The sequence below is a fragment of the Streptomyces sp. NPDC051684 genome (genome assembly GCF_044453445.1).
Classification (GTDB): Bacteria; Actinomycetota; Actinomycetes; order Streptomycetales; family Streptomycetaceae; genus Streptomyces.
In genome coordinates this window covers 55475-112570 of record NZ_JBITCS010000015.1, presented here as the reverse complement: position 1 = coordinate 112570, position 57096 = coordinate 55475, and the positions used below count along the sequence as shown (strand labels likewise).

The 57096-nt window shown below is 70.4% G+C and carries 51 protein-coding genes, 1 tRNA gene and 2 pseudogenes (1 of these 54 running past the window's edge); 21 read left to right on the top strand and 33 right to left on the bottom strand.

Features of this window, described 5'->3' with window-relative positions; all coding sequences use genetic code 11:
* Positions 1-107 precede the first annotated feature (107 nt).
* Positions 108-1835 (bottom strand): chloride channel protein, encoded by a 1728-nt coding sequence (locus ACIA8D_RS19695; RefSeq protein WP_399233926.1) that lies wholly within the window; start codon positions 1833-1835, stop codon positions 108-110.
* Between the two features lie 197 nt (positions 1836-2032).
* On the opposite strand from ACIA8D_RS19695, the gene ACIA8D_RS19690 reads away from it, so the two are divergent.
* Complete coding sequence (locus ACIA8D_RS19690; RefSeq protein ID WP_399233758.1) at positions 2033-2440, top strand: hypothetical protein; 408 nt, start codon at positions 2033-2035, stop codon at positions 2438-2440.
* Between the two features lie 686 nt (positions 2441-3126).
* Here ACIA8D_RS19690 and ACIA8D_RS19685 read toward each other — a convergent pair.
* The 5 genes from ACIA8D_RS19685 to ACIA8D_RS19665 form a co-directional block, all read right to left on the bottom strand.
* Positions 3127-3390 (bottom strand): GlsB/YeaQ/YmgE family stress response membrane protein, encoded by a 264-nt coding sequence (locus ACIA8D_RS19685; RefSeq protein ID WP_399233756.1) that lies wholly within the window; start codon positions 3388-3390, stop codon positions 3127-3129.
* A gap of 189 nt (positions 3391-3579) precedes the next feature.
* Positions 3580-4089 carry an NUDIX hydrolase gene (locus ACIA8D_RS19680; protein ID WP_399233754.1) on the bottom strand — a complete coding sequence of 170 codons (510 nt, stop codon included), beginning with the start codon at positions 4087-4089 and terminating at the stop codon, positions 3580-3582.
* A 158-nt stretch (positions 4090-4247) separates the two neighbouring features.
* Positions 4248-4424 carry a hypothetical protein gene (locus ACIA8D_RS19675; protein WP_399233752.1) on the bottom strand — a complete coding sequence of 59 codons (177 nt, stop codon included), beginning with the start codon at positions 4422-4424 and terminating at the stop codon, positions 4248-4250.
* A gap of 339 nt (positions 4425-4763) precedes the next feature.
* Complete coding sequence (locus ACIA8D_RS19670; protein WP_399233749.1) at positions 4764-5744, bottom strand: transporter; 981 nt, start codon at positions 5742-5744, stop codon at positions 4764-4766.
* Positions 5744-6655, bottom strand: a complete 912-nt coding sequence (locus ACIA8D_RS19665; RefSeq protein ID WP_399233748.1) for an ABC transporter ATP-binding protein — start codon at positions 6653-6655, stop codon at positions 5744-5746. Before ACIA8D_RS19665 ends, ACIA8D_RS19670 begins: the two co-directional genes overlap by 1 nt.
* A gap of 221 nt (positions 6656-6876) precedes the next feature.
* Here ACIA8D_RS19665 and ACIA8D_RS19660 point away from each other — a divergent pair, with 221 nt between their 5' ends.
* Entirely contained in the window at positions 6877-8142 is a 1266-nt protein-coding gene (locus ACIA8D_RS19660) for a sensor histidine kinase (protein WP_399233746.1), read from the top strand.
* The gene (locus tag ACIA8D_RS19655; RefSeq protein ID WP_399233745.1) at positions 8139-8873 is read left to right on the top strand and encodes a response regulator; all 735 of its coding nucleotides are present in this window, start codon (positions 8139-8141) and stop codon (positions 8871-8873) included. The genes ACIA8D_RS19660 and ACIA8D_RS19655 overlap by 4 nt, the downstream gene beginning before the upstream one ends.
* A 250-nt stretch (positions 8874-9123) precedes the next feature.
* Here the strand turns inward: ACIA8D_RS19655 and ACIA8D_RS19650 are convergent, their stop codons facing one another.
* Positions 9124-9393 (bottom strand): hypothetical protein, encoded by a 270-nt coding sequence (locus ACIA8D_RS19650; RefSeq protein WP_399233742.1) that lies wholly within the window; start codon positions 9391-9393, stop codon positions 9124-9126.
* A gap of 245 nt (positions 9394-9638) precedes the next feature.
* On the opposite strand from ACIA8D_RS19650, the pseudogene ACIA8D_RS19645 reads away from it, so the two are divergent.
* Together ACIA8D_RS19645 and ACIA8D_RS19640 are read left to right on the top strand one after the other, a co-directional pair.
* Positions 9639-10029, top strand: a pseudogene (locus tag ACIA8D_RS19645) (BlaI/MecI/CopY family transcriptional regulator).
* A gap of 4 nt (positions 10030-10033) precedes the next feature.
* Positions 10034-10971, top strand: a pseudogene (locus tag ACIA8D_RS19640) (M56 family metallopeptidase).
* A gap of 51 nt (positions 10972-11022) precedes the next feature.
* Here the strand turns inward: ACIA8D_RS19640 and ACIA8D_RS19635 are convergent.
* Genes ACIA8D_RS19635 through ACIA8D_RS19625 form a run of 3 tightly spaced genes read right to left on the bottom strand, consistent with a single transcriptional unit; the run spans position 11023 to position 13889 of the window.
* The gene (locus ACIA8D_RS19635) at positions 11023-11475 is read right to left on the bottom strand and encodes a tellurite resistance TerB family protein (RefSeq protein ID WP_399233741.1); all 453 of its coding nucleotides are present in this window, start codon (positions 11473-11475) and stop codon (positions 11023-11025) included.
* A gap of 51 nt (positions 11476-11526) precedes the next feature.
* Positions 11527-12552 (bottom strand): hemolysin family protein, encoded by a 1026-nt coding sequence (locus ACIA8D_RS19630; protein ID WP_399233739.1) that lies wholly within the window; start codon positions 12550-12552, stop codon positions 11527-11529.
* On the bottom strand, positions 12549-13889 hold the full coding sequence (locus tag ACIA8D_RS19625; RefSeq protein ID WP_399233738.1) for a hemolysin family protein: 1341 nt from the start codon (positions 13887-13889) through the stop codon (positions 12549-12551). The genes ACIA8D_RS19630 and ACIA8D_RS19625 overlap by 4 nt, the downstream gene beginning before the upstream one ends.
* Positions 13890-14272: 383 nt before the next feature.
* Between ACIA8D_RS19625 and ACIA8D_RS19620 the strand changes: the two genes are divergently transcribed.
* The 4 genes from ACIA8D_RS19620 (at position 14273) to ACIA8D_RS19605 (ending at position 17328) form a co-directional block, all read left to right on the top strand.
* Positions 14273-15295, top strand: a complete 1023-nt coding sequence (locus ACIA8D_RS19620; RefSeq protein ID WP_399233737.1) for a sporulation protein — start codon at positions 14273-14275, stop codon at positions 15293-15295.
* A gap of 2 nt (positions 15296-15297) precedes the next feature.
* Positions 15298-15522: a twin-arginine translocase TatA/TatE family subunit gene (locus ACIA8D_RS19615; RefSeq protein WP_399233735.1), complete on the top strand. Its 225-nt coding sequence runs from the start codon at positions 15298-15300 to the stop codon at positions 15520-15522.
* A gap of 311 nt (positions 15523-15833) precedes the next feature.
* On the top strand, positions 15834-17054 hold the full coding sequence (locus tag ACIA8D_RS19610; protein ID WP_399233733.1) for an acyltransferase family protein: 1221 nt from the start codon (positions 15834-15836) through the stop codon (positions 17052-17054).
* Between the two features lie 121 nt (positions 17055-17175).
* Positions 17176-17328 (top strand): hypothetical protein, encoded by a 153-nt coding sequence (locus tag ACIA8D_RS19605; protein ID WP_399233731.1) that lies wholly within the window; start codon positions 17176-17178, stop codon positions 17326-17328.
* Positions 17329-17374: 46 nt separating this feature from the next.
* Here the strand turns inward: ACIA8D_RS19605 and ACIA8D_RS19600 are convergent, their stop codons facing one another.
* From ACIA8D_RS19600 to ACIA8D_RS19580, 5 genes are all read right to left on the bottom strand, one after another.
* On the bottom strand, positions 17375-18529 hold the full coding sequence (locus tag ACIA8D_RS19600; protein WP_399233729.1) for a hypothetical protein: 1155 nt from the start codon (positions 18527-18529) through the stop codon (positions 17375-17377).
* A gap of 555 nt (positions 18530-19084) precedes the next feature.
* A complete protein-coding gene (locus tag ACIA8D_RS19595; RefSeq protein WP_399233727.1) occupies positions 19085-22201 on the bottom strand; it encodes a helicase HerA domain-containing protein in 3117 nt (1038 codons plus the stop codon).
* Entirely contained in the window at positions 22198-22809 is a 612-nt protein-coding gene (locus tag ACIA8D_RS19590; RefSeq protein ID WP_399233725.1) for a hypothetical protein, read from the bottom strand. Before ACIA8D_RS19590 ends, ACIA8D_RS19595 begins: the two co-directional genes overlap by 4 nt.
* Before the next feature lie 37 nt (positions 22810-22846).
* Positions 22847-23935 carry a hypothetical protein gene (locus tag ACIA8D_RS19585; protein WP_399233723.1) on the bottom strand — a complete coding sequence of 363 codons (1089 nt, stop codon included), beginning with the start codon at positions 23933-23935 and terminating at the stop codon, positions 22847-22849.
* Between the two features lie 8 nt (positions 23936-23943).
* A complete protein-coding gene (locus ACIA8D_RS19580; RefSeq protein ID WP_399233720.1) occupies positions 23944-24447 on the bottom strand; it encodes a DUF4365 domain-containing protein in 504 nt (167 codons plus the stop codon).
* Positions 24448-24712: 265 nt separating this feature from the next.
* Between ACIA8D_RS19580 and ACIA8D_RS19575 the strand changes: the two genes are divergently transcribed.
* The 4 genes from ACIA8D_RS19575 to ACIA8D_RS19560 all read left to right on the top strand — a co-directional run bounded on the left by ACIA8D_RS19575 (position 24713) and on the right by ACIA8D_RS19560 (position 30873).
* Positions 24713-25759, top strand: a complete 1047-nt coding sequence (locus ACIA8D_RS19575) for a LacI family DNA-binding transcriptional regulator (RefSeq protein ID WP_399233719.1) — start codon at positions 24713-24715, stop codon at positions 25757-25759.
* Positions 25760-25877: 118 nt separating this feature from the next.
* A complete protein-coding gene (locus ACIA8D_RS19570) occupies positions 25878-27881 on the top strand; it encodes a glycoside hydrolase family 2 protein (RefSeq protein WP_399233717.1) in 2004 nt (667 codons plus the stop codon).
* Positions 27882-27929: 48 nt separating this feature from the next.
* A complete protein-coding gene (locus ACIA8D_RS19565; RefSeq protein WP_399233716.1) occupies positions 27930-29372 on the top strand; it encodes a sulfatase in 1443 nt (480 codons plus the stop codon).
* Between the two features lie 73 nt (positions 29373-29445).
* On the top strand, positions 29446-30873 hold the full coding sequence (locus ACIA8D_RS19560; RefSeq protein WP_399233714.1) for a sugar porter family MFS transporter: 1428 nt from the start codon (positions 29446-29448) through the stop codon (positions 30871-30873).
* Between the two features lie 24 nt (positions 30874-30897).
* Here ACIA8D_RS19560 and ACIA8D_RS19555 read toward each other — a convergent pair whose 3' ends face one another.
* From ACIA8D_RS19555 to ACIA8D_RS19545, 3 genes are all read right to left on the bottom strand, one after another.
* Positions 30898-31362: a hypothetical protein gene (locus tag ACIA8D_RS19555; protein ID WP_399233713.1), complete on the bottom strand. Its 465-nt coding sequence runs from the start codon at positions 31360-31362 to the stop codon at positions 30898-30900.
* A 104-nt stretch (positions 31363-31466) separates the two neighbouring features.
* Positions 31467-31616 (bottom strand): integrin alpha, encoded by a 150-nt coding sequence (locus tag ACIA8D_RS19550; RefSeq protein WP_399233711.1) that lies wholly within the window; start codon positions 31614-31616, stop codon positions 31467-31469.
* An 873-nt stretch (positions 31617-32489) separates the two neighbouring features.
* A tRNA-Pro gene (locus ACIA8D_RS19545) sits at positions 32490-32563 on the bottom strand.
* Between the two features lie 127 nt (positions 32564-32690).
* Between ACIA8D_RS19545 and ACIA8D_RS19540 the strand changes: the two genes are divergently transcribed.
* A complete protein-coding gene (locus tag ACIA8D_RS19540) occupies positions 32691-33179 on the top strand; it encodes a DUF309 domain-containing protein (RefSeq protein WP_399233710.1) in 489 nt (162 codons plus the stop codon).
* Positions 33180-33323: 144 nt separating this feature from the next.
* Positions 33324-35411 (top strand): MDR family MFS transporter, encoded by a 2088-nt coding sequence (locus ACIA8D_RS19535; RefSeq protein WP_399233709.1) that lies wholly within the window; start codon positions 33324-33326, stop codon positions 35409-35411.
* 22 nt (positions 35412-35433) lie between these two features.
* Here the strand turns inward: ACIA8D_RS19535 and ACIA8D_RS19530 are convergent, their stop codons facing one another.
* The 8 genes from ACIA8D_RS19530 to ACIA8D_RS19495 form a co-directional block, all read right to left on the bottom strand.
* Positions 35434-36207 (bottom strand): sulfite exporter TauE/SafE family protein, encoded by a 774-nt coding sequence (locus ACIA8D_RS19530; protein ID WP_399233707.1) that lies wholly within the window; start codon positions 36205-36207, stop codon positions 35434-35436.
* A 117-nt stretch (positions 36208-36324) separates the two neighbouring features.
* Positions 36325-37839 carry a long-chain fatty acid--CoA ligase gene (locus tag ACIA8D_RS19525; RefSeq protein ID WP_399233706.1) on the bottom strand — a complete coding sequence of 505 codons (1515 nt, stop codon included), beginning with the start codon at positions 37837-37839 and terminating at the stop codon, positions 36325-36327.
* A 326-nt stretch (positions 37840-38165) separates the two neighbouring features.
* A complete protein-coding gene (locus ACIA8D_RS19520) occupies positions 38166-38804 on the bottom strand; it encodes a LuxR C-terminal-related transcriptional regulator (protein ID WP_399233924.1) in 639 nt (212 codons plus the stop codon).
* Complete coding sequence (locus ACIA8D_RS19515; protein WP_399233704.1) at positions 38801-40555, bottom strand: histidine kinase; 1755 nt, start codon at positions 40553-40555, stop codon at positions 38801-38803. Before ACIA8D_RS19515 ends, ACIA8D_RS19520 begins: the two co-directional genes overlap by 4 nt.
* 96 nt (positions 40556-40651) lie before the next feature.
* Positions 40652-41440 carry an ABC transporter ATP-binding protein gene (locus tag ACIA8D_RS19510; protein ID WP_399233702.1) on the bottom strand — a complete coding sequence of 263 codons (789 nt, stop codon included), beginning with the start codon at positions 41438-41440 and terminating at the stop codon, positions 40652-40654.
* Positions 41433-42233 carry an ABC transporter permease gene (locus ACIA8D_RS19505; RefSeq protein WP_399233700.1) on the bottom strand — a complete coding sequence of 267 codons (801 nt, stop codon included), beginning with the start codon at positions 42231-42233 and terminating at the stop codon, positions 41433-41435. Before ACIA8D_RS19505 ends, ACIA8D_RS19510 begins: the two co-directional genes overlap by 8 nt.
* Positions 42230-42985 carry an ABC transporter permease gene (locus ACIA8D_RS19500; RefSeq protein WP_399233922.1) on the bottom strand — a complete coding sequence of 252 codons (756 nt, stop codon included), beginning with the start codon at positions 42983-42985 and terminating at the stop codon, positions 42230-42232. Before ACIA8D_RS19500 ends, ACIA8D_RS19505 begins: the two co-directional genes overlap by 4 nt.
* Positions 42985-43956 (bottom strand): ABC transporter substrate-binding protein, encoded by a 972-nt coding sequence (locus ACIA8D_RS19495; protein WP_399233698.1) that lies wholly within the window; start codon positions 43954-43956, stop codon positions 42985-42987. The genes ACIA8D_RS19500 and ACIA8D_RS19495 overlap by 1 nt, the downstream gene beginning before the upstream one ends.
* A gap of 278 nt (positions 43957-44234) precedes the next feature.
* Between ACIA8D_RS19495 and ACIA8D_RS19490 the strand changes: the two genes are divergently transcribed.
* The 4 genes from ACIA8D_RS19490 (at position 44235) to ACIA8D_RS19475 (ending at position 47632) form a co-directional block, all read left to right on the top strand.
* Positions 44235-45083: a TetR family transcriptional regulator C-terminal domain-containing protein gene (locus ACIA8D_RS19490; protein ID WP_399233697.1), complete on the top strand. Its 849-nt coding sequence runs from the start codon at positions 44235-44237 to the stop codon at positions 45081-45083.
* A gap of 134 nt (positions 45084-45217) precedes the next feature.
* The gene (locus ACIA8D_RS19485; protein WP_399233695.1) at positions 45218-46108 is read left to right on the top strand and encodes a 3-keto-5-aminohexanoate cleavage protein; all 891 of its coding nucleotides are present in this window, start codon (positions 45218-45220) and stop codon (positions 46106-46108) included.
* Positions 46109-46166: 58 nt separating this feature from the next.
* Positions 46167-47147 (top strand): 3-hydroxyacyl-CoA dehydrogenase NAD-binding domain-containing protein, encoded by a 981-nt coding sequence (locus ACIA8D_RS19480; protein WP_399233694.1) that lies wholly within the window; start codon positions 46167-46169, stop codon positions 47145-47147.
* Positions 47144-47632, top strand: coding sequence for a thioesterase family protein (locus ACIA8D_RS19475; protein ID WP_399233692.1), 489 nt, complete (start codon positions 47144-47146; stop codon positions 47630-47632). Before ACIA8D_RS19480 ends, ACIA8D_RS19475 begins: the two co-directional genes overlap by 4 nt.
* Positions 47633-47910: 278 nt before the next feature.
* Here ACIA8D_RS19475 and ACIA8D_RS19470 read toward each other — a convergent pair whose 3' ends face one another.
* Entirely contained in the window at positions 47911-50025 is a 2115-nt protein-coding gene (locus ACIA8D_RS19470) for an MMPL family transporter (RefSeq protein WP_399233691.1), read from the bottom strand.
* 235 nt (positions 50026-50260) lie between these two features.
* On the opposite strand from ACIA8D_RS19470, the gene ACIA8D_RS19465 reads away from it, so the two are divergent.
* Together ACIA8D_RS19465 and ACIA8D_RS19460 are read left to right on the top strand one after the other, a co-directional pair.
* The gene (locus ACIA8D_RS19465) at positions 50261-50443 is read left to right on the top strand and encodes a VOC family protein (RefSeq protein WP_399233689.1); all 183 of its coding nucleotides are present in this window, start codon (positions 50261-50263) and stop codon (positions 50441-50443) included.
* Positions 50444-50495: 52 nt separating this feature from the next.
* Positions 50496-50846: a hypothetical protein gene (locus tag ACIA8D_RS19460; protein ID WP_399233687.1), complete on the top strand. Its 351-nt coding sequence runs from the start codon at positions 50496-50498 to the stop codon at positions 50844-50846.
* A gap of 31 nt (positions 50847-50877) precedes the next feature.
* Here the strand turns inward: ACIA8D_RS19460 and ACIA8D_RS19455 are convergent, their stop codons facing one another.
* The 6 genes from ACIA8D_RS19455 to ACIA8D_RS19430 all read right to left on the bottom strand — a co-directional run.
* Positions 50878-51528 carry a response regulator gene (locus tag ACIA8D_RS19455; RefSeq protein WP_399233684.1) on the bottom strand — a complete coding sequence of 217 codons (651 nt, stop codon included), beginning with the start codon at positions 51526-51528 and terminating at the stop codon, positions 50878-50880.
* The gene (locus ACIA8D_RS19450; RefSeq protein WP_399233682.1) at positions 51525-52697 is read right to left on the bottom strand and encodes a sensor histidine kinase; all 1173 of its coding nucleotides are present in this window, start codon (positions 52695-52697) and stop codon (positions 51525-51527) included. The genes ACIA8D_RS19455 and ACIA8D_RS19450 overlap by 4 nt, the downstream gene beginning before the upstream one ends.
* 123 nt (positions 52698-52820) lie before the next feature.
* Positions 52821-53744: a TauD/TfdA dioxygenase family protein gene (locus tag ACIA8D_RS19445; RefSeq protein ID WP_399233920.1), complete on the bottom strand. Its 924-nt coding sequence runs from the start codon at positions 53742-53744 to the stop codon at positions 52821-52823.
* A gap of 325 nt (positions 53745-54069) precedes the next feature.
* Positions 54070-55515: a glyceraldehyde-3-phosphate dehydrogenase gene (locus ACIA8D_RS19440; protein ID WP_399233680.1), complete on the bottom strand. Its 1446-nt coding sequence runs from the start codon at positions 55513-55515 to the stop codon at positions 54070-54072.
* Between the two features lie 27 nt (positions 55516-55542).
* Complete coding sequence (locus tag ACIA8D_RS19435; RefSeq protein WP_399233678.1) at positions 55543-56751, bottom strand: GDSL-type esterase/lipase family protein; 1209 nt, start codon at positions 56749-56751, stop codon at positions 55543-55545.
* Between the two features lie 130 nt (positions 56752-56881).
* On the bottom strand, positions 56882-57096 hold the 3' end of the coding sequence (locus ACIA8D_RS19430; protein ID WP_399233676.1) for a TetR/AcrR family transcriptional regulator. 358 nt of this gene lie beyond the right edge of the window; the window shows 215 of its 573 coding nt (coding positions 359-573); the start codon falls outside the window, past its right edge; its stop codon occupies positions 56882-56884.

Genomic DNA, 57096 nt, shown 5'->3' with positions numbered 1-57096 from the left:
TTTGCACCATGCAAAATACGCCGAACCGGGCACCCACCCGGGCCCGGCGCCGAAGCGGCCCTCGCCCCAGGCGCGAGACGACCGTCCTCGTCACGGAGCAGACACACTCACGCCGCGACCGGTACCGCAGTGCGCGCCGCGTCCGGGTGGGGTCCCGAAGCACGGGCGGCGACCGCGTGCAGGACGCCCTGATGACTGAGCCACCCGATGGGCAAGCTCTCTCCCTCGTCCAGTACCGGCACCCCGGTCCCCGCCGCGGCGACAAGGATGTGCAGTGCCGCGGCGACGGTCTGGCCGCTGGTGATCCGGCGCGGCATGTCGGCGAGTTCACCCACCGTACGAGGTGCTCCGTCCGGCGATTCGGCCATCGCCTCGGCCACCGCTTGGGAGGTGACCACGCCGGCATACGCGCCGTCGGCGTCGAGCACAGGAAGTGCGCCGTGCCCGGACCGGCTCAGCAGCGCGGCCGCCTCGGACAGCGGGACGGCGGCGGACAACGGGGCCGGCAGTGGCTCCATGACGGCGGAGACGTGCAGACCGCCGATGACGGAGCCGGGAGCGGGGCCGTCCAGGTCGATGCCGCGCCGACGCAGCTTCAGGGTGTAGATCGTGTCCCGCGACAGGACGCGACCCGTGGTGGTGGCGAGCACGATCGCCAGCATCAGCGGCAGGATGATCGAGTATTCGCCGGTCAACTCGAAAAGGATGACCACAGCCGTGATCGGAGCCCGTGACGCACCGGCGAACGTGGCTCCCATCCCGACCAAGGCATACGCGCCGACCGCGCCGGCCGAGCCGGGGAACAGGCCGTGTGCACCTGCACCGAACGCGGCGCCCAGCATCGCGCCGATGAACAGGCTCGGCGCGAACACCCCGCCCGAGCCACCGATGCCGATGGTCAAGCTCGTAGCGATCATCTTGCCCACCAGCAGGAGCAGCAGGAATCCGACCGCGTACTGGCCCTGCGTGGCGTTCTCGAGCACCGGGTAGCCCACCCCGTACATCTGAGGGAGTGCCAGCAGGACCAGGCCCAGGATGAGTCCACCAGCCGCGGGGCGCAGCCACTCGGGCCCGCGCCAGGCCCAGTCGCAGGCGTCCTCGATCGCGTACAGGATCCGTGAGAAGCCGACCCCTACGGCGCCCGCGACGACGCCGAGCAGCGCGAACAAGGCGTACTGACCCAGGTGGTCGACGTGGAATGCGGGCAGATGAAGGAAGGCGACGTCGCCGAACGCGGCCCGGCCGATGACGCTCGCCGTGACGCTGGCCAGCACCGCGGCTCCGAACGCCTCCAGCGTGAACGCCTGCAGGATGAGTTCCATCGCGAAGAAGACCCCCGCCAGCGGCGCGTTGAACGTGGCCGCGATTCCGCCCGCCGCACCGCACGCCACGAGCAGCTTCATACGCTCCTCGGTGACCTTGACGTACCGGCCGAGCGTCGAACCGAGCGCGGAGCCGATCTGCACGATCGGCCCCTCGCGCCCCACCGAACCGCCGGAGCCGATGGTCAGCGCCGAGGCCAGCGTCTTGACGACGGCGACCTTCGGGCTGATCCGGCCGCCGCGCTGGGCAACAGCCAGCATCACCTCCGGCACACCGTGCCCGCGCGCCTCTTTCGCGAACCGGTTCACCAAGGGCCCGTACAGGAGCCCGCCCACCACCGGCGTGAGAAGTACAAAGAACGGGCCGAGCCAGGGAACATGCGGATTGCCGCTCCCCGGCGATGCCGCATAGTCGCCGTGCCCTGAGAACCAATGGGTGAATGTCTGGATGCACCACCGGAAGACGATGGAACCGAGGCCCGCCCCCGCCCCCACCAGCACCGCAAGAACCATCACCGCACCGGACCCGCCGCGCATCGAACGCACTGCTCGACGCGCGATCCCTCTACCCTGCATCACTTCCCCTTCCATATCTTTGCATTATGCAAAACATGTCAAAGGCAGAGGTTCGGTCACTCGCCGCACCTCAGGGCTTGCACCGTGCAAAGATGGCCCCGTCCGGTGCCCGACGCTCCATCCGGCAGGGTCAGATGAGACAGCTACCAGCCCTCTGGTTCGTCCTCAGCGTGGCGTGCGCGCTCTGCAAGGCGCAGGTGGCCCGCCTGGAGTTCGCGCCACCCGGAGTCGTCCCCGTCAGCTGGCAGTCCTGGGGGCTGGAGCGTCGCGCGTCCTATGAACACGTACGCACCCCTGACTCGTGGTGGCTGATCGTCGAGAGCGACGCGTACGAGAACGGCATCGGGGAGAGCCTCGACGCAGCGGACGTCGATCGTTTTCGCGTCGCATTCCGGTACCCCCGCACCTACGCGCAAGTGCACGCCGCCGGCCTCAAGGGCGATGCCGGGTTCTGCTCCGACTGCGATGTCCCCTATTGCGCTCATCACTGGCGCGGGATCGACTCCCTCGGCGCACAGTGCCCGCGGGGGCACACGCGCTGAGGGCTCCAGGGTGCCCGTCTGTCAGAAGTGCTGCGCGGTCCTGCCGAGACGTCACACCCCGCTGCCGACGTACCTTCGGCAGGGCTCCGCCGGGGCGCACGCTCAGCGACAAACGGGCCCGCCCGGCCCGGCTCAGCGGCAACCCCTGCGCACCCTCCGCGAGTTGATCCAGCCACCGTTTGGCCCCGCACTGCAACGGACCATGCCGTCAGACCGCCGAGACGGCCACACGGACCGCATCCTTCGACCACGCGGCGGGCGCCGAGAGCGCCAGAAGCCGTCCGCCCCTGCCCTGGTCGCGCTGGACGCTCGCCGAGATCCCCGTCCGGGGCAGCGAGAGCGAGGCCGACCTTGCCCTCGCCGACAGCCATTCACGCTTGGCCGAGGTCGCCGCCTACCGCCGGATCGCCCGCACCTACTGGCCGGCGGCGACGCCCCGCACTACACGCACCACAAGTACAGGCCGATCAGCGGCGGTTACGCAGGCGCGACCAACGCGAGAGTTGTGTTCGTCGGCGGCATGGGGAGTTGGGACGGCAACCGGAGCCGTGTCGGCGTACCTGGCGGCCGCCGGGATCCGGCGGCCGCCAGGTCTCCGTCGTGTGCTGTGAGCACCCCCGGCCACGGCGCCGATCACAGCTGTCGGGACAGGGCATCCCATCGTCGAGGCCCGGCGACCTCCGGTCTCAGCGGCGCCCCTTGAAGCGCTCGATTCCCACGACGCCGAGGGCGGCAAGGCCCACCTGGATGGCCAGTTCGATCCAGTCGATGCCCTTGGTGTCGGCGACGTCGAGCGCGCCGGCGATGGCTGTGCCGACGAGTGCCGCGGCGATACCGACGAGGATCGTCCACCAGATGCCGATGTGCTGCCGACCGGGGATGGCCAAGCGGCCCAGTACGCCGATCACGATGCCGATGATGATCGCGGTGAAGATGCCGGAGATCTCCATGGCTGCCTCCTTGGTCCGACGCTTCGACACAGCTGTCGAGTCACGTGTTCCCCGGCATGGAGGACGCAGTCTCCTCGTCGAGCGAGGTGATGACGACACCGATCAGAACATTGACGACAACGTCCGTGAGTTCACGAATACCGACGTCGTGATTCCCATGAGCCCAAGGGGGCGTGGCCCATGGCGAGCCTAACCCTCGGGTCGAGTCGTCAGCTTGAAGGCGCGATACCGGTCAAATGCCTCACGGGCGTCCGGCACGAAGCCCTGCTGACGGACGAGGTCTTCCAGTTCCCGCTCGCAGAGCCAGCCGTGCCAGGCGACTTCACCTGGATCAGGTTGCACAGGCCCCTCGATCACGGCCTCGTGAAGGCCGAGCCAGTAGGGGCTGATCACGCCCGCGCACAGGAACTTGAATACGAATCGAGGGGCTGCTTGTACGCCAAGTTCTTCCGCCAGTTCGCGGGCCGCTGCTTCCTCGTACGACTCGCCGACTTCGGCCGCGCCGCCGAGCATCCAGTTGAGCTTCCCCGGGAAGCGGGACGTGTTGCCGGGACGACGATGCACGAGGATCCGTCCGACGGGATCGCGGCAGACAACCGTGGCGACGCGATGCAGCCACTCGTGACGAATTGCCTCGCCCCGGTCGACGACTTCGAGCACTTGGTCCTGCTCGTCGACTCGCTCCACCAGTTCACCCATGGCCCCCACGATCGCAGTCGCTCGTCACGGCCGCCCACTCGGGTGTTCGCTACCCCTGGGCCTTGCCCTCGGCGGCGTCACCAACCCCACCAGCCAGGTCGGGGTGCTCGATGGTGGCGGCGTATCGGAGGGCTGCAGCGATCGAGAGGCCGAAGAGGTCACATGCGCCGGACGTCGCCACCGGTGGCGTGGATCTCCTGGAGGATGCGGTCCTCCCGCAAGGCCTGTGGCTTCAGTTGCGCTGCGATCCATGGAAAGTTGCGACTGACGGGGGTGGTTCCGAGCAGCTTCAGTTCCTCGTCGAAACGGTCGGTGACACCGCTGTACGTCTCCACGCCGAGAACGGCGGCGTTGCCGAGGATCAGGGCGAAGACGGCGACGGCGAACCAGCGTGCCCCGACGATGGCACGGCAACGGGCTGCCAGGGCGGTGCGAGCGGGTGCGCTCGGGTAACGGAATCGTGTTGCTGCTCACGGGAATGGGATCTAACGGGGTGCGCCGACCGTCCAAGTGACGTCTGCCGAACGAGGCAGTGACATGCCCGAGGCCCGAGAACACCGGCGGCTGTCACCCGCCTTCACCTTGCCCCACCGGCCTGCGGCTTCGGCCCGACGAAGCGTCCTCAGAAATGCGCCTGTCTCCTCTGCGTGTGCCTTTGCTGAAGCCGGTTGGTGTCAGTTGAGACGTTTCCGCGTCCACCAGACGCACAGCGCGCCGAGGGAAAGGGCGAGAACGAGCAAGATGCCGCACTCTGTCCACTGCAGGGTCCAGAAGTTGCCGGCGGGCTGATAGGTGACGCGTTGGTGGTAGCCGGCCCTGGCGAGGGCGTCGACGCACGACTTGATCGACTCGCAGTCGGTGTACGCCGACGGCATGCCATGGGCCGGCTGTCCGGTGTCGTCGAGGGTCTGCTCGGCGGTGACCCACACGTCCGGCTTTCCGATGTCGACGTGGGAGACGGAATCGAGGAGGTAGTTGGCCATGCGGTCGCGGGTGAAAGGGACCGTGACGGTGGTTGCGGGGACAAGGTGTTCGCGGAGCCACATCGGCAGGGCCAGGATGACCGTGGTGTACGTCGCGAGAGTGGCGGCCATGGCTGGGAGCGTGCGGCGGATGACGATTCCGAAGGCGACACCGAGGACGAAGGCGAAGAGGGTGTAGCCGAGCGGGACGATGCCGCGGGCGCTGAAGATCGCCGGGTCGATGCGGGGTACGAAGTTGTCCGTGTTGTCGGATCCACCCGCGGCGACCGCCTGGTCGATCGGGCTGCTCCACCAGGTGACCGCGAGGGTGATCAGTCCGGTGGCGGCGGTGGCGGTCAGGCCGGTGAGCGCGAGTTTCGTGAGCAGCCAGCGGGTGCGTGTGACGCCCTGGTTCCATGCGAGGCGGTGGGTGCCGGTCTCCAGTTCGCGGGCGACGAGTGGGGCTCCCCAGAACATGCCGATGAGAGCGGGCACGAGGAGTACGGCCATGCCGCCGACGAAGTAGAGGGTGGTGTCGGTGGGGGTGAGCTGTTGGACGAGGCCGCGTCCGGCGGTTGTGTGCAGGCCGGTCAGGTGGGGGCCGGTCGCAGCCAGGAGGGCGGCGAGGCCGACCAGTGCGGCGATCACCGCCGTTGCCTGGGTACGCAGTTGGCGCCAGGTCAGCCAGATCATCAGCGGGTCTCCAGGTCGGCGGTCGGGCGGGTGCGCGGGGTGGGGGTGTCGGTCTGGCCGATGTAGGCAAGGATGATGTCTTCGAGGGAAAGCGGGCCTGCTGTCCAGGCGGGGTCGCCGGTGGCAGGGACGGCTCCACGTACGACGAGGGTGGCCTGTCCGCCGACGTGGGACGTCGAGACGATGTGGTGCCCGGAGGGCACGTCGGCAGGGGCGTTGACCGGACCGGTGAGGCGGTGGTGTCCAGCGATCACGTCGCTTGTTCCGGCGCTTACTTGGACTTGGGAGTCGACGAGCACGATCACGTGGTCACAGACCCGTTCGACGTCGGAGACCAGGTGGGAGGAGAGCAGGACCGTCAGTTCCTGCTCGTCGAGGGCGGCGGTGAGATCGTCCAGGAATTCGCGGCGGGCCAGGGGGTCGAGTGCGGCGACCGGCTCGTCCAGGACCAGGAGTTCGGGGCGTTTGGCGAGGCCCAGGGCGAGGGCGAGCTGTGCGCGCTGCCCGCCGGACAGGCGCCCGGCCCGCTGACCGGGATCGAGGCCGATGCGGTGGATCCGGTCGCGGGCGAGGGCCGCGTCCCAGCGGGGGTTGAGGCGGGCGCCGAGCGTGAGGTGCTCGGCGACGGTCAGGGCGGCGTAGGTAGGGGTGTCCTGGGCGACGTAGCCGACCTTGGCGAGCTGGGCGGGGCCGGTGGCCGGGCGGCCGCCGCAGACCTCGATGGTGCCCGTGGTCGGGGCGAGCATGCCGGTGGCGAGGTTCAACAGGGTTGACTTACCTGCCCCGTTGGGGCCGACGAGGCCGACGACGCGGCCCGCGGGGACATCGAGTGTGCAGTCCGAGAGTGCCCAGTGATGTCGGTACTTCTTGCCCAGGCCACGGGCTCTCAGTGCGGCAGGTGCGGCAGTCACGCGTCGTCCTCCTCTGCGGGCCGGTCCGTTTGACCGGCACCGCTGGACGCTATGAGCGGCGGGCGGTCGGGCGCGTCCGGCGTCCGGCCCCTTTCCCCTCCTGCCCGCGGAGGACCCCGGCCGGGGTCCTCCGCCAGATGTAGACCAGCGAAGTACGCGGGCAGCCGGCCCCGGCCGAAAGGAGGACGCAGGCGGCGCGCGCCGCCTGTGACAATCGATGGGTGACGAACGTATCGGCGGCGGACCGCCTGAGACTCGGGTGCGCGGCGCTGAGGCGGCCGACCGGCCCCGCGCCACGGCCTACCCGGCGTGCCCTGGTCCTCGACGGGACCTTCGCCCTGTTCGCCGCGATCGCCGCGGTCAACTCCGGCCTGAGTGTCGGCATGGACCGCACATACAAGATCGTTGACGGAACGGTGCGCCTGGTCGAGGGGTCCGGGAACTACATCGGCGCGCTGGCGCCAATGCTTCTGTGCTCCCTTCCCTTGGCGCTGCGCCGCCGCTACCCGCTGGCCGTGCTCTGGGCGGTGATCGCCGCAGGGCTGATCGCGCCGGGCAGCGAGGCGCGCATGATCCTCTATGCGACGCTGGTCGCGACGTACTCCGCCGTCATGCACAGCCCATACCGGATACCTACCCTGGCCAGCGTCGCCGTGGCACTGCTCGTCCTGAACGGTGCCAGGACCCCGGATGTGCCCACCATCCAGAACGAGTACGTGCCGCTGCTCATCGTGGTGCCACTGGCCGTCGTCGCGGACGGCATGCGCCAGTGGCGGCTGCGCGCCGACGCACGGCAAGAACGGATGGCGGCCCTGGAACGGGAACAGACCGAGGAACTGCGCCGCGCCGCCGAGCGTGAGCGGGCTCGTATCGCCCGCGACCTGCACGACGTGGTCACCCACAACGTCTCCATGATGGTCATCCAGGCCGGCGCCGCGCGGAAGGTCATGGACGCCGAACCCGCGATGGCCCGCGAGTCCCTCCTTGCCGTAGAAGCAAGTGGGCGTTCCGCGATGACCGAACTGCGGCACACCATGGGCCTGCTCACCATGAACGCCGAGGACAGCACCTCACCGTCCGCCAAAGATCTCGCCCCTCAGCCCGACCTCGGCCGGCTCGACGACCTCGTCGACCGGGTACGCGAAGCGGGCCAGAAGGTCGAGCTGACTGTCACCGGCACCCCCTGCCAGGTCTCGTCAGGCATCGGCCTGGCCGTATACCGGGTGGTCCAGGAGGCGCTGACCAACACCATGAAGCACGCACGGGGAGCGAGAGCGACCGTGACACTGACCTATGAGCCCGAGTCCCTGCGGGTCGAGGTCAGCGACACCGGCGGCACACCGGGCGCCGGCGCGGCCGGCGGGGGCGGCCATGGACTGATCGGCCTGCGCGAGAGAATCGCGGTCTACGGTGGATCACTCGACGCCGGACCGACCCCGGACGGCGGCTACCGGATCGCCGCCCTGATCTCCCTGGAGGCGTCGTGACGGACCACCCGCTGCGCGTTGTGGTCGCCGACGACCAGGCGCTCGTCCGTACCGGCTTTCGCATGATCCTCACGGCTGACGGCATCGACGTGGTCGCCGAGGCCGCCGATGGCGCCCAGGCCGTGGACGCCGTGCTGCGTACCCGCCCCGAGGTGGTGCTGATGGACATCCGGATGCCCGAACTCGACGGACTGGAGGCCGCCCGCCGCATCCTGCGCGACTCCTCGGAGGCGGCCACCGCACCCCGCGTCATCATGCTGACCACCTTCGATCTCGACGACCTCGTCTACGAGGCGCTGGCGGCCGGCGCCAGCGGCTTCCTCCTCAAGGACGTCACGCCGGAACACCTCGTTGCCGCCGTCCGCCTGGTCCGTACCGGCGACGCCCTCCTCGCCCCGGCCATCACCCGCCGCCTCGTCGAACGCCACGCCCGCCGAGACCCCGAAGCAGCGCCACCGGCCGCACCTCACCCGGGCATGGCGGCACTGACCCCACGCGAACTCGATGTTCTGCTCCTGCTCGCCCGGGGCCTGAGCAACACTGAACTGGCTGCCCGCCTCCACCTGTCCGAGACCACCGTCAAGACACACGTCTCCCGCATCCTGGCCAAACTCCAGCTCCGCGACCGGGTCCAAGCGGTTGTGATGGCCTACGAGACGGGCCTGGTGCAGGCCGCCTCACCGGCATCGCATGAGGCCGAGACGCCTCTGGGGGACACGCGGCCGGGCTGATGAAGCGTCCGAAGGGCCACGACGCCGTTCAACATCCCGCTAGGGCTTGTCGTTTGGATCAGGCCAGGCCCCGCGAGCCCGGCCTGATCCAAACGACAAGCCCTAGGTGAGCCTTCAAGAACGGCACGAGCCCCCGTTCCACCAGTGCGGCACACCACGCCGACCAGTCCCGCCGTCGCGGCCACCACCGCGCACGTCACTCCCGCCACGACCAGTCCGCCACCCAGCGAGATGCGGGCCAGGAAGAACTTCAGCGTGAATCCGAGCCCAGGAAGACCGCGGCGGCGATCGCCGAGATGGCGGGCACGAGGACCGCGAGGGCGGGCAGAACACCGTCCCGCGCGCGGGAGAAGGCCGGAGACGCCGTGGTTGTTCCCCGTGCTTGAAGGTAGCCCGCGTATTCGGCCGCGGCCTGTGCCTCGGTCAGCAGGCGTTCGCGCGTCGCCTCGTCACGCAGACGGACGCGAACCTCTGCCGGGAGTCGCGCGAATTCAGGCTGCGCCAGCACCTGTTCGAGCAACTCCCCAAAGCGAGCTCCCCGTTCGCCCCGCGCCAGTATCCGTTGTGGTACTCGCACACTCTTCCCCGATATGTCAGATGGCCCGGGCGGCCAATCCGTCGGCCCCGGCAAGCGCGGATCTGACCTGCCCCTCCCCTGCCTCAAATCTACATGCGTGTAGAAGATAGCCGGTAGAGCGTGAACTCCCGCGCACGAGCAGCGATGATGAGCAGACCCACCCACCCTCAGCGAACAGGAGGAGCAGCGTGCCGGACCCACGTCACGGGCAACAACGACGCGCCCAGGGCGAGCTGGAGACACAGGTCCTGGCCGTGTTGCGTGCGGCGGACGCCCCGAAGACCGCCGGATGGGTGCGGGACCAGATCAGCGGCGACCTTGCCTACACCACGGTGATCACGATCCTGGCCCGCCTCCACGCCAAGGACGTGGTCACGCGTCAGTGGGAGGGCCCGGTCGTTCCTGTGGACAGCCACTTCCGCCGAGGCCGGTCTCGCGGCCCTGAAAATGCGCAAAGTGCTGGACGCCGAGCCCGACCGGGAGGCGGTTCTGGCCAGTTTCGTCACGTCCCTGCCCGAAGGCGACGAGCAGATGCTGCGCGGCCTGCTGCGTCGCGCCGACGAGGAAGCGGCCGACTGAGGTCATGGGCATTTTCGTATTCCTGCCGTTGGTTCTGCCGCTCACGGCCTGGCCGGTCGCACGGCTCGCCGCACATCGTCTCCATCCCGCACCACGACACGACTCCTCACAGCCGTGGCCGCCGTGATGGCCGCCTGCAGCACCACATGCCTGGCGCTGCTGATGATCGTCGGTACAGCGCAGCTGCCCGGCAATCCGCTGCCGGACGGCTGGTCGGACCCGCAGGTGCGGGCCGCCGTCCCGCAGGACGAGATCGTGGGCAAGGCGGCCGTCCCAGCCCTGCTGGCGGTCGTGGCCGCCGGTGCGCGCACACTGTGGCGGCACGTCACGCTACGCCGCGACGCCCATGTGGCGCTCGCCGGCCTGCCGGAAACCGAAGTAGTAGTGCTGCCCGACGAGCGGCCCTACGCCTACGCCCTGCCCGCCGCCCGGTCGGGACGCTGCCGCGTCGTGGTCAGCACGTCGCTCCTCAAGCGCCTCCGGCCCGCGGACCGGCGGGCCGTGTTCGCCCATGAGCGGGCCCATCTCGCGGCCCGGCATCACCGGCATCTGCTCACGGTCCGACTCGCGGCCCGCGCCAACCCGTTTCTGCGTCCGCTGCATTCGGCCGTCACGTACACGGCCGAACGGTGGGCCGACGAGGAGGCAGCGCAACGCCTGGGCGACCGCAAGGTGGTCGCGCGCGCCATCGGCAAGGTGGCGATGTCCGGTGGCGCGGTGCGCGAGCCCGTCTTCGCTGCACTCGCCGCGGCGGGGCCCGTCCCCTGCCGGGTCGCAGGCCTCCTCGCGCTGCCGCTGCGGGCGCCCGGCAGATCCATGGTGTTCACCACCGTGGGGCTCGCGGCCTGGACGGCCGGCGCCGGGGCCGTGACCTCCGCTCTGTCTTCCGCGAACTCGGCGCTGACGTTGGCGGCCCTGCTCCACGCGGCGACTCCGTTGTGACGCACAAAGGACCGGCAGGCGAAAGCCCACCGGTCCCCTGAATCACTCCGCCTACAGGTCGAACTCGCGCGTCGGCAGGCCGAGCATCTGGCAGGCCTCGCGCACGACGCCCCGCTCGGTCGGGTCGAAGTCGCCGTCCGCACCGCCGATGACAATGCCGATCTGGATCACAGCGCGCGCCTCGGCCTCCTTCTTCTTCGCCTTGGCGACCTCCTGCAACACGCTGACCTTGCCGAAGTCGAAGTCGGCCGTCAGCTTGTCGAGGTTGGCCTCGAAGCGCTTCTGAAGGTCCGTGGCGTCGAAGTTCTGAAGCACCTCATTGCTCATGATGAGCTGCGCGACGCGGCGCCGCTCCGAGGCGTCGATGGTGCCGTCGGCCGCCGCCACCAGCGCGCACATCGCCATGGACGCGTCCTGGAAGGCCCCGGACTTCAGATCGTTCTCCTTCGCCACCAGCTGTGTCTGTGTCCTGTGGGACCGCATCAAGGAATCCGCGTCGACCATGCGGACCGTGGGAAGGGTTCCGTTCCAGCCCGGCCTTCTGCCCGAAAACCGTCACAGCGGTGTGGGCGCGGCCGGACCCACCAGTTCCGTCAGTACGTCCTCCATCGTCACGAACCCGATGACCGTGCCCTTGTCCCCGGTGACCGCGGCCAGATGACTGCCGTCGGCCCGCAGCGCGGTGAGGGTGTCGTCGAGCGGGGTGTCGATGCGTACCCGGGTCAGCGGATGCAGCATGGCGGGCGGGAACGCACGATCCCGTTCGGCCACCCCCAACGTGTCCTTGATGTGCAGGTAGCCGAGCAACGCTCCGTCCGCGCCCGTGACCGGGAAGCGGGAGAAGCCGGCGTCGGCCGCGGCCCGTTCCAGTTCGGCGGGCGTGGTGGTGTCCGTGATCGTACGCATCTTCTGCCCGGGCACGACGATCTCCCCGACCGGGCGGGCCCCCAGCTCCAGGGCGTCCCGCAGGCGTTCGCCATCGGCAGGAGACAGGAGCCCCGCCTCGCTGGAGTCGAGCACCATGCGGGCCAGCTGGTCGTCGGTGAACACCGATTCGACCTCGTCCTTCGGCTCGACACGAAGCAGCCTCAGCAGCGCGTTGGCGAACGCGTTGATGCCGAAGACGACCGGTTTGAGGGCGCGGGTGAGGGCGACCAGGGGCGGGCCGAGCAGCAGCGCGGTGCGCACGGGCGCCGCGAGTGCGATGTTCTTGGGCACCATCTCGCCGAACAGCATGTGGGCGTACGTCGCCACCGTCAGGGCGATCACGAAAGAGGCCGGGTGAACCAGGGCGTGCGGAACGTGTACCGCCTCGAAGGCGGGCTCCAGCAGATGGGCGATCGCGGGTTCCGCGACGGCGCCGAGCACCAACGACGAGACCGTGATGCCGAGTTGGGCGGTGGCCAGCATGGCGCTGATGTGCTCCAGGGCCCACAGGGTGGAACGGGCCCGCTTGCTCCCCTCCTGCGCGCGCGGCTCGATCTGGCTCCGGCGTACGGAGATCAGGGAGAACTCGGCGCCGACGAAGAAGGCGTTGGTGAGCAGCGTCAGTACGCCGATGGCGAGTTGCAGGGCGGTCATCGGGCCTCCTCCAGCAGCTCGTCGGTCTCGACGGCGGGCGCCGGGGAGACGATGCGAACCCGGTCGGCGCGGTGGTGCTCGACGTCAAGAACGGTCAGCTCCCAGCCGTCCACATCGACGCTGTCGCCCTGAGCCGGGATCTTCGTCAGGCGGGTGGCTACGAGTCCGGCCACGGTCTCGTACGGCCCGTCGGGCGCGTTCAGTCCTATCCCGGTGAGCTGGTCGATGCGGACGCCACCGTCGGCCACCCACGCCCGGCGGTCGCCCGCCTCTTCGGACACCGGCTGCAGGTCGGGCGTCTCGACGGGGTCGTGCTCGTCGCGCACCTCGCCGACGACCTCCTCGACGATGTCCTCGACGGTCGCGACGCCGGCCGTGCCCCCGTACTCGTCGATGACGACCGCCATGGTGCGGGTCTCGCGCAACCGCTCCAGGAGCCGGTCGGCGGGCAGGCTGTCGGGGACGAGCAGGGGCGCGGTCGCCAGATCGGTGACCTGGGTGAGCTGCCGCTCCTCCGGAGCGAGGGCGAGGACGTCGCGGATGTGGACGGTACCGATGACCTCGTCGAGGCTGTCTCGGTAGACGGGGAAGCGGGAAAGCCCGGTGGCGTGCGTGAAATTGGCTGCGTCGGCGGCCGTCGCGTGCGCCTCCAGGGCCCGCACGTCCACGCGGGGCGTCATGACGTTCTCGGATGTCAGTTCGCTCAAGTGCAGGGTGCGCACGAACAGTTCGGCCGAGTCGGGCTCCAGGGCCCCTTCGGCGGCGGAGTGCCGGGCGAGGGCGACCAGTTCCTCCGGGCTGCGCGCGGACGCCAGTTCCTCGGCGGGCTCCAGGCCGAAGCGCCGCACGAAGCGGTTCGCCGTATTGTTCAGGTGCCGGATGAACGGACCGAAGGCGGCGGTGAACCCGCGCTGCGGTCCGGCCACCACCTTGGCCACGGCGACCGGACGGGCGATCGCCCAGTTCTTCGGCACCAGTTCACCGATCACCATCAGGATCACCGTCGAGACGGCCACGCCGAGCACGGATGCGACCGACGAGGCGGCGCCGCCGAGCCCGGCCGCCTCCAGCGGCCCGCGCAGCAAGGCCGCGAGGGAGGGCTCGGCAAGCATGCCGATCACCAGGGAGGTGACGGTGATGCCGAGTTGGGCGCCGGACAGCTGGAACGTCAGCCGACGTACGGCTTTCAGGGCTCCGGACGCGCCGCGTTCCCCCGCTTCCGTGGCCCGCTCCAGATCCGCGCGCTCCACCGTGGTCAGGGAGAACTCGGCCGCCACGAACACGGCGCAGGCCAGCGTGAGCAGCAGCGCGAGCACCAGCAACAGCGCCTCGGTCATCGCCGCCCCACCTCCGCCCGTCGCACATCGGCACCAGTCAGAAGTTGAGGCACGGCGCAGCGCCGGCTACTGGGAGGCTCACCCATCGCGGGCTGTGGCTCCTTCTCGTTCAGGGGATCGGACGATCCCGGCATCTCGACGGGGCGACAGCCCCACCACCATGGTAAAAGCACGGCAAAGCGCGCTCGTCAAGCACTCCAAAAGACCCGATCAACAACGTCTTTCGGACTTTCCCTGCCCGGCAGCGCCCGCCGTGCACCGGACACGGGCAGGCACCGCCTAAGCTTCTACGCGCCTGTAGAACGTGGACGTCGGCGAGCTTGTTCCCCGACGTCCACACGGTTTTCGTCACCCTCGTACGAACAAAGGGAGTGAACGCCTCGATGGTGTTCAAACGACTGCTCGGCTCGCTCGGTGTGGGCGGCCCCACCGTCGACACCGTCCTCGCCCCGGGGGCCGCCGCTCCCGGCGGCACCCTCTCCGGCCAGGTCCACCTCAAGGGTGGCAGCGGCGACTTCGACATCGACCACATCACCCTGGAGCTCGTCGCCCGCGTCGAGGCCGAGCACGAGGACGGGGAGAGCCACGGCGTGGTGGTCTTCGACCGGTTCACGGTCGGCGGCGGGTTCCGGCTCGCCGAGGGCGCGGAGCAGAGCGTCCCGTTCACGGTGACACTGCCGTGGGAGACACCGGTCACCGAGCTGTACGGGCAGGGGCTCGGCATCGTCCTGGGTGTGCGCACGGAACTGGCGGTCGCCGGAGCGAAGGACAAGGGCGACCTGGACCCGCTCACGGTGGGCCCGCTCCCGGCCCAGGAGGCGATTCTCGAGGCCTTCGGGCAGCTCGGATTCGGCTTCAAGTCGGCCGACTTGGAGTACGGGCACATCGGCGGCACCGGCCAGCAGCTCCCCTTCTACCAGGAGATCGAGCTGACCCCGGCCCCGCAGTACGCGCACGCCGTCAACGAGATCGAACTGACCTTCCTCGCCACGCCCGGCGGCATGGAGGTGGTCCTGGAGGCCGACGAACGCGGCGGCCTCTTCTCCGGGGGCCACGACGCGGTCAACCGCTTCTCCGTCGGCCACGACGTGGTCCACCAGCAGGACTGGAATGCCATGGTCGAGGGCTGGATCCGTCAGCTGGTCGAACAGCACCCGGCGCATGGCACCCAGCACGGCGGGCACTACGGAGATCCGTACGGCCACCACCACGGGCAGCCCCACTACGGCGAGCACCACCACGACGGCGGGCACCACCGCTCCGGTCCCGGCATGGGCACGGCGATCGCCGCGGGTGCGGCAGGGCTCGCCGTGGGCGTCGTCGGCGGCATGGTCGCCGCCGAGGTCGTCGACGAGGTCGGGGACTTCTTCGAGGGCGACGACGAGGACGAGGGCGGCGAGGACTGACCATGTTCGGACTCAGCGAGATAGCGGTCATCCTGATCGTCATCATCCTCGTCCTCGCGGTGAAGAAACTGCCCGAACTGGCCCGCAGCGCGGGCAAGTCGGCCCGCATCCTCAAGGCCGAGGCCAAGGCGATGAAGGAGCAGGAGGACGAGCCGGCGCCGCCGCCCCACGTCATCACGGGTGAGCCGGTGACCCCGCCGCCACCGGGTCAGGAGCCGAAGCCGTAGCCGACGCCGCCCGGCCTGGGCACGTGCCGCACCGCCGTTGACGGCGTGGCGGCTCCTACCTCGCAGCACCGCTGTCGCCGCGCACACCAGCGCCCCGGCGTGCGCGGCGACCAGCAGCAGCGAGGGTCACGAACCAAGGCCCGCCCCCACCGGTACTCCTACGCGGCCAACAGGCCGGCACGTCCTCATGGGCGCCGCAGCCCCTTCAACAAGCTCCCGTTACGAGCTCAAAGCACCGATTTCACGATTTTCTCAGGGCCAGGCACTAGCGTCGCCCGGTGATGACGACACTCGGCCCCAAGCGTGCACCGTTGCCCCCAGCCTCTGCGTCGCAGTCAACGGGGCCGCCGCTCAGACCCGACGGGCACGGGCCAAGCGCGGCCAGGCCGGCGGAGCGGCAGCGGGATCCCTTTCTGGACAACGCCAAGTACTTCACCATCGTCCTGGTCGCCCTGGGCCATTCGTGGGCGCCGCTCGCCGCGAACAGCCGCGCGGCGAGCGCCCTGTACATGGTCGTCTACGCCTTCCACATGCCGGCCTTCATCATCGTCTCCGGCTACCTATCGCGCAGTTACGAGGGCACACCGCGCCAGCTGAGGCGGCTGGTCACGGGAGTGGCACTGCCGTACATCGTCTTCCAGACGCTCTACACCCTCTTCATGCGGGTCATCGACAACCCCGACCGCGAATTCCACTACCAGCAGCCGGGCTTCGCACTGTGGTTCCTCGTCGCGCTCTTCCTGTGGCGCCTGACGACGCCGCTGTGGAAGAGCATGCGCTGGCCGCTCCCGGTGTCGCTGGTCATCGCCGCGGGCGCCAGCGTGACGCCCAGCATCGGCGCCGACTTCGACCTGATGCGCATCGCCCAGTTCCTGCCGTTCTTCGTGCTCGGACTGAAGCTGCGCCCGGACCACTTCCGGCTCCTGCGGCACCGGGCGGCGCGGCCCCTCGCGGCCGTCGTCGGCGTCGGCACGCTGGGCTTCGCGTACTGGGCCGTGCCGAAGATGTCGAACGCCTGGCTGCTGCACGACAAAGCGGCCCAGGAACTGGGCGTGCCCGCCTGGACCGGCGTGATGATGACGTTCGCACTCTTCGGCTGCTCGCTCGTCCTCACCGCCGCCTTCCTGGCATGGGTGCCCAGGCACAGTGCCTGGTTCACCGCGCTGGGAGCGGGGACGCTGTACGCGTACCTGCTGCACATCTACCCGATCCGGTTCGCCCGCGTCGACGACTGGTACGCGATGGACTGGGTGGACAGCCCCCTGGGCCGCCTCGCCGTCACCGTCCTCGCCGCCGCGATGATGACACTGCTGTGCACCTCACCGGTCAGGAAGTGCTTCCACTACCTGGTCGAGCCGAAGGTGGCTTGGTTCTTTCCCGCCGTCGCGCCTGCGTCGCCCGCGCCGCATCCGGGGACACAGCCCCACGCGAAGCCTCTCGCCACCCAGCGCGTATCCGAAGTGCGGGAGCGCGAATACGCGACTTCCTGCTCGCCCGTCGGTGATCAAGCGAATCCCGCTCGACACAGCTGACCCTGTGGGGCTCGTAACGTCATCGCTGCGGGGAGGGGGTAGGCCACGCCAGTGGGGACGCTTCAAGCTGCGCGAGTACCTCGACCGGCAGCACGTGTGCTCCGACTGGACCGACCCGGACATGCCCGGCACATTCGCCGAGGTGCTCGCCTTCGACCAGAGCATTCCGTCCCTGGCGCAGGTGTACGGCGACGACGGTCACTACCAGGAGACCGTGCGGGACACGATGGCGGTGCAGCTGGGTACGGAGCAGACACCGGCACCGGCCTCCTGAGCGCGCTCCGTCCTGTCCCGGGCCCGGGACAGGACGGTCCGGCGTCTCAGTGCCGTCGCGTACGGGCGCGGCGCACCGCGAGCACCGTGCCGGCGCCGATGGCGGTGAGCGCGAAGGCGACCGCGGCCAGGATGCCGGAGCGTGAGGTTCCGGTGACGGCGAGCTGACCGTCGCCCTGGGGGGACCCGGGCCCGGTGGGGAGCGCCGGTGCGCTCTTGGTCGGGGAGGGAGTCACCGACGGGTTGCTCGACGTGGGGTTGGGGGTCGCGCTGGGGTCGGGGGATGCCGAGGAGGTGGGAGAACTGGAGTCCGTCGGGGTGGGGGTCGGTGAGGTCGTGTCCGTCGGGGTGGGCATCGGCGAGGTCGAGTCGTCGGGCCCGGGGACCACTTGGGTCCTGACGCACGACCGGTTGTCGGCGGTGTCCGTCTCACGGCTTCCGGTGTCCACATTGGCGCAGTTCTCGATGACGGTGCCGGGGGCGATGTCGTCGTGCGCGTGGACGGTGACGGTGACCGTGCGTACCTCGCCCGGGGCAAGGGTGTGCAGAGGGCAGGTGACGGTGGTGCCGCTGGGTGGGCATTCGTCGGGAAGGTCCTCGATGTCGAGGTCGAGCCCGTCGGTGTTGTCCTCGATGGTGACGTCGACGGCATTCGAGGGGCCCTCGCTCGTCACAGTGAACGTGTACGTGTAGCTGCCGTCCGGATTGACCTCGGCAGGCCCGGACTTGCTGAGCTTCACGTTGGTCCGCGTCTGGGCGATCGTAATCGTCTGCGCCTGGTTGCCCTGGGCGTCGCTGCTGGTGGCCTCGGCCCGGTTGACGATGTTCGTGCCGTCCGTGGTGGCGGGGTCGACGGTCACCGGGATCCGGTACGTGGCGGAGGCGCCGGGCGCCAGGTCGGTACCGGCGCCGCCGCACGTCACGGTGGCATCGGAGACCGTGCACCCGTCGGAGGCCGCCCCGTCCAGGCTGAGGTGGGAGTCGAGGGTGTCGGTGACGGCAACGTCGTGGGCGGTCTCGTCGCCGGCGTTGGTGACGACCAGGGTGTAGATGCCGCTGTCGCCAACGGTGAGCGGGTCGGGTGTCACCGTCTTCTGCAGCTGGAGCGGGCCGGGCGCCGCGCGCACGGCGCGGTTCTCGGCCGACGGTGCGGCCGAGGGGGCGGCGGCCGCCGCCGCGGGGCCGATGGTGCCTGCTGCCACCAGAGTTGCGACCGTCAGCCAACGGCCATGACGGGCCGCGCGCCCGGCGCCGGACCGGGCACCAGCAGTGCGGCATTTAATAGGATGAGGCACGTTTGGGACATTAAGGTCTCACTCCGGCGAGGCGTGTGAGCCGCGTAGATCGTGTCGGGTGACCTGATCCGAGCGACAGGCCTGGACTCCCGATGCCACACATGCCCCGGCTGAGGCCTTCCTCCAACTCGACCGAGTCCGGGTCGCGGCCGAGGTGGACCAGGATCGCCTCGCGCTTCGGACGAAAGGTCACCGACCCCAGCTCTGCGTGGATGCAAGTGGCTCTGCGGAGCGACCCTCGATCGAACTCGACTGGGCTGATGTGACCGAACACGGAATGACGGCGCCGGTTGTTGAACCGAGCGAGTCATGTGAATACGGCCATGCGGGCCTCGGTCTGGCCGACCCTGTCCGTGCCGAAGACCCTGACCGCGCAGGTCAGGGTCTTCGGCACGGACACACCAGCGCAGGGCGGCCAGGGTCTCGGCACGGGCAAGGATGGGCTCACCACTTCACGACCGCTCAGGTACCCCGGCGGGCTCGCTCGACGATCTCGTCCTCCTTAAGCGGCACATCATGGTGGCTGAGGCAGATCGGCACCTCGATCTTGCTGAATCCGGTCCCCTCACTTGCGGCGTTGAACATGCCGGCCTTGAGACCGGCGAGGTTGTCGAGGACCGCGTTCCGCGCCTGGGCCATGGTCGTGGCCGCCTCGACGTGGGCGACTTGTGTGAGTCGGCCGATGAACTGGTTCGCGGTGTTGCCCAGCGCCTGGTTGTGGATCCCTCTGGGGAGCTGTGAGGCGAGGACCATCCCGAGTCCGTACTTGCGTATCTGGCGGATGAGTTCGACTGTGCTCTCCGTACTCGGATTCGACGCACCGGAGGGCACGAAGTTCTGAGCCTCGTCCATCACAAGCAGCCCGCCCAGGGGGCGGTCGCCGACCGGGTGTGCCCTGAACCATGAGAACAGGGTCGCCTGGAGGCGGCTGACGAATTGGGCCGGTCCGTCGCCGGACAGGCCGACGAAGCTGATCACCGAGATACGGGCGGTCTTTCCCGGCGACGGGATCAGGAGCATGCCGGGATCGGCGGGTGCGCCGGACTCCCCGAACAGCGGGTCGGTCTCCATCGCGGCTTCCAGCGTGTCCGCCATCTGAACCGCGAAGCGACTGGTCCTGCTGTTCACGATGTCGCTCGGAGGCTCGGCGAGCAGCTCGACGAAGCCGGCCAGGGTCTTGCCGCCGTCGCGCGCGTACCGTTCGAGGGCACGTTTGAGGACCCCCAGCTGCTGGATCGCGCGAGCACTGCTACCGCGTACACCGGCATGTGGCGCGAGTGAGGTCACGGTCGACCTGACCAGACGGGGGAAGTCGTCCTCGTCGTCAAGGACGGGACCGAAGTCGGGAAGCGGGTAGAAGGAGATCGGACGTCCCCGGTTCAGACCCGGTGTCCACACCACCACTTCGACATCCGCGAAATAGCGTCCGGCGTCACGCTCATGGTCGCCCGTCCAACCCCTCGGCGGGCTGGACCACGGGTCACCGAGCCGTGCGAGATCGTCGTTCGGATCCAGCACGATCACCGAGACGCCGTGCAGAGCGCACTGCTCCACAAGTCGCTTGACCAGGACCGTCTTGCCCGATCCCGCCGCACCCACCACCGCGGTGTGCATCCGGAGCTGTTCCATGGGTACCGCAAACGAACGGCCGCCCCGGACCGTGGTTCCGACGACGATTTCGGTACGAGCGGGCTCGGCGTCCTCCGGTATGCCCGCCGCGTCCACCGCGACCGTGGAGCCGACTTCCGTGGTCGCGATGCCGAGATGCTGCCGTAAGTCACCCAGCACCGTCGCGAACACCTCGATGCGTGAAGCGGGGCGCTCCTGTCGCAGCCATGCGTCCAGGCCTGCCGCACGGGCGTCGAGCATGGCCCGGAGGGCGGCCAGGGTCCGCAGGTCGGCGGCGCCGATCGGTAGCGACACTCCGCCCCGCGCCTCGAAGTCGTCCTTGATGTCCTTGGTCCTGGGGCCGCTCGGGTACGGCATGTTCCGCAGCAGGATCAGCCGGCGACTCGCCAGGCCGGCCGTCAGGCCTGCCTCCACGGCCGCGTTACGGATCCGGTTCTGGGCGGCGATGGCGTTGGTCGCGGCGATCGCCCGGAAGGACCAGTGGAACTCGTTCTCGCTGGCCTCCTCCACGACATAGCGCAACCGCGCGTGCAACGCCGCCTTGCGGCCGAAGTCGGTCTCGATGGAGAACCGCGTCTCGTCGGCACCCAGTTCCCTGAGCAGACTCCGCAGCCCCGCGCCCAGCAGAGCGGGCATCGACCCGTCCTCGGTCGTAAGGTCGATCGGCCCGAGGTCGTCCGCATCGGCACGGAGCTTGTCGAAGGACTCCGTGAGGGTCCTCAGGTTCACGGTACTCGCCGGTGCGGGCGGTGCGGCTGCGGCGGGCTCTGCGCCTGCCAGCGAGGTCAATTCGGCCACCGTGCCGGTCTGCAGGCACGCCTCGATGTGCTTCTGGATCCGGATGAGCAGCCGCCGTGCGGTGTGACGGTGCGGGGCTTCAGCCAGCGCCGCCGAGGTGACCGGCCAGGTGGGATACCGCGGGGTGAACCCCACCGACTCGTAGTAGGGCCGAAAGCGGCTGCTGACGATGGCGGCGGCGGTGGCCTCGTCGGGAATCGCGCCGAGCGCCGGCAGCACCTCGAACCGGTCCAGGGCGGACCGGACCGCCGCCCGGGAAATCTGTTCCCAGGTGTCCTCGTGGCACGCCACTACCATCAGAGTCCGGCGGGCTTCCTCCCGCAGTTCCATCAGGCCGGTGGCGATCTCACCGCTCAGCCGTTTCGCGGCCCGGCCCTCGCCGGAAGCGGGCGAGGTCAGCGACGAGGTCTCCGCGGCGGACACCAGGGTGTCGAGCTGGTCGAAGGCGAACACCAGCGGCCCGACCAGGGCGAACAGGCGCGTCAGATCGCGGACGACGAGTTGAGCCGGTCGCCCGCCCGGCGACATCCCCCAGGCGGCGCGCTTGTCCCCGTCGTCGTCGTTGAGCGCGAAGTAGGCCCTGCCGATCTCCACGGGATCGCCGATGGAGGCCATGAGCGCCAGCGCGCGGGCCGTGTCCGCGGCCTCGTTGCCCACCTGTCGGTCGATGGTCCGGATCCCCCGGACGAACGCGTCGACATGGGCGCGCGTCAACTCGCGCCGACCGGTGACGGCGGTGTGGGTGTCCGTGTCGAGGCGAGCCTGGCGCGAAAGCTCGTCGAGCAGGCGAATCAGTTGTGCCTGGTCGCCATCGTCCGCCCGGTAGAAACTGTCGACGAGACTGTCGGCGGCACTCTCCCAGAAGTTCCGGCCGGTGACGAGCTTGATGTAGAAGAAGAAGCCGCCGCGCTCCTGGATCTCGTGGCGGGTCCAGCCGAGCAGATGCGTCTTGCCCGAGCCGCTCTCGCCACGCACCACGGTCGCGACGGGCGAGTGGGCGCGCTCGACGGCCTTCATCGCCCTTCCCAGCCGCCGGAACACTTCGGGGTGAAGGCCGTCGACGTGGTAGGAGGTCACCGGTGTCCAGATCTCTTCCTGGGTCAGCGCGGTGTTGATGTACAGCTTCTCCAGGGCGGCGAGTTCCCCGTTCACGCCGGTCCGATCCGCAGCAGATGGCGGGGTTCGCCGCCGATGTCGACGGCGGCCCTGCGGTCCTCGTCACTGAGCGTGCGCCGGTTGAGTTCCCCCATCAGCTGTACGTCTGCCTGCTCGATCATCCGGTCGAGTTCGGCGTCGACGGCCCCGCGCGGCAGATCCTCGAGCCAGGGGCGCAGCCTCGACAGCCTGACCCAACTGCCCGGTTTCCGGCGGACGGTGAGTTCCGTGTAGACCGCGCGGATCCACGCCTCGGCGTCGGGCTGGAAGAACTCGCCGAACTTGGTCCCGGAGCGGGCCAGGTACTGTCCGACGTTGTCGAGGATCGCGTAGAGCACCCCGGCCGGAAACTTCGCTCCGTCCGGGCGGCCGGCCACCAGAGCGGACTCGCACCAGGTCCGGCCCGCGGTCGTCAGCTGGTGTGTGTTGACCGCGCCGGGCTTCCTGGTCACGATCCGCTCGGCATCCTGGTTCACTCGCCGTCGCACCGCCGCGGTGATCTCAAGGCCGGCGAGTTCGCGCAGTTCACGGTTGGTCACCGGCCGTGCGACCACCATCAGGGCGAACAGCGATGCATGGTCCCGTACGGTCAACTCCGTAGGCACAGACCCCTCCTCGATGACTCGATGAGCCGAAATCCGGTCAGATGTCGAACCCCCGCGCGGGCACCAGTTCCACCCGGCCGGTCATGCTCTTGGACAACTCACCCATGACAGTGATCAGCTGCCGTTCCCGATGGGCGGTGATCGCGCGGTCGTACGAGGCCTGGTCCGGGAGCCGCACCCAGACGGCCCGCCGGGCCAGTTCGGCGTGCTCGGTGCTCAACTCACCACGGACCTTGATCCGCCACCGGTCGTTTCCGGAGGAGTCGTCATGCAGCCCCTCGACCACACCGGCGACCGTCGCGGCACCGGTGACGTTGAGGCTGCGAAGCCGCACGGACGCGGCGTGCAGCAGCGATCCCGAGGTCTCCGGGAACGCGACGACGCGTGCCGCCACCTCGCGTGGCTGCGAGCGCGCCCACCGGAAACCGATCTCGAAGGGCTCGCTCCGGTCGCAACCGGAGAACTGGCTGAGCGCCTTGCACAGATCCGCGGAGACGCCGGCCGTGACGGTCTCGTCGAAGGCCGCGGGTGCGTCCGCCGCCACGGCTGCCTGGGCCGCGCTCACCGCCTCCAGCATCTGGACCAGCACGGCCCGACCGGTGACCTGCTCCCCGCTCGGTGTTCGGGCCGTCGCGTCCGCCGCCACCCGGATCTCGACGACGTAGCTCCCGGCGCGGGAGGGGCCGAGTTCGGCCGCGCGCAGGAGGCCACCCACCACAGCCGGTTGCCGACCGGCGAAGACGAAGTGCGGGCCCTGCACGGCGGCGCGCGCCGCCGCCGTCAGGACGTTGCGAACCCCCAGAACCGTCTGCGTACCCATGAGCAGCGAGGTGTAGCCCGGGTCGTGGCCGGTGGGAAACGTGCGGAAGGACTGCTTGTCCAGCTGCGGTCGGGCGATCTCCAGGGCTATGTCGCCCACCGGCCGGTCCTCCAGCACGCACAGACAGCGCAGGATCTCCCGTACTCGGCTGTCGCTGTCACCCATGCCGTCGCGCGCGGGTACCAACACCTCGTATTCGCCCGGGTGTTGCCAGACATTCGCTCCGCGCCAGCCTTGCGGGTCTCGCTCCCAACCCGTGTCCGCCAGATAGCTGGCGATGTCGTCGACCTTCAGCGGAATCGTCATCGGTTCCCCTACCAGTCGGACTGCGTCTCGGTGAGCCGGCGCAGTGAGGCGACGGTGAGCACGTTCGCTGTCGGAACCCTCACCGGACGCTTTCGGCAAGAGTCAGGGTCCTTGATCGGCTCCTCGGCACGAAGCGACACGAAGTAGCCGAGGTGGCGGAGCAGCACACCGTCGGTGCTCATGGCCGCGTACGCCTGGTTGTCGGCGGGGACGCAGATGACGAACAGAAACCGGGGCACGGTGAAGTCAGGACCGGCGAGCTTGTTGAACTGCCGCTCGTTGAGCCCGCGGAAGTTCAGGTGGCCGTTCGACACGGACGGCTTCGACCATGTCTTGATCTGAGCCTCGACCGTGGGTGACATCGTCCGTCCGTAACGGCCAGCGGCACGGAACCCTAGGTCGACCCCGTCTGCGTCGATATCGCCTTGCACGACGATCAGCCCTGCCGCGGAGGCCAGCACACGGACGTAGTCTTCGCCGAACTTGCCCTGATGCTGCTTCGCGTCGAGCACGAAATCCCCCCATGTCCCCCTACTGCGGCACACAGCAGGGGGGATCATATGGGACATGCCAACGACTGTAAGGGGCCGGTATCGGCCCTTCCGACGCCCCTGTTCTCGGAGACCGCCCCGGCGGAGTCATTTACGAGTACCAACACGCAGCCCGAACCGCGCAGATGGAGTTTTCCGCAGGCGCAGTGCCGTGCGCGGGCCGGCACTCGAACGTCTCGACATAAGCTGAGCCCCACGTATCGCCTGATCAAGGAGCTTGTGCAGGATGGGGGACCGGGTGCGCCGACCCACGGTCAAGGACGTCGCGCGGCAGGCCGGGGTGTCGGCGAGCACGGTGTCGAACGTGCTGCACAAACACCCCTACGTCACCGAGGACAAGCGGCGCCGCGTGGAGGCCGCGATCGAGGCGCTCGGCTATGCCCCTTCCCTGGTCAGCAGGCAGCTGCGGGCGGGCCGTGCGCAGGTGCTCGCGCTCGCCGTGCCCGACATCACCTCGCCCTACTTCGCGCACCTCGCCCACGTGGTGATCACCGAGGCGCACCGGCGCGCGATCACGCTGTTCATCGACGAGACGGGCGGCAGCGCGGAGCAGGAGGCGACCATCGCGCGCGGCTATCCGAGCCGTGGCGTGACCGGCGTGCTGTTCTGCCCGGTGGCGATGGACCCCGCCGAGCTGGAGCGGCTGAAGAGCGACGTCCCGACGGTACTGCTCGGCGAGCACGTGCCGGGCGGCTCGTTCGACCACATCGCGATCGACAGCAGGCGCTCCGCCGTCGAGGCCACCGAGCATCTGCTCGCGCTCGGCCGCCGGCGCCTCGCCTTCGCGGGCGCGGGCCTGGGGCGGCGGGCCGGGCCCGCGTACGAGCGGCTCGAGGGAGTGCGGGACGCGCTGCGGTCCGCTGGGCTCGAACTCGCGGACGAGCTCGCCTTCGAGGTGGGCGGGCACAGTCGCGAGGAGGGGTACCGGGTGGCCCGCGTTCTCGTGGAGCGCGCGGCCGACTTCGACGCGCTGGTGTGCGCGGCCGACCTCCTCGCGGTCGGCGCGAGCGCCGCCTTCCGCGAGGCGGGGGTGACGGTGCCCGGGGATGTCGCCCTGCTCGGCTGGGACGACGCGCCGGAAGTGCGCTTCACCGCCCCGCCGTTGACCTCGATCGCGCACGACATGGAGGGCCTCGCGGCGCGCGGGATCGACGCAATTCTGGCCCGCCAGGACTCCCCGGAACGGCCGCCCGAGCACACGGTCGTCGGTCACCGACTGGTCGTCCGGGAGTCCACCCGCCGCGAGGCCCCGGCCCCGGCCCCGCACCGCTGACACACCCCTCGCGAACACGGGCGAACAGAAGTCCACAATCTCTTGCACCGCAAGTCTTGTAACGTTGCAAGGTCTCCTTCTACGGTGACCGTCACGGCGATCCCGACGAGGAGACGACATGCACCGTGACGAGATCAGCAGGGCTTCGTTCCTGCGCGGCGCCGCCGCGGCGGCGAGCCTCGGGGCCCTGGCGGCCGTGGGTGTGCCGGGGACGGCCGCCGCGACACCGACGGCTCCGGGCGAGGACGCGGGGCCTGGCCCGGGGGCCGGCCCGGACGGCGGTCCACCCCAGCCCCAGGAGCACGGGTGGCAGCCCAAGACGCCGCGCCTGACCACACCGTGGACCGCCGATGTGTCGCCGCACAGCGCCCGCACCGAGTACCCGCGCCCCCAACTGCGGCGCGAGCACTGGCTGAGCCTCAATGGTGTGTGGCAGTTCGCGGCCGCGGAGCCGGGGGAACGCCCCCACCCCGGCCGCGAACTCGACGAGCGGATCCTCGTCCCGTACCCGGTCGAATCGGCCCTGTCGGGGATCATGCGGCACGAGCCGCGGATGTTCTACCAGCGCCGCTTCACGGTCCCGCCCGGCTGGGGCGTCGGCCCCGGACGCGACACCGACCACCGCCTGCTGCTGCACCTGGACGGCGTCGACCACCGCGCCGAAGTCCTCGTCAACGGCCGCTCGTTGGGTGTGCACGAGGGGGCCTACGACCGCTTCACCGTCGACGTCACGGACGCCCTCGACCACGGCGACCACGGCGCACCCGCCGAGCAGGAACTCGTGGTCGTCGTCGACGACCCGACCGACGACGGCGTGCAGCCCCTCGGCAAGCAGCGCCTGTCCGCGCTCGACCCCGAGTCGCGCCACAGCTCCCTGTACTACTCGCCGGTCTCCGGTATCTGGCAGCCGGTGTGGCTGGAGCCGGTGCCCGCGGCGTACGTCCAAGGGCTGTCCGTGGTCCCGGACATCGACGCGCGCACCGCGACGGTGACCGTCGACGTCGCGGGCGACGACCGGGCCGAGGTGGAGCTGACGCTGCATCACGAGGGCCGGGCGGTGGCCACGGTGCACGGGCGTACGGGCGACCAACTGACGGTTCCAGTAGAGCCGTTGAGGCTGTGGACGCCGGATGATCCCTTCCTCTACCGGCTCGACGTGCGCGTCGCGGGCGGCTCGGGCGGCGACCGCGTCAGCCACCCCTTCGGCATGCGCACCGTCGGCGTCGAGGAGGTCGCGGGCGCCCCGCGCCTCACCCTCAACGGAGAGTTCCTGCCCCAAGTCAGCTGCCTGCAACAGGGCTACTGGCCCGACGGTCTCTACACCGCCGCCACCGACGACGCGCTGCGCTTCGACGTCGAGGAGGCGAAGAAGCTGGGCTTCACCACCATCCGCAAGCATGTGAAGACCGAGCCCGACCGCTGGTACCACTGGGCCGACCGGCTCGGCGTGCTCGTGTGGCAGGACATGCCCAGCACGGCGACCGGACGACAGCCCCCGACCCAGACGGAGCCGTCCCAGCCGCCGGCCGCGGGCAAGGAGCGGTTCGAGCGTGAACTGAGCCGGGTCGTACGGCAGTTGAGCGCCTTCACCTCCATCGTGATGTGGATCCCGTTCAACGAGGGCTGGGGCGCCTACGACCTCGCCCGCGTCGCCGCCCAGGTACGGGAGTGGGACCCGACGCGTGTGGTCAACGAGATGAGCGGCACGAACGTCGCCGACTACGAGGAGGGCGGCGGCCAGGTCGCCGACCTGCACAACCTCCGTGGTGTCACCGGCCCGGCGCCGAAGCCGGGCCAGGGGCGGGCGGCCGTCATCGGCGAGTTCGGCGCCTACGCCTATCCGCCTCAGGGGCACGAGTACGTGCCCGGCCACAGTGACCCCAACCAGGACGTCGCCGGGGCCGCCGAGCTGACCGAACGCTACGTCGCGGCCATGCGCGACCTCGTCGGCTTCATCCGCGACGAAGGGCTCAGCGGCGCCAACTACAACCTGTTCGAGGACGCCGAGCTGCAGGTCAACGGCCTCTACAGCTACGACCGCCGGGTCTTCAAACCCTCCGATCGAGACCGCGTGATCGCCGCCAACCGGTCCGTGGTGGCCACGGCCCGCCGACTGCGCTGACCCGCCCGCACGAACGCACCGTAGAACAACCCAAGGAGCACCACCGGCATGACCTCAAGGCCCAACATCCTGTGGATCTGCACCGACCAGCAGCGGTGGGACACACTCGGCTCGGCGGGCAACACCTGGACGCACACGCCGCACCTGGACGCGCTCGCCGCCGAGGGCATGGTGTTCGACCGCGCGTACACCCAGAGCCCCGTGTGCACACCGTCCCGGGCCAGTTTCCTCACCGGCCGCTACCCCAGGACCACCGGAGCGCGCCAGAACGGCCAGTCGCTGCCCGGCCACGAAGTGCTGGTCACCCGTACCCTCGCCGAGTCCGGGTACGTGTGCGGTCTCGCCGGGAAGCTGCACCTGTCCGCCGCGCACTGGTCGGTCTCGCCCGGCACCGAACCACGGGTGGCGGACGGCTACTCCGAGTTCCACTGGTCGCACCATCCCGACCCGGACTGGCCGACCAACGAGTACGCGCACTGGCTGCGCGAGCGCGGAAAGACGTACGAGACACCCTTCCTGGACGACTCGAAGTACGTGATGCAGGGCATGGCCGAGGAGGACCACCAGACGACCTGGTGTGCCACCAAGGCCGTCGACTTCATCGAGGCCCACGAGGACTTCGACAACCCCTGGCTGTTCTCGGTGAACATCTTCGACCCGCACCACCCCTTCGACCCTCCTCAGGAGTACCTGCAGCGCTACCTCGACCGCCTCGCCGAGATCCCGCTGCCCGACTACGTACCGGGCGAACTGGCCAACAAGCCAGTCTTTCAACGCACCGACCACGAAGGCGCCTACGGCGGCAACGAGGACTTCGCGTACCCCGCGATGACCGACCGGGACCACCGGCTGATCCGGGCCGCGTACTGGGCGATGTGCGACCTCATCGACGTGCAGGTCGGCCGCATGCTCGAGGCGTTGGAGCGCACCGGACAGCGGGAGAACACCATCGTCGTGTTCTCCACCGACCACGGCGAGATGCTCGGCGACCACGGCATCTACCTCAAGGGCCCGTACTTCTACGAAGAGGCCGTGCGCGTCCCGCTGATCGTCTCCTGCCCCGGGCAGGTCTCCGGCGGGCGCCGCGAGGGCGGGCTCGTCGAGCTGGTCGACCTGGCGCCGACGCTGCTGGAGGCGGCGGGCCTGCCGCGCGATCCCGGCATGCAAGGCCGTTCCCTGTGGCCGCTGTTGACCGGTCAGGGCGAGGCCCCGCCGCGCAAGGACGTGTACTGCGAGTACTACAACGCCATGCCGTGGCACCCGGATCCCGCGCCGCAGGCCACCATGCTGCGCACCGCGGACCACAAGCTGGTCGCCGTCCACGGCCTGGACACGGGCGAGCTGTACGACCTGTCCGCCGACCCGGGCGAGCACACCAACCTGTGGGACGACCCCGGCCACGCGGGCGTCAAGGCCCAGTTGCTGATCCGGCTCGCCGACCGGATGGCCTTCACCGTCGACCCGCTGCCCGAGCGGACCGCCAACTTCTGACCCGGTGGGGCCGGGGCACCGCCGCCCCGGCCCCACACTCCAGTGCGCGCAAGCGCGGAAAGGGGCGCACCCCGTGCCCGCATCCCGCACGGCCACCACCACGCCACCGGTCATCGGCCGGGGCAGCTACGTCCTGGGCTCGCTCGGCGGCGGCATCCGGGGGTACGAACTGGGCGTCGTCTCCTCCGCGTTGCTCTTTGCCAAGCCCGCCCTCGACCTGTCGCCGCAGCTCACCGGCTGGGTCGTCAGCTCGGCCCTGATCGGCTCGCTCTTCGGTTCGCTGGGCGCGGGCCCGCTCGCCGACCGGTTCGGGCGGCGGGCCATGCTCGCGCTCGGTGCCGCGTTCTACATCGTCGGCATCCTCATCGCCGCCTTGACCCCGAACGCGGCCGTGCTCATCGCCTCGCGCGTCCTACTCGGCATCGCCGTGGGCATCGCCACGGCGATGATCCCGGTCTACCTGAGCGAGATCTCACCGGCGCTGCGGCGCGGCTCGTTCACCGGCCTGTTCCAGGTGATGATCACGGTCGGGGTGCTGGCCGCCAGCCTGATCGGCCTCGCCTTCACGCCGACGGAGGGCTGGCGCTGGATGTTCGGCCTGGGAGTGATCCCAGCCGTCGTCATGCTCATCGGCTCGCTGCGGCTGCCGGAGAGCCCGCGCTGGCTGGTGGAGCACGGCCGGGAGGCGGAAGCACTGGCCGTACTCGAAGGCTCCCGCACGCCGGACGAGGCGCGGCGCGAGATCGCGGACATCCACGCGGTGAGCCGGGGCGGGCGGGCGCCGACCGGACGCGAGGCGAGAGCGGCGCTGTTCGGCTCGCGTCCGATGCTGCGTCTACTGCTGACCGGCTCGGTCCTGGGCATCCTGCAACAGCTGATCGGCATCAACGCCATCACGTACTACGCCCCGAGCGTCCTCAAGGGCATCGGCTACAGCGACCGCGCCGCGGTCACCGCCAACGTCGGCCTGTCCGCCCTCGGCCTCGTCGCCACCCTCGCCATGGCGTATCTGCTCGTCGACCGGGTGGGCCGGCGTCGCCCGTTGATGTGGGGTGCGCTGGCGATGGCGGCGAGCATGCTGATCCTCGCCCTGGTCTACCTGGGCGCCCACGACGGCAAGGTCTCGGGCGGCTCCGGATACCTCGCCGTCGCCGGTCTGGCACTCTTCCAGATCGCGTTCGCACTGAGCTGGGGCGGCATCGTGTGGATCGTGCTCGGCGAGATGTTCCCGCTGGCGGTGCGCGGCCTCGCGATGGGCGTCGCCACCTTCATGACCGAGTTGGCGAGCGTGGTCGTCAGCCAGGTCTTCCCGTCCCTGCTGGAGGCCGGCGCCCCCACGGTCTTCGGCCTCTTCGCGGCCATGGGCGTCCTGGGTTTCCTCTGGTCCCGCTTCATGATCCCGGAAACGGGGAGCCGCACGCTGGAGGAGATCGAGGGAGGCCAGGTGCCGGGCTCCGTAAGGACGGCGACCGGCGCTGAGCGCGACCAGCTCGAGAACTGACCTGCGTGACGACCCACCCCGGTGTCACCGTGGTCGAGGCCCCTGATGACGGCCTTCAACTTCGGGGCCTGCGCAACGCAGTGTTCGGCGGCGTTCCCGTACGCGCACACACCGCCCGGCGTCATCGTCAGGGCGTCCATGGCAGGCCGCAATGACGGCCGGATTGGTCGGCGACTGCGAAGTGATCGCGTCCTTGAGTGCGGCTGGTCGTTCCGGGCAGCGGCCCGCACCCTCGTCGTCGTCGAACTTCCAGAAGGAAGAGGAAGAGCCGGAGTGGTACGAGGAGACCATCGCCCAGCTGGTGCGGTTGGCCGTGTCGTGGACCGGATCGATGCAGACCGCGTAGACCGTGTCCTTGCCCTGGAGGGGATCGGCGCCGGGGGTGAGGGTGACACTGTCCGCGGCGATGTCCACTGCCACGTCGGCGACTTGGGCGCCGTCCGGCGGGGTCACCGTATCGCCCGCGTCCGTGCCGGCCGTGGCTGACACGGAAGGCGTCGGTGACGGGCTCGCGGAATCGCCCTCCGACGCCGTGACCTGGGGACAACTGTCGATCGTGGACCCGGCGCCGATCCCGGTCGGCATGCCGTGGATCACGTGGACGGCGCCGGCGTCGTGCAGATCGGCGCCGTCCTTGGTGACGTCCCCTCGTACGGGGCTCCGACCACGAGGTCCGTACATCCGTCGCCGTCGGCATCGAAGGCTGCCCGGGACGCTCCGAACCGGGCTCTGGCAGCGATCACGGGGAGCCGTCACCGTCGGTCACTGAAGCAGGATCATCTTCCTGAGTAAATCGAACTCGGCCCGACCAAATAGCTGCCTTTTGATCTTTTTAATGCGATTCACGGCGTCCGCCGTGCCGCCGGAGCTCCAGCGGAGCGTGAGCCCGGCGGTGACGGCGTCGAGGTCGCCGGTGAGCCCGCGGGCGAAGCCGGTCAGTCCGGGCAGGAGCGTGGCCGTCGAGCGCAGTGAAGCGACACGTTCGTACGGATCGCACGCCCGGCGGAAACTCGACGCTTATGGGAATACGTCGAGTTCAAAGCGACCAGGAATTGTCACCTTCCCAATTCGGCCTCGACGGCGGGCGCAACCTACGGATCCGGTGCCGATCGTGTCAGTGCCGCCGCGACTCTGTCTCCAATCGCTTCTCCCTACCGGACATGGAACGACAGATCTCACGACGCCAGCACGGACAAGCAGCGCAAGCTCCGTGACAACGCCAACAACACCACGCTCCTCGCACGCTGCTCCCCCGACGCCAGGCGGCTCGACGGAGTGGCGCCCGCACCGGCCCCCACCCCAGGCAGGAAACCCGCATGTGCCCCCGCATCCATCATCTCGCCGACCGCCTGATGTCCGGACGCGCCAAGAGCGGAAGCCCATAACCGAAAGAGCACCCATACGACGGGGAGCCACGGGTCACAAACCGGACACGGGTGTGAACGTACGCGCAAGGAACCGAATATGTGCGCAGCGGCCCGAGTGGGAGCAAACAGACAAGGGGACAGTGGGAGCCCGCTCCCACTCGCCGCGCTCCCACTGGGGGCGTGGGAGCAACAGAAAAAGGGCCGTTCGAAAACGGCCCTTCGCCTGCGACGTTCGATCGTTCGAACTTGTCGGGACGACAGGATTTGAACCTGCGACCCCTTGACCCCCAGTCAAGTGCGCTACCAAGCTGCGCCACGTCCCGATGTCCACTGCCTTCGGCCCGGTGTTGTCCGGCCCTCCGGCGGCGACAAGAAGAACAATACCCCAAGCTCAGGGGTGGTTTGAAACCGGATCTGCGGGCCCGCGGGCGGCTGCGCGAGAATCGGGGCATGAGCACTTCGCGCAACGGTGACCGGGACCGTGACCAGGAGGGACGGGCCCGCAATGCCCGGCCCCGTGACGGGCTCGGACGGCCGCTCCCCTACGGCACGCCCGGCGTCGAGCGGCAGCCGGAGGGGGTCGTGCGGACCGCCGCACAGAGCGTCGCGGAGGCGCAGGCGCTGCTCGACGCCGGGCGGCCGTTCCACGCGCACGAAGTCTTCGAGGACGCGTGGAAGTCCGGGCCCGAGAGCGAGAGCGGGCTGTGGCGGGCGCTCGCGCAGACCGCCGTGGGCCTCACGCACGCGGCGCGCGGCAACGCAACCGGGGGCGCCCGGCTGCTGCGCCGGGGCGCGGAGGGCATCGCGGCGTGGCAGGGCGTCGCTCCGGCGGGCGTCGACACGGCGGCGCTGGTGGACTGGGCGCGTGTGCTGGCCGACGAGGTCGAGCGGACCACCGAGCCCGTGGACGCGGCCGCCGCGGCGCCACGCCTCACCTGACACCACGGTCGCCTCGGCACACCACGCCTCACCTGACCCGGGCCGCCAGGCGCGTACGACCCCGTCCGACACGCCAAACCCGCACGTCACCGATCCGGCCCCCACCCACATGCGCCGTCCGGACCCCGATGTGACCCTGCGAGAGTGACGACCACCGAAGAAGCAGCCCTGCCCCCGGCCGCCGAGACGGCTCCCCCGGTCCTCGACAGACGCCGCCGCAATGTCGTCTTCGGGACGATCATGCTCGGCATGCTGCTGGCCGCCCTGGACCAGACGATCGTCGGTACGGCGCTTCCGACGATCGTCTCGGACCTGGGCGGCGCGGCGCACATGTCGTGGGTCGTGACGGCCTATCTGCTCGCGGAGACCGTCGCCACGGTCCTCGTCGGCAAGTTCGGCGACATGTTCGGGCGCAAGATCGTCTTCCAGCTGTCGGCGGTCATCTTCATCACCGGCTCGTTCCTGTGCGGGCTGTCCACGAACATGTCGCTCCTCATCGCCTGGCGGGCGCTTCAGGGCATCGGCGCCGGCGGTCTCATGGTCACGGCGATGGCGCTCATCGCGGATGTCATCCCGCTGCGCGAGCGCGGTAAGTACCAGGGCGCGATCGGCGCCGTGTTCGGTGTCTCGACCGTCATTGGGCCGCTGCTCGGCGGGCTGTTCACGGACCACCTGACGTGGCGCTGGGCGTTCTACGTCAACGTACCGATCGCGATCGTCGTGGTCATCGCCGCCGCCCGGACGATTCCGGTGGTGAAGTCGGCGGCGAAGCCGATCATCGACTACATCGGCATCGCGCTCGTCGCAGTCGGGGCGAGCGCCCTGATTCTGGCGACCAGTTGGGGCGGCAACGAGTACGCGTGGGGCTCGAGCGTCATCATCGGGCTCTTCATCGGCGGCCTCGTCGCGCTCGGGCTGTTCTGCTGGGTGGAGACGCGGGCCAAGCAACCGATGCTGCCGATGCATCTGTTCCGCAATCCGGTGTTCACGGTCTGCTCGATCCTCAGCTTCATCGTGGGCTTCGCGATGCTCGGCGCGATGACGTTCCTGCCGACGTATCTGCAGTACGTGGACGGGGACTCGGCCACCATCTCGGGTGTACGCACGTTGCCGATGGTGATCGGTCTGTTGATCGCGTCCATCTTCTCCGGCAACGTGGTCAGCAAGACCGGGAAGTACCGGATCTTCCCGATCGTGGGCGCCCTGGTGATGGCGCTCGGCCTGTATCTGCTGTCCTTGATGGATAGTTCGACCAGTGCGTGGCTTGAGTCCGTGTACATGTTTGTGCTTGGTCTTGGCATTGGTCTGTGCATGCAGGTGTTGACCATCGCCGTGCAGAACACCGTCGAGTACGCCGAGTTGGGCACGGCGACCTCCGGTGTCACGTTCTTCCGCACGCTGGGCAGCTCGTTCGGCACCGCCGTGTTCGGCACGATCTACGCCAACAGCCTGGAGCCGAACCTGAAGCAGGGCGTGGCGGAGGCGGCGCGGGCCGGGACGGGCATCGCGCCGGAGGCCCTCGCCAAGGCCGCGCAGAGCCCGCAGGGACTGCACGGCCTGCCGGAGGCGGCCCGCGAGCCGATCGTCAACGGGTACGCGGATTCGCTGCACACGGTGTTCCTGTGCACGGTGCCGGTGGCGGTCATCGGGTTCCTGGTGGCGCTGTTCCTCAAGCAGGTGGAGTTGCGCGACACCGCGCGCGCGGGCTCCGCGGACATGGGCGAGGGCTTCGCGCAGCCGTCCTCCGGCGACTCGGCGCACGTCCTTGAGCGGGCCGTGGCGAACCTGGTGAAGGAAACGGACCTCAACACCGCGCGGCGGATCCTGGAGAAATCCGAGACGCGCCTCGACGTCGCGGGCGCGTGGGCCGTGATGCAGGTGGACTTCTTCACGCGGATGGTCGGCCACGCGAGCCTCGGTATGATCGCGGCGCGCCGCAGGCTGCCGCCGGAGGTGCTGGTGCCGGTGTTCCAGCGGATGGTCGACGAGGGCTATCTGACGCGTACGGGCTCGTACTTCTCCCACACGGAGGCGGGGCACCGGGAGTCTCAGGTCATCAACAACGCCTGGGGCGACTGGCTGAGCGCGAAGGTCGAGGCCGATGTCGGCCGCCCCGCGGACGCGGAGCTGCGCGTCGCGGTCGACTCGATCGCCAAGCGGCTGTTGGCCGAGGACATGGCGACCGGTTCGACGAGCGGGCCGGGCTCGGAGCGCGCCCTCGTCCCCATGTAGTCGGGCGTCGGGCGGTGCGCCGTCAGTTCAGCAGGAGTTGGAGGCCGCCGAGGACCGTCGCCGCGATGACGAGTTGCTCGAAGAGTCGCTGGTTGATGCGGTTCACGCACGCCTTGCCGACGATGGCGCCTGGAATGACGAACACCGCGAGCGCCGCGTCCAGGAGCAGCGAGCGTCCGTCGATGAGGCCGAGGCCGACGCTGAACGGCACCTTCGCGGAGTTCACGATGAGGAAGAACCACGCGGAGGTGCCCAGGAAGCCGAGCTTCTTGAAGCCGGCCGACAGCAGGTACATGGACATCACCGGGCCGCCCGCGTTGGCGACCATGGTGGTGAAGCCGCCGAGCACCCCGTACGAGCCCGCCTTGACGCGGGCCGCGCGGGTCGGCGTCGACTCGGTGTCGGCGTCGGCGTCGGCTGCTGCCTGCTTGCGGCGCCAGAGCGTCACCCCCGCCATGACGAGCAGGATCACGCCGATCGACATCCGTACGGCCCCGTCGCCCGCGAAGCCGAGGAAGACGGTGCCGAGGACCACGCCCGCGCCGACGGCCGGGAACAGGCGCCACAGGGTGGGCCAGTGGGCGTGCCGCCGGTAGGTGAGCACGGCGAGGATGTCGCCGCAGATCAGGATGGGAAGCAGCACTCCGGTGGAGGCGCGGGCGGGCAGGATCGCGGCGAAGACCGCGAGGCTGACCGTATTGGCGCCGCTGACAGCGGTCTTGGAGAACCCCACCACCATGGCCGCGGCGGCCAGAGCGGAGAACTCCCAGGGGGTGATCCCGAATATGTCGTGCATGGCGAGGACAGATGCTAGACGCAACTACCTGTCGGGCGTCAGGGGCGCCACATGGTGATACGGGTTACGTTCCGCCGCCCCGCGGCAGGTGCCGCGGGGTCCCGACTCCCGTACGCCTCAACCCGCGTACGTCTCCCGCAGCTCCCGCTTGAGGACCTTCATGCTCGGGCCGAGGGGCAGCTGGTCGGTGAACTCCACGCGGCGCGGGTACTTGTGCTTGCCGAGGTTCTCCTTGGACCACGCGGTGAGTTCGGCGGCGTCCAGGGAGGCGTCCGGCTTGGCGACGACGACCGCGCAGACCTCCTCGCCGTGCACCTCGTCGGGCAGGCCGATGACGGCGACGTGCTCGATGCCGGGGTGGCGCATCAGCACCTCCTCGACCTCGCGCGGGTAGACGTTGTAGCCGCCGCGGATGATGACGTCCTTCTTGCGGTCGACGATGCGCAGGTAGCCCTCCTCGTCCTTGGTGCCGAGGTCGCCGGTGCGGAACCAGCCGTCGACGAGGGCCTCCGCGGTCTGTTCGGGGCGGCCGAGGTAGCCGGAGAAGACGCAGTGGCCGCGCACGACGATCTCGCCGAGCTCGCCGGTGGGCAGCAGTTCGATGCGGTCGTCGAGTTCGGCGCGGGCGACCTCGACGTCGACGCCCCAGATGGAGTGGCCGATGGTGCCCGCCTTCGCGCCGTACCAGGGCTGGTTGACGGCGGCGACGGGCGAGGTCTCGCTCAGTCCGTAGCCCTCGTGGACGGGGGCGCCGAACAGCTCCTGGAAGCGTTCGAGGACCGCGACGGGCAGCGAGGCGCCGCCGGAGACGGCTACCCTCAATTTCGGCAACGTGTCCGCCTGTTCGGCCGCCGCGAGCAGATGCACGTACATGGTGGGCACACCCTGGAAGACGGTGACACCCTCGCGGACCATCAGCTCGACGGCCTTGGCCGCGTCGAAGCGCGGCATCAGGACGAGCGTCTTGCCGGCGCGCCACGTGGCGTGCATGGAAGCGGTCTGGCCGAAGGCGTGGAAGAGCGGCAGGGCGCCGAGGACGATGTCGTCGGGGCTGTACTCGTTGCAGTCGAAGGCCTCGACGGTCGCGTTCATCACGAGGTTGAGGTGGCTGAGCACGGCGCCCTTGGGGACTCCGGTGGTGCCACTCGTGTAGAAGACGACGGCCGCGTCGTCGGCGTCGCGGGTGGCGTACGTGGTGATGGGTTCGGCGGCGTCCGTGAGCTTGTCCAGCTCGCCGTCCGCGCCGAGCACGACGGTGCGGATACCGACCGCCGTGGCGGCCGCCTCCCCGGTCGCGGCCTGCGCCGGGTGGCACAGCAGGAGCGTCGAACCGCTGTCCTTGAGGACGTGCTCGACCTCGGACTCCGACAGGAGCAGATGGACGGGGACGACAGCGGCGCCGGCCGCGATGGCCGCGTAGTAGGCGTGCGGGAACTCGGCGGTGTTGGGCGCCATCAGTGCGATCTTGTCGCCCGGGCGGACGCCGAGGTCGGCGAGGGCGGCGGCCTGCTTGCGGACCTGGAGCCACAGCTCGGCGAAGGTGCTGCGCAGTTCGCCCGCGACGAGGGCCGTCTTGTCGGGGTGCCGGCGGGCGTTGTCGGCGAGGATCGCGGCAAGCGAGAGGGTGGCCATCGGTAGCGCTCCGTTCCGTACTACTGACTGCTGGTGCGGCGGTGGACCAGGTCAGGAGGGTGCCGTAGCAGTTAATTAGCGACGCTAGTTTTGCCTCCTGATGGGACTCTACGCCCGCACCCCTACCAGGCGGTATGTGCCCTGGGTCACTTCCGGATCTCAGGGCTGGCCCTGATGTCCACCCCGGTCGGCCCGCCTACTGTGGAGATCCGGCACCGCTCCGCGGACGACGTACAGGGGAGCACGGGGGAGCTACGGGGGTGGCGCGTCGTCCGACGGAGCGGGTAGCCGGAATCTCTTCCACCCATGAGGTGGCAGGCGCGGGGTCAGCCGCGCAGGAAGCGCAGCACCGCCATCACGCGACGGTGCTCGGCGGGGTCGGACTCCAGGCTCAGCTTGGCGAAGACGTTGCGGACGTGGGTCTCGACCGTCTTGCCGCCGATGACCAGCTTGTTGGCGATGGCCTCGTTGGAACGCCCCTCGGCCATCAGCGCGAGCACATCGCGCTCCCGGCCGGTCAGGTCGTCCAGCGGCCCCCGCGGGCGCGGCATGTCCATCAGGCGGGCCACGACCATCGGGTCGACGACCGTCTCCCCCGCGGCCACCCGCTTCAGCGCCCCGCTCAGCTCCTCGGCGTCGGCGACGCGATCCTTGAGGAGATAGCCGAAGCCCTCGGGCCGCTGGGCGAGCGCGCGCACGCTCGCGGTCGTCTCCACGTACTGGGACAGCAGCAGCACACCGACGTCGGGGTGTGCCGTGCGCACAGCGGCCGCCGCGACCAGGCCCTCGTCGGTATGGGTGGGCGGCATACGAATGTCGAGCAGCACGGCGTCCGGGGTGTGCTCGGCGACCAGGGCGAGTAGCGGCCCGGTGTCCGCGCACTCGGCGACCACCTCCACGCCCTCGTCGGTCAGCAGCCGTACGATCCCCAGCCGAAGGAGCGCCGAGTCCTCGGCGACGATCACCCGCACGGCAGCTCCGCCCTGATTCTGGTTCCGCCCCCTGCGGGGCTGTCGATGTGCAGTACGCCGTCGACGGCGGCGAGCCGGTCGGCGAGACCGCGCAGGCCGGTGCCGTTCGCGAGGTCGACGCCGCCGACGCCGTCGTCCACCGTCTCCACCACGAGCCGTCCGTCGTGGTGCCGGGCTGAGACGCTGACGGCCCGCGCCCCGGCGTGCTTGGTCGCGTTGGTGAGGGCCTCGCAGACGGTGAAGTACGCGGTGGACTCCACGAGCGGGTCGTAGCGGCGGGACTCGGCCGCCACGACGACCGGCACGGTGGCCTCCTCGGCCAGCTCGCTGAGCGCCGCGGCGAGTCCTTCGCGAGTCAGGACGGCGGGATGGATACCGTGCGCGATGCCGCGCAGTTCGTCGATGGCGTGCCGCACGCTGGTCTCCGCCTCGTCGGCGGCCTCGCGCAGCGCCTGGTCGGGGTGGTCCGCCAGGCCCTTCTGGACGCGGCGCACGGACATCAGGGCGAAGACCAGGCGGGTCTGCGCGCCGTCGTGCAGATCGCGCTCCAGGCGGCCGCGCTCGGCGTCCGCGGCCTGCACGATGCGGGTGGCGACGTCCTTCGCGCGCGTGCGCAGCCAGACGTTCTCCAGGGCGAGCCGCAGGGCGGCCGCCACGGACTGCAGGAGTTCGGGGTCCTCGTCGAGCGCCGGGTCGTGGCGCAGCAGGGCGAGCGGGCGGCCGTCCCCGGCGGCGACCTGGGTGCGGCCCGAGCCGCCCGCGCCGACCTCCCGGCCCGAGCCGTCGACGTACCCGCCACGCCGCTCGTCCCACAGGCCGAGCCGCAGCGTCGGGTCGCCTAGGACGCGCACCAGCGCCTCGCGAAGGCGCGCCGGGTCGGAGTCGGTGCCGATGTCGATGACGAGCCCGCTGACCTCGGCGCGCTGCAGGCGCATGCGCAGCAGGCCCGCGAGGAAGGCGAAAGGGACGGCGACCTGGGCGAGGTCGGACAGCAGGTAGACGGCCTGTTCGGCGAGCGAGCCGACGCCGCCGAACCACGGCACCACGTAGAACAGCATGTCCCACATGAGGAACACGATGGCGACGCCGATGCCGATCCAGGCGGGCAGCAGGGCGCGCCTGCGGGCAGCGGACGCGTTGCGCCAGCGCTGCACGATCGCGACGGCGGCGATCGCCGAGATCACCCAGCCGGACGCGTGGTAGGCCGCGTCGAACGGGCCGAAGAGGCCGTCCCAGGCGGGCACGTGCAGCAGGTTCGGCCCGCACTCCCGGCAGTCCAGGTACGTCGCCCCGGTCTGGGCCGCCGGGTCGAACAGGAGCGTGCGCACGAATCCGCCGATGGCGACGAGCCCGTACGTGACCTGGACGAGGCGGCGCGTGAGGACGGTCGTGAGGCGGCCTTCGGGGAACGACAGGATGAGGTGCAGGAGGACCGCCATGTTCAGCGCCTCCCACCAGGCGCCGAAGGCGAAGAGCGCGGGCACCGCGGTGCCCTGGAGGTTGCCGAGGAACCAGGTGATGCCCTCGAGCACCATCAGGCGTCCGGTGTGGTTGGCGGGCCTGCGCCGCCAGGCGAGGATGCCGGCGACCGCGTACGCCCAGCCGACCGCGAGGTCCCGCACGAGATCGCCCGCGGACGCGCCGCTGCGCGCGTACGCCCACGCGCCCGCCCCGCCCGATACTGCGGCGAGGACCGCGGCCCCGGTCAGGGGCAGCCGAACCGCCCGCTCACCCTGACTGTCCACGGCCACACGGTAAGGCATCCGAGGGTGGGGCGGGGAACCCGGCAGCACCCGCTGGAGCGTAACCGCGGGTTACCTCTTATCCTGTGCGATCTGCCCCTAGGGCTCATCGCCCGCGCCCACTCCACGGCCCGCCCGGATCAGTTCGAGGACGCGGCTGCGCAGCTCCGTGAACCGCACGTCCGCCCGGGTCGTCAACTGGTCGCGCTGGACCGGCAGTTCGACGGGCACGTCCTCCAGGACCACGGTCGGCGACGCGCTCAGGACCAGCACCCGCTCCCCCAGGTACACCGCCTCGTCGATGTCGTGCGTGACGAACAGGACCGTCATCGCGCGCTCCCGCCACAGCCCGCGCACCAAGTCCTCCAGGTCCGCGCGGGTCTGGGCGTCGACGGCCGCGAAGGGCTCGTCCATCAGGAGCACCTCCGGTTCGTACGCCAACGCGCGGGCGATGGCGACGCGTTGCTGCATGCCGCCGGACAGCTCCCAGGGGTAGGCGCGGTGGACGCCCGCGAGGCCGACCGCCGCGAGCGAGTCGGCCACGCGCGCCCTGCGCTCCGATTTCGGGATCGACTTGCGCTGCCGCAGCGGGAGTTCGACGTTCTCCGCGATCCGCATCCACGGGAAGAGGCTGCGCCCGTACTCCTGGAAGACGACGGCGAGGCCGGGGCGCGGGCCCGTGACCTGCGCGCCGTCGAGGCTCACCGTGCCCTCCGTCGGACGCAGCAGTCCGGCCACGCATTTCAGGAGCGTCGTCTTGCCGCAGCCCGAGGGGCCGACGACGCACACCAGCTCGCCCGTGTCGAGGTGGAACGTCAGATCGCGCAGCGCCTCCACCTGCCGGCCCGAGCCCTCGTAGAGCTTGCGCAGTCCCGTGACCTCAAGCACCACCGTCTCCCGCCTTCCGCCGCGCCCCGCGCGACCCGTGGTACCAGCCGAGCGCCCGTCGTTCGACGAGCCGGAACAGCAGCGCGAGCACCACCCCGAGCAGGCCGAGTACGAGGATCCCGGCCCACATCTCCGGTACGGCGAAGGAGCGTTGGAACTCCACGACGGCGAAGCCAAGGCCGCTACTGGAGGCGTACATCTCGCTGATGACCATGAGGATGACGCCGATGGACAGGGCCTGGCGCAGGCCCGCGAAGATCTGCGGGCTCGCGGCGGGCAGCACCAGGTGCCGCAGCCGGGCCGCTCCCCCGATCCCGTACGAGCGGGCCGTCTCGGCGGCTACCGGGTCCACGGCGCGGACGCCCGCGGCCGTGTTGAGCAGCACCGGCCAGACGCAGCCCGAGGCGATCACGGTGATCTTCATCGTGTCGCCGATGCCCGCGAACAGCATGATGGCCGGGATGAGGACCGGCGGCGGCACCGCGCGCAGGAACTCCAGGGCCGGCTCGCACACGGCGCGGGCGCGGCGCGAGGAGCCGATGACGACGCCGAGCGCCACGCCCGCGAGGGCCGCGGCCGCGTATCCAGCGAGCAGGCGCAGCACGCTGGGCAGCACGTCGTCCTGGAGCCGGTCCGCGGTCCAGGTGTCGTCGAAGCGGGACAGGATCGTGCGCAGGGGCGGCGCGTAGAAGCTGGTGCTGGCGTCGGAGGCGAACCACCAGACCGCGATCAGGACACACGGCAGGGCCACGGCGAGCGCGGCGGCGCGCAGGGCGCGCAGGGCGCGGCTCACGCGGGGGCCTCCGCCCGTACGGACTGGTGCCAGGACAGGGCGCGGCGTTCCACGAACCGCGCTCCAGTGTTGATCAATACGCCGAGGCAGCCGGTCACGAGGATCAACGCGTACATGTCCGGGACGGCCTGGGAACTCTGCGCAACGTTGATCCGGTGGCCCAACCCCGGTGCGCCGATGACGAGTTCGACGGTGATGGCGAGGATCAGCGCGACCGCGGCGGCGAGCCGTACGCCCGTCATCACGTACGGCAGGGCCGTCGGCCACACGACGTGCCGCACGCGCGCCCACGGGCCGAGGCCGAAGGCGCGCGCGGTGTCCTCGGCTACCGGGTCCACGTCCCGCACCCCGTACAGCACCTGCACCAGGACCTGCCAGAACGCGGCGTAGACGACGAGCAGCAGGACCGAGCGCAGCTCCGTGCCGTACAGGAGGATCGCGAGCGGGATGAGCGCCACGGACGGGATGGGGCGCAGGAACTCGATGGTCGAGGCGGTCAGGGCGCGCAGGTACGGGACCGTGGCGACGACCAGGCCCGTCAGCACGCCGCCCGCGGTGGCGAGGGCGAGGCCGAGTGCCCAGCCGGTGAGGGTGTCGCCGAGCGCCGCCCAGAAGGCGGCGTCGGTGAGTTCGCCGCGCAGGGCGTTCAACGTCGTCGTGAAGGGCGGCAGGAAGGCGGGGTCGACCAGGCCGAGGCGCGGCACCGCCTCCCACAGTGCCGCGCACGCGAGCAGTCCCAGGAGGCCGGGGATCACGGCAGCAGCGCGTCCAGGTCGGGGGTCTTCGCGAACAGGCCGTCCCGGTCGCCGAGCTTGGCGAGGGTGTCGAGCGAGGGGCGGTTCCACTGCGCGGGCCAGGCCGGGAGCGTCACCTTGTCGAGGGTCGCCTGCGGGATCTTCGTGTACGTGCGGACGATGTCCCGGGCTTCCTCGGGGTGACCGTTGGCGTAGGTGAGGGACTTCTGGGTGGCGGCGTTGAACTTCTTGACGACGTCGGGGTGTTGATCCACGTATTGACTCGACGAGAAGTACATCGCGACGGTCAGCTTGCGCGCCGTGTCGACGTAGTTGGAGGCGATCACGCGGCCGCCCTGCGCCTTGACGGTGGCGGTGGCCGGCTCCACGACCTGCGCCGCGTCGACCTGCCCCTTGTCGAGGGCGGCGGGCATCTGGTCGAAGGCGAGCTCGACGAACTTCACCTTGGAGGGGTCGCCGCCGTCCTTGCGGACGGACTCCCGGACCGTGGTGTCGTTGATGTTCTTGAGCGTGTTGACGGCGACCTTCTTGCCCTCAAGATCCTTGGCGGACTTGATCGGGCTGTCCTTGTTCACGACCACGGCGCCGAAGTCCGCGCCCTGCTTGCCGGTCGAGCCGACGCCGTTGACGACGCCCTCGACGGGCACACCCTTGGACTGGGCGACCATCAGCGAGGTGGAGTTCGAGAAGCCGAACTGGAACTGGCCGCTGACCACGCCCGGCACGATGGCCGCGCCGCCCTGCGCCATGGTCATGGCCAGGCTGAGGCCCTGCTCCTTGTAGAAGCCCTTCTTCTGCCCGAGATACAGGGGTGCGACATCGACGATCGGGATGATCCCGATCTTGAGCTTCGTGATGCCGCCCTCGCCGGTGGCATCGGACTTCGGGCTGTCCGAGCCACAGGCGGCGGTGGCGGCGAGCAGCAGCATGGCGGCGACGGCGGTGAGTGTGCGACGCGTGCAACGCATGGGTATCCCCCTGGGAGCCCTGGTGCTCAGCGGGAACGTAGAGCCCGCACCCTATGGGGTCAACTCCCCTTGCGGGCAAGGGTGTTGACACGATTCACAGCGGAGTCTTCGGTGGAACCCGCGGGTGCGGGCCGCACCACCCTCGGGGCCGACGGGCACCACCCCTCGTATTGCGATGGTGACTGATGAGCAAGTCAGAGGCTCAATAGCCAGCATTTTCCGGGGATCGAGAGCGTGCGTGTTGTGTTCTTCTCAACGCCCGGTTAAGGTCTTGCCCCGTGGAATCCAGCAACGAGGCAACCCCTGCCGACACCGCCGCCCGCGTCCGTGAGGTCATCACGGCGGCCGGTGTCAGCCAGCGCGAGTTCGCGCGCCGCATCGTCATGGACCCGTCGAAGCTCTCCCGCTCGCTGAGCGGCACCCGCCGGTTCACGGTGGCCGAGCTGGCGCGGATCGCCGACGAGGCACGCGTCGACCCGGGCTGGCTGCTCGGCGCACGCCCCCAGGAGGCCGAGGCCGAGGCGCCCGCTCCCGTGGAGGGCGGGCGGCCGCTGCAGATCGTCCAGGAGACGGTCCGCCTGGTCGCCGAGCACGGCTTCCATGCGGTGCGGGTCTCCGACATCGCCCGCGCCTGCGCCACCAGCACCGCCGCGATCCACTACCACTTCCCCGGCCGCGCCGACCTCCTGGAGGCCGCGGTGCGCTGGTGCATGGACGAGGACACGGCGCGCCGCGCCGCCCACCTCGCGGAGGCGGACGACGCCGCGGCGGAGCTGCGCCAGCTCATCGAGTTGCAGACGCCGCGCACCGACCAGCAGCGGCGCCAGTGGAAGGTGTGGCTCGACCTGTGGGCCGAGGCGGCGCGCTCCACGACGGTGGGGCGGCTGCACACCGAGTACTACCGGCAGTGGCGGGAGACCGTGGCGGACGTCCTCCGTCGGGGGGTCGAGCAGGGTGTGTTCCGGTCGTCGCTCGATCCCGCCGCAGCGGCGTATGCGCTGACCGCGCTGATCGACGGGCTCGCCACGCAGGTCCTTTCGGTGAGCCGGGAGTCGTTCGGGTCGGCCGCCGACGCGATGCACGCTGCGCTGCTGTCCTACGTCGACACCGTGATCACGAACCCGTAGCCGACGACTCGGGTCTCCGCCCCGGACCCCGCTGCTCAATCGCCGCAGGGGCTTGAAATGCCCACCCGCTTGATCGGCCCGACCGATTGATTTGCACACCCGCCGCAGGCGGCCAGATACAGGGAGGTCCCCCCATGCCCAACGAAAACGTCATCATCACCGCCGCTCTCACCGGCGCAGGCGACACCGTGCGGCGCAGCCCGCACGTGCCCGTCACTCCGGAGCAGATCGCCAAGAACGCCGTCGAGGCGGCCGACGCGGGTGCCGCCGTCGTGCACATCCACGTACGGGACCCCGAGACCGGTGCCCCCTCGCGCGACACGAAGCTGTACCGCGAGGTCGTCGAGCGGATCAAGGAGACCGGCACCGACGTCGTCATCAACCTGACCGCCGGTATGGGCGGCGACCTGGTGATCGACCCGAACGAGCCGCTCAACCACCTGCCCGGCACCGACCTCGTCAGCGGCCTCGACCGGCTGCCGCACGTCGAGGAGCTGCTGCCCGACATCTGCACGCTCGACTGCGGCTCGCTGAACTTCGGCGACGGCTCGAACCTGTACGTGTCGACGCCCGACATGCTGCGCCAGGGCGCCAAGCGCATCCAGGAACTGGGCGTGCGGCCCGAGTTGGAGATCTTCGACACCGGCCAGCTGTGGTTCGCCAAGCAGCTCCTCGCCGAGGGCCTGCTCGACGATCCGACCGTCTTCCAGCTGTGCATGGGCATCCCGTGGGGCGCCCCGGCCGACCCGGGTGTCCTGCAGTCGATGGTCAACATGCTGCCGGAGGGCGCCCAGTTCGCCAGCTTCGCGCTCGGCCGCATGCAGATGCCGTGGGTGGCGCAGTCGATCCTGCTCGGCGGGCACGCTCGCGTCGGCCTGGAGGACAACCTCTACCTCGGCAAGGGCAACAAGGCGACCAACGCGCAGCTCGTCGAGCGCGCCGTGACCATCACGGAGTCCCTCGGCTCGCGCGTCGCGACGCCGGACGAGGCCCGCGCGACGCTCGGCCTCAAGCCGCGCTCCTGACCTCCCGCGCACCCGCACCCCCACCACACCCGCACCACCGGAAGGCAACACCACCCTCATGACCTCCCCCCTCACCGCTCCCGAGGACGTCCGCCGGGTCGCCTGCGTCGGAGCCGGCGTCATCGGCGGCGGCTGGGTCGCCCACTTCCTCGCCCGCGGCTACGACGTGAAGGCCTGGGACCCCGCCCCCGACGCCGAGCAGAAGCTGCGCCGCCTGGTCGACGCCGCCTGGCCCGCGCTCACCGAGATGGGCCTCGCCGACGGCGCCTCGCGCGACCGTCTCACCGTCGCCCCGACCCTCGAAGAGGCCGTCGCCGACGCCGAGTTCGTGCAGGAGAGCGCCCCCGAGGACCTCGACCTCAAGCGCGACCTGCTGGCCCGCCTGGACGCGGCGGCCCCGGAGGGCGTCGTCATCGCCTCGTCGACCTCCGGCTACCCGATGACCGACATGCAGACCACCGCCGCGAACCCCGCGCGCCTGGTCGTCGGCCACCCGTTCAACCCGCCGTACCTGATCCCGCTCGTCGAGGTCGTCGGCGGCGAGAAGACCGACGCGGACGCCAGTGCCTGGGCCTCCCGCTTCTACGAGGTCGCGGGCAAGTCGGTCATCACCATGGACCGCGAGGTGCCGGGCTTCATCGCCAACCGTCTGCAGGAGGCCCTGTGGCGCGAGGCGCTGCACATGGTCGCCAACGGCGAGGCCACGGTGAAGGAGATCGACGACTCGATCACCGAGGGCCCCGGCCTGCGCTGGGCCTTCATGGGCCCGATGCTGACGTTCGCGCTCGCGGGCGGCGAGGGCGGCATGGCACACATGCTCGACCACTTCGGCCCCTCCCTGAAGTCGCCGTGGACGCGCCTCGAGGCCCCGGAGCTCGACAAGCAGCTGTACGACTCCGTGGTCGCGGGCTGCGACGTCGCCGCGGACGGGCGTTCCATCGCCGACCTCGTCGCCGAGCGCGACCAGGGCGTCATCGACGTGCTGCGCGCGACGGGCAGGTTGAACGGGGCCGGTAACGGGAAGGCGGACCCGCGATGAGTACCGCAACCACCGCACTGCCCCTTCTGCACCGCACCGTGCGCCCCGAGTGGATCGACTACAACGGGCACATGAGCGAGGCGTTCTACGTGCTGGCCTTCGGTCACGCCACGGACGCCATGATGATCGAGACGGGCCTGGACTCGACGTACCGGGAGTCCACCCACTGCTCGCTCTACACGGTCGAGTCGCACATCCGCTATCTGCGTGACGTCCCCGAGGCCGCCCATCTCGCCATCCGTACGCGGGTGTTGGGTGCGGCGTCGAAGAAGGCGCGCTTCACGCACGAGATGTTCGTGGTCGACGACGAGGCGGGCGAGCCCGCCCCGAACGCGGCCCCGGTGGCGACCACCGAGCTGCTCGCGATCCACGTCGACCAGGAGGCGGGGAAGGCGGCCGAGTTCCCGGCCGCGATCCGCGACCGCTTCACCGAGCTGACGGAGCCCGCGCCCGAGTGGGCGGGCCGGTCGATCGCCGTCGTCTGACGACGCGCTCGACCGCCTGACCTACGAGGGCCCCGGACCACGCGTCCGGGGCCTTCGTGGTCGGCGCCGAGCCGGAACCGACCGTGCATACCCGCCCCGGATCGGGGCACCCGCTTGATTGGGCCCCGCCGTGTCTCCCCCGTCGCGACGGGGCTCCCTCATGCCCCGGCGCGGGCGGGCGGGCCTCCGCAAGGCCCGTGCCCGCGTCGGAGGTGCCGGCGGCCGTGGCAGGAGCGGCCGGGGACGCCGCCGCAGCGATCCCGCCACCGTCGGCGCCGCTACTGGCGCGGCGCCGCCAAGCGTTCCGCCGGGGACGCTTCCTCCTCCCGCAGGCCGATCCTCCCGTGCAGCCTGCGCAGCGCCCGCGGCGCCCACCACGCGCGCCTGCCCAGCAGCGCCATCGACGCCGGTACGAGCAGCATCCGTACGATCGTCGCGTCGATGACGACCGCCAGGGTGAGGCCGAGGCCGATCTCCAGGATGGGGGCGAAGCCGCCCGTCATGAAGGCGCCGAAAACGACGGCGAGGAGCAGTGCCGCGCAGCTCACGACGCGGCCCGAGCGCCGCAGCCCCGCCACCACCGCCTCCTGCGCGTCGCCGGACGCGCGCCACGACTCGCGCATCCGGGCGAGGATGAACAGCTCGTAGTCCATGGCGAGCCCGAAGGCGATGGCGACGATGAGCGGCGGCGCGGTCAGGCTGAGCGCGCCGAGGCCCTCTCCCCCGAGCCAGGACGCGGCGTGCCCGTCCTGGAAGACGAGGACCACCACGCCGAGCGCGGCGCCCAGGCTGAGCAGGGTGGTGAGGACCGTGCGCAGCGGGATCAGGAGCGATCCGGTGAACGCGAAGAGCAGGGCCAGGATGCCGGCGAGCACGGTGAGCACGGCCCAGGGGGCGCGGTCGGCGAGCATCTGCCGGAAGTCGACGAGCCGGGCGGCGACACCCGCCACGGTCACCGGGTTGTCGCCACGCACCTCCCGTACCTGTTCGACGAGTTGGGTGGCCGTTGCTCCGTCGACCGAGCCGGCCGGAGTGACGTGCAGGACACGCGTACCGTCGTCGAGGGTCTGCGTCTCGGACGAGGCGACGCCGTCCAGGGCCTTGACGCGGGTCGCGAAGGCGGGGTCCGTGCCGGGGCGTGCCACGACGACGATCGGGTCGACGCCGACGCCCGCCGGGTAGTGCGCCTGCACGGTGTCGTACAGCTGCCGTGCCTCGGTGGAGGCGGGGAGTTGGCGGGCGTCGCCGATGTCGATGCGCAGGTTCGCGACCGGCAACGCGAGCGTGAGCAGGGCCAGGACGCTCACCGTCGTCACGGCGACGGGCCGGCGGGCGGCGAACCGGGCGAGGCGGGCGAAGACGCGGCCCTCCGTGCCGGGTGCGCGCGGCTTGGCCGGGGCGATGCGCGCGCCGAACCAGGTGAGCAGCGCGGGCAGCAGCGTCAGCGCGGCGAGCATGTCGACGACCACGACGGCGGCCACGGCCAGGCCCATGCTGCGCAGGAACGGGCTCGGGAAGACGAGCAGCCCGCTGAGGCTGACGGCGACGGTGAGCCCGGAGAACAGGATGGTGCGGCACGCGCGTTCGACGGTGCGGTGCACGGCCTCGGTGACGTCCGCGCTCGTTCGGCGTTCCTCCCGGAACCGCATCACCATCAGCAGCGCGTAGTCCACGGCGAGGCCGAGCCCCAGCATGGTCGTCACCTGGATCACGTACACGGAGATCTCGGTGACCTGGCTGAAGCCGAACAGGGCGAGGAAGGCGCCCGCCACGCCGCTCACCGCCACCAGCAGCGGAAGGCCGGCCGCGCGCAGCCCGCCGAAAATCAGCAGGAGCAGCCCCAGCACGACGGGAAGCGATATCAACTCGGCGCGCTGGACGTCCTCCTGGGCCCGCTCGCCGAGCTGGTGGCCGAGCAGCGGGCCGCCGCTGACATGGACGTCGGCGCCGTCGATCTCCTTGACCCGGTCGGCGACGGCGTCGACGGTCCCGTCCTCCGCGTCGTCGTCGAGACCGCCCTTGAGGGTGACGGGCACGATGAGCGCGCGGCCGTCGTCGGAGGCCAGGCCCTGCGTGGCGTACGGGTCGGGGACGGCGGCGACGCCCGGGATGCGGCGCAGGTCGGTGACGGCCTGTTCGACGCGCCCGCGCAGCGCCGGATCGGCGACGCGCGGAGCCTCGACGACGGCGCTGAGGGACTCGCCGCGCGGGTCGATGTCGTCGAGGAGTTCCGCGGTGCGGTCGGACTCGGTGCCCGGCACGTCGGGGACCGAGTCCGAGAGCCGGCCGAAGACGCCGGTGCCGAGCCCGAACCCGAGCACGATCAGGGCGAGCCAGGTGAGGATCACGGTGCGGGGGCGGCGGGTCGCCGCCCGGGCGAGTGCGCTGAGCACGGCGCCTCCTCGGAGGGTTCCGATGGGTCACCGTCAGCGTCGTCGTGCGGCGGGTTGGGCGGATCGCCGGGACGGGCGGTTCGCGGCTCGCGCGTGGGAGGGGGGCGGGGCGGCGGGCATGGGTCGAGCGGGTGAGTGACAGGGATCGCGCACGCCGGACACGCTGGCGCACGTGCCCCCTCTCGCTGCACCACATCGCCATCGGCACCCACGACCTGACCACCCTCGCCCGGTTGTGGGCTGCGGCGCTGCGACCTGCGCCGCCGGGGACCGGGACGCCGAGATCGACCGGCTCATCGGACTCGGCGCGCGCCCGGTGGACGTGGGGCAGCGCGGCGACGAATCGTGGACGGTACTGGCCGATCCCGAGGGCAACGAGTTCTGCGTGGTGCGCCCGAAGCGGACGTTGATCGGCTGAGGGAGACCCGCCGGAAATTGATCAAGGGGACGGCTCCGTCTAGGTTTCGAGGATGCCGCTCGTCGAAGTGACCCACGCGCCCACCGGGCCCGAACCCCAACTGCGCGAACTCGGTTCCGTGCTGCCGCATCTGGTGTCCGTGGCCGTGGAGTGCCCCGAGGAGCCGTACGACGGGGACCTGCAGCCCGGGGACGTCGAGATCCGCTTCCGGCCGTTGGGCCCGCTGGACCGCAGCGGCCTGGCGGTGGTCGTCGAGATCAAGTCGAAATGGACCGCCACCAGGGAGGCCGACCGTCAGGAACGCGTGGACGCGCTCCACGAGGCCATCCACGCCGCGACGGGGCTCGACGACGTCGGCGTCTACCTGTCCCTGCCGATCGCCGCCTGGTCGCAGGGCGACTAGTTCTCCCGGGGCGACTGATGTCCGACGCCGCTCAGCCCGGCGCCACCAACCCCGACTCGTACGCGCAGATGACCGCCTGCACCCGGTCGCGCAGATGCAGCTTGCTCAGGACGTTGCTGACGTGGGTCTTGACCGTGTGTTCGCTGACGTGGAGCGTCGCGGCGATCTCCGCATTGGTGAGGCCGCGGGCGAGGTGGCGCAGGGTTTCCGTCTCGCGCGCCGTGAGGTCCGAAAGGGCGGGCAGCTGCGGGGACTTGGGCCTGCGCCGCGTGATGTCGGCGACGAGGCGGCGGGTCACGGACGGGGCGAGCAGCGAGTCGCCCGCCGCCACGACACGGACCGCGTGCACGAGGTCGTCGCGGCGTACGTCCTTGAGCAGGAAGCCGGACGCGCCCGCGTACAGCGCCTCGTAGACATACTCGTCGAGGTCGAACGTCGTCAGCATGACGACCCGGCAGCTGGACTGTTCGCAGACGCGGCGGGCCGCTTCGATGCCGTCCATGTGCGGCATGCGGATGTCGAGGAGGAGCACGTCCGGAGCGTGCCGGCGCACGGCGGTGACGGCCTCGGCGCCGTCGGCCGCCTCGGCGACCACCTCGATGTCGGGCTGCGCGTCGAGGATCATCGTGAAGCCGCTGCGCACCAGTTCCTGGTCGTCGGCGACGACGACGCGGATGCTCATGGCGCCCCTTCGGCGGCCTGCCGGGCCGCCGCGGGCAGTCGGGCACTCACCCGGAATCCGCCTCGCGGGCCCGGGCCGCTGTGCGCGCTGCCGCCGCAGGCCGCGGCGCGCTCCTCGATGCCGACGAGTCCGCGCCCCGCACCGGTTCCGGGCGGGCCGGAGCCGGTTCCGTCGTCGGTCACGGTGATCGCCAACTCCGCCTCTCCCCAGTCGAGTTGTACGTCCGCCCGGGCAGCGTACGCGTGCTTGACGGTGTTGGTCAGTGCTTCCTGGACGATCCGGTACGCGGCGGTCTCCGTTTCGGCGCCGATGGGGCGGGGGCGGCCCGTGGTGCGCAGGGTGACAGCGACCTCGGTCGTCCCGGACACCTGGCGGATCAGGTCCGGGAGGCGGGCGAGGACGGGGACGGGGCCTTCGAGGCCCCTTCCACCGTCCCCTGTGTCGGTCAACACACCCAGGATCAGGCGCAGTTGCTGCATCGCCTCGCGGCCCGCGCCCGCTATCGCGTCGAACGCCGCCTCGGCGCGCGCGGGGTTGCTGCGCACCACGACGGGGCCCGCCTCGGCCTGGACGACCATCAGGCTGACCGCGTGGCCGACCACGTCGTGCATGTCGCGGGCGATCCTGGCGCGTTCGCCGGCCACCACGCGGGCCCGGTCGATCTCCCGCTCCCGCTCCAGGGCGCGGGCGCGCTCCTCCAGGGCGGTGGTGTACGCGCGCTGGGTGCGGGCGAGGAGCCCGAACCCGTAGGCGCTCAGGAGGCTGAGCAGGTGGAAGGCGTACTCGAAGGGTTCGGCGTGCTCCTTCATGGACATCGTCGCCGACGCGCCGATCACCCAGCCGACGAGCATGACGCGGCGCGGCACCGGCTCCGCGTACGCGGCGAGCGTGTAGAGCAGGACGAGTCCGCCGTACACGACGTCGGGCGGCGGCGCGTGGTAGAGCGCCATCGCCGGGGTGGCGCAGGAGATCGCGACCGCGCAGGTGAGCGGCGCGCGACGCCGCCAGATCAGCGGCACCGCCGTGGCCGCGCCCAGCAGGAAGCCCTGCCAGGACAGCGGATCGCCGCCCTCGTCGGGGAACAGGAACTGCAGGGACACGGCGAACAGGACGAGGGCGGCCAGAGCCCCGTCGACGAGGTACAAGCCGGTGCGGCGCGGCAGACGCATGGTGCAGCTCCTCGTGGCCTGGTCCTGCGCAGGGGGTACTGCCGGGCCAGTATCGAGGGGCGGCCCGGTCAACGCCTCGCCGGGGAGAGGGATTTCGGGCCGCCGCACCCGCGTCCTGAGGGGCTAGAAGGGGCGGTCGCCCGCGATGGCGACGCGTTCGGCGACCCGGCGGGCGTCGCCGTAGTCGGCCACCGCGTAGTGCTGGGTGGCACGGTTGTCCCAGAACGCGATGTCGCCCGGCTGCCAGCGGAACCGGACCTGGAACTCCGGCACATGGGCCTGCTGGTACAGCAGCCGCAGCAGCCGGTCGCTCTCGGCGCGCTCCATGCCGAGGATCCGGGTGGTGAAGGAGGTGTTCACGAAGAGCATCTTGCGCCCCGTCTCGGGGTGGCGGCGCACGACCGGGTGGGTGACCTGCGGGAACAACTCCTGCATCGGGGCGAGCCGTTCGGGACCGTAGAAGCGGCGGAAGCCGGGCAGGAAGTCGTGCTCGGCCTCGGCGCCCTCGATGCGCGCCTTCACCTCGTCGGACAGGTTGTCGTACGCGGCCGCCATGTCGGCCCACATGGTGTCGCCGCCGAACGGCGGGACCTCGCGCAGCTGCAACACGGCTCCAAGGGCGGGGCGTTCGCGGAAGGTGACGTCGGTGTGCCACACGTTCTCGTAGCTGGGGACACCACCCGCGCCCTTGTCGAAGCGGACGACGTCCTCGCTGTCGCCGCGCTCCAGGAGCGGGTTGGTCTCCAACTCGCCCCAGTTGCGAGCGAATTCGCGCTGCGCCTCGCTGGACAGGTTCTGGGCGCGGAAGAAGAGGACCTTCCATTCGAGCAGGGCCCGGTTCAGCTCCTCGCGCAACTCCGGGGAGAGGGGCTCGTTCAGGTCGATGCCGCTGATCTCGGCGCCGATGGTGGCGCCCTGCGGTGTGAGGGCGAACAGCTCGTAGGGGCGGTCCTGCCAGCCGTCGGGGGTGCGGCGCAGGACGCGGCGCCCCTCGTAGAGGCCGTCGGCGGGGATGCGGGCGGGGCGCAGCATCGAGGAAGGGGGCATTTCGGTCACGGACAAGGGGAGCCTCCACAGGCACGCGGTGACGAGGGGAACGCGCTGAACGCGAGGGGATCCGCACGTGCGTGGCCGACGCCCTACAAGGCGACGGCTGTTACGGGACGTACGGGGAAGTTCGGCGAGGGGTCTGCAAGCCCGCTACAAGCCGCTGCGCGCGCAACCACATCGGTCCGGCACGGAGGCCGTTCCGAGGGCGTGGGCACGATGCATGAACATGCGCCCCATCCTGCGCCCCAGTTGATCATCCCGTCAAGTGCCGCGAGGCCGGCCCCGCAGGAAGCGGGACCGGCCTCGGGACATGTGGCGTACGTCAGGCGGTGGGAGCCGGGAACGTCGGGTACTCGACACCGGAGACGTGCTGGACGACGCGGATCACCTGGCACGAGTAGCCGAACTCGTTGTCGTACCAGAGGTAGAGGATCGCGTTGTCGCCGTCGACCTTGGTCGCGCCCGCGTCGACGATCGACGCGTGCCGGGAGCCGAGGAAGTCGCTGGAGACCGCGTCCGGCGAGTCCGTGAAGTCGATCTGGCGGCGCAGCGGCGAGTTCAGCGAGACGTCGCGCAGGTGGTCGAGGACCTCGTCGCGGGTGGTCTCGCGGCCGAGCCGCAGGCTCAGGATCGCGATCGAGACGTCCGGGACGGGCACACGGATCGAGGAGCCGGTGATCGGCGCCTTGAGGTCCGGCAGGGCCTTCGCGACGGCGGAGGCGGCGCCAGTCTCCGTGATGACCATGTTGAGCGGCGCGGAGCGGCCGCGACGGTCGGCCTTGTGGTAGTTGTCCAGCAGGTTCTGGTCGTTCGTGAACGAGTGGACGGTCTCCACGTGACCGCGTTCCACGCCGTACTCGTCGGCCATCGCCTTGAGCGGCGGCACGATCGCGTTCGTGGTGCAGGAGGCGCAGGACAGGATCTGCTCGTCCGGCTTGATCATGTCGTGGTTGACGCCGTGCACGATGTTCGGCACGTCACCCTTGCCGGGGGCGGTGAGGACGACCTTGTCGATGCCGGGACGCAGGTGCGTCGACAGGCCCTCGCGGTCCCGCCACTTGCCGGTGTTGTCGATCAGGATGGCGTCCTTGATGCCGTACGCCGTGTAGTCGACCTCGGACGGGTCGTTGGCGTAGATCACCTTGATCGCGTTGCCGTTGGCGTTGATCGTGCTGTTCGCCTCGTCAACGGTGATCGTGCCCTGGAACTGGCCGTGGATCGAGTCGCGGCGCAGCAGCGAGGCCCGCTTCACGAGGTCCTGCTCACCGCCGCCGCGCACCACGATGGCGCGCAGGCGCAGACCGTTGCCGGACCCCGCCTTCTCGATGAGCAGACGGGCGACGAGGCGGCCGATGCGGCCGAAGCCGTAGAGGACGACGTCACGGCCTGCACCGCGCTCCAGCTTCAGGGCACCGGTCGCGCCGGCGACGGCCTCGGCGGTGAACTCCTCGACGCTCAAGCCCCGGTCATCGGTCTTGTACGTCATGGCGAGGATGCCGAGGTCGATCTGGGAGGGCCCGAGGTCGAGCTCGGCGAGGGCCTTCAGGAAGGGCATCGTCTCGGTGACCGAGAGCTCCTCGCCGGCGATCTGGCGGGCGAATCGGTGGGCCTTGAGCAGGCTGACCACCGACTTGTTCACCAAGGAGCGGCTGTGCAGCAGGACGTTCACGTCCCGCTCGCGGTGCAGCTTCCCGATGATCGGGATCATTGCCTCCGCGGTCTCCTCGCGGTGCTTCCAGTTGGTGAACGAGTCGTCGTTGACAGTCACGTGCGTCTCTTTCGAGCTAGGCGGCGCTCAAATGGTAACCCGCCCATTCGGGTGATCGATCAGGGGGCCGATCCCGAGGTCCGCGAAGCGCTCGCCGATGCGGCGGTGGGCCTCGGCGTCGGGGTGCAGGGAGTCGGGCAGCGGGAGCTCCTCGTGGTCCGCCTCGCCGTACAGCTCGCGGCCGTCGAGGTAGTGCAGGTGCGGGTCGTCGGCCGCGCGCTGGGCGACGATGCGGGCCAGCTCCTCGCGGATGGATTCGAGGGTGAGCTTGCCCTGCGCGGCCTCCGCCGGGTCCCCCATGGCGACGAAGCGCAGCTGCCCACTGGCGATGCTGCTGAAGTCGGGGGCGCCGGGGCCCGGCGTCTTCTCGTGGATCGGGCACAGGATCGGCGACACGACGAGGAGCGGGGTGGTCGGGTGCCCCTCGCGGATGGTGTCGAGGAAGCCGTGGACGGCGGGGGTGAAGGCCCGCATGCGCATCAGGTCGGCGTTGGCGAGGTTGATCCCCATCTTGACGCTGATCAGGTCGGCCGGGGTGCCGCGCAGGGTGCGCGCGGTGAACGGGTCGAGCAGGGCGCCGCCGCCGAAGCCCAGGTTGATCAGGTCGACGCCGCCGAGCGACGCGGCGAGCGCGGGCCAGGTCGTGGTCGGGCTCGCGGCCTCGGAGCCGTGACTGATGGAGCTGCCGTGGTGCAGCCACACCTTGCGGCCGGACGCCCCGAGGGGCGCGGCGGGCTCCACCGGCGCGTCCGTGCGCAGGGCGACGAGCTCGGTGGTCTCGTTGTGCGGCAGCCAGATCTCGACGGTCTTGGGGGCGTCGGGCAGGCCGTCGAAGCGGAGCGTGCCGGGCTGTCCGGCCGCGTGCTCGAAGGTGCCCTTGGACATGTCGATGGTCAGGGTGTCGCCGCCGCTCACGCTGCCCTGTGCGGCGAGCCGGCCGTCGACCAGCAGGTCGTACAGGCCGTCGGGGCGCGGCGGCACGCCTACGTAGACGCGCTTGGTCGGCACCGTGTCGAGTTCGACGGCGGTGGCGCGGGTGCGAAAGGCGAGGCGGACGCCGGAGGGCTGGGACTCGGCCATGGTCAGTTGGCCGTCCGTGTTCTGGGCGCGGGCCCAGGCGGGGAGGCGGTGCGGGAGGAGACCGCGAGTGGTGCGCTCAATGTCGATCGCACCGTGGACGAGGTCGTCCGTCAGCGGCGTGGCGGTCAATGGGTGGACGGAGTCGGAGGTGTGCATGGTGACGTCAATCTGTTGATCGAGGGTGGATGACCCGGGTGTGGATGACTCGGGTGTGGATGGCCCGCGTGTAGATGGCCCGGATGTGGATGGCTCAGGCGGCGACCGGGGGCCCCAGGGACCCGGTGCCTCAGGACTGCACGGGCCAGTTGCGCAGCAGCGCGTCGAGGGCTTCCAGGCTCCGCGCCCAGCTCTCGCCCGAGTCGGGTGCGCTGTGACTGAATCCGCCGGCCGCTTCGAGACTGACGTAGCCGTGGAAGACGCTGCCGAGGAGCCGGACGGCGTGGGTCTGGTCGGGCTCGGTGAGGTCGTAGCCGCGCAGCACGGCCCGCGTCATCTGCGCGT

What these genes read in the sequence shown, in the direction of transcription:
- ACIA8D_RS19495 (WP_399233698.1), bottom strand. Translation starts at nt 43,956, where the DNA reads ATGCGTTGCACGCGTCGCACACTCACCGCCGTCGCCGCCATGCTGCTG.
- ACIA8D_RS19585 (WP_399233723.1), bottom strand. Translation starts at nt 23,935, where the DNA reads ATGACGATTCCGCTGAAGGTCGACGACATCGCCAGCTATCTGGCGGAC.
- ACIA8D_RS19445 (WP_399233920.1), bottom strand. Translation starts at nt 53,744, where the DNA reads ATGCCCCCTTCCTCGATGCTGCGCCCCGCCCGCATCCCCGCCGACGGC.
- ACIA8D_RS19670 (WP_399233749.1), bottom strand. Translation starts at nt 5,744, where the DNA reads ATGATCTGGCTGACCTGGCGCCAACTGCGTACCCAGGCAACGGCGGTG.
- ACIA8D_RS19615 (WP_399233735.1), top strand. Translation starts at nt 15,298, where the DNA reads ATGTTCGGACTCAGCGAGATAGCGGTCATCCTGATCGTCATCATCCTC.
- ACIA8D_RS19540 (WP_399233710.1), top strand. Translation starts at nt 32,691, where the DNA reads ATGAGCACTTCGCGCAACGGTGACCGGGACCGTGACCAGGAGGGACGG.
- ACIA8D_RS19530 (WP_399233707.1), bottom strand. Translation starts at nt 36,207, where the DNA reads ATGCACGACATATTCGGGATCACCCCCTGGGAGTTCTCCGCTCTGGCC.
- ACIA8D_RS19480 (WP_399233694.1), top strand. Translation starts at nt 46,167, where the DNA reads ATGACCTCCCCCCTCACCGCTCCCGAGGACGTCCGCCGGGTCGCCTGC.
- ACIA8D_RS19695 (WP_399233926.1), bottom strand. Translation starts at nt 1,835, where the DNA reads ATGGTTCTTGCGGTGCTGGTGGGGGCGGGGGCGGGCCTCGGTTCCATC.
- ACIA8D_RS19575 (WP_399233719.1), top strand. Translation starts at nt 24,713, where the DNA reads ATGGGGGACCGGGTGCGCCGACCCACGGTCAAGGACGTCGCGCGGCAG.
- ACIA8D_RS19630 (WP_399233739.1), bottom strand. Translation starts at nt 12,552, where the DNA reads ATGACCGCCCTGCAACTCGCCATCGGCGTACTGACGCTGCTCACCAAC.
- ACIA8D_RS19475 (WP_399233692.1), top strand. Translation starts at nt 47,144, where the DNA reads ATGAGTACCGCAACCACCGCACTGCCCCTTCTGCACCGCACCGTGCGC.
- ACIA8D_RS19635 (WP_399233741.1), bottom strand. Translation starts at nt 11,475, where the DNA reads ATGGTCGACGCGGATTCCTTGATGCGGTCCCACAGGACACAGACACAG.
- ACIA8D_RS19625 (WP_399233738.1), bottom strand. Translation starts at nt 13,889, where the DNA reads ATGACCGAGGCGCTGTTGCTGGTGCTCGCGCTGCTGCTCACGCTGGCC.
- ACIA8D_RS19485 (WP_399233695.1), top strand. Translation starts at nt 45,218, where the DNA reads ATGCCCAACGAAAACGTCATCATCACCGCCGCTCTCACCGGCGCAGGC.
- ACIA8D_RS19565 (WP_399233716.1), top strand. Translation starts at nt 27,930, where the DNA reads ATGACCTCAAGGCCCAACATCCTGTGGATCTGCACCGACCAGCAGCGG.
- ACIA8D_RS19435 (WP_399233678.1), bottom strand. Translation starts at nt 56,751, where the DNA reads ATGCACACCTCCGACTCCGTCCACCCATTGACCGCCACGCCGCTGACG.
- ACIA8D_RS19690 (WP_399233758.1), top strand. Translation starts at nt 2,033, where the DNA reads ATGAGACAGCTACCAGCCCTCTGGTTCGTCCTCAGCGTGGCGTGCGCG.
- ACIA8D_RS19450 (WP_399233682.1), bottom strand. Translation starts at nt 52,697, where the DNA reads ATGCGTCTGCCGCGCCGCACCGGCTTGTACCTCGTCGACGGGGCTCTG.
- ACIA8D_RS19455 (WP_399233684.1), bottom strand. Translation starts at nt 51,528, where the DNA reads ATGAGCATCCGCGTCGTCGTCGCCGACGACCAGGAACTGGTGCGCAGC.
- ACIA8D_RS19605 (WP_399233731.1), top strand. Translation starts at nt 17,176, where the DNA reads ATGCCCGGCACATTCGCCGAGGTGCTCGCCTTCGACCAGAGCATTCCG.
- ACIA8D_RS19570 (WP_399233717.1), top strand. Translation starts at nt 25,878, where the DNA reads ATGCACCGTGACGAGATCAGCAGGGCTTCGTTCCTGCGCGGCGCCGCC.
- ACIA8D_RS19680 (WP_399233754.1), bottom strand. Translation starts at nt 4,089, where the DNA reads ATGGGTGAACTGGTGGAGCGAGTCGACGAGCAGGACCAAGTGCTCGAA.
- ACIA8D_RS19685 (WP_399233756.1), bottom strand. Translation starts at nt 3,390, where the DNA reads ATGGAGATCTCCGGCATCTTCACCGCGATCATCATCGGCATCGTGATC.
- ACIA8D_RS19525 (WP_399233706.1), bottom strand. Translation starts at nt 37,839, where the DNA reads ATGGCCACCCTCTCGCTTGCCGCGATCCTCGCCGACAACGCCCGCCGG.
- ACIA8D_RS19620 (WP_399233737.1), top strand. Translation starts at nt 14,273, where the DNA reads ATGGTGTTCAAACGACTGCTCGGCTCGCTCGGTGTGGGCGGCCCCACC.
- ACIA8D_RS19460 (WP_399233687.1), top strand. Translation starts at nt 50,496, where the DNA reads ATGCCGCTCGTCGAAGTGACCCACGCGCCCACCGGGCCCGAACCCCAA.